Below are 57671 nucleotides of genomic sequence, written 5' to 3'. Positions count from 1 at the left end.
CGCGATACCAATGGCAACTGGTATTTCTCCCTTAACCGCAGCGGGGTGCCGCTAACCCAGCCTTACAATATATTTTCAGATTGTTTTGCTGCTATGGCATTTGCCCAGCTTTATAAGGCTACGCAAAATGAGCTGTATAAAACTGTTGCTATTGATACATTTAATAACATTCTTAAAAAGAAAGATGACCCGAAAGGGGTGTATAACAAAGCTTTTCCCGGTACGCGGCCATTGCAGGGTTTCTCGTTGCCAATGATACTGTGTAACCTGGTGTTAGAAATGGAGTTTTTGCTCGATGCTAAGATTGTTGACAAGACTATAAATGAAGGCATTGAAAAAGTAATGGATGTTTTTTATCAGCCCGACCTTGGGTTAATATTGGAGAGCGTTACCCCTAATGGCGATTTCTCCGATTCATTTGACGGCCGTTTGGTTAATCCCGGGCATTCTTTAGAGGCCATGTGGTTTATTATGGATCTGGCTAATCGTAAAAAAGACAGTCAGTTGATGAAAAAAGCGGTAGATATAGCAATTGATACATTGGTTTACGGCTGGGACGAAGAATTTGGCGGTATATTTTATTTTAAAGACGTCAAAGGCCATCCGCCACTTCAACTGGAGTGGGACCAGAAATTGTGGTGGGTACATATAGAAACATTGATAACGCTTATTAAAGGGTATTATCATACAAATGATGAGCGTTGTTTAGCATGGTTTAAGAAAGTGCACGATTATACCTTCGCTCATTTTCCGGATGCAGAAAATGGAGAATGGTTTGGCTATCTTAACCGCCAGGGCCAAGTATTAATGCAATTAAAGGGCGGCAAATGGAAAGGGTGCTTCCATATCCCACGGGGGTTATTGCAATGTAGCAATGTTTTACAGTCGCTGGCAGAAATGCAGGAAAACCCCAAATTAATCAACGCATAATGGCAAACATACCTTTTCAGGGCAAGGTTATTGACTCTTATCCGGGCAGCAAGCAAAATTATGTACCGGCGCTGGTATCGTTAGGGGTGCTGTACTTTATGATGGGGGCAATAACGTGTTTGAATGACACACTGGTTCCTTATTTTAAGGCCGGGTTTTCATTAAGTTACTCACAATCATCACTTGTGCAGTTCTATTTCTTTTTAACCTATGGTTTGGTATCTATCCCTGCGGGTAAAATAGTAGACCGTATTGGGTATAAAATGGGTATGGTTACCGGGTTTTCAATAGCGGCAATAGGTGCCATGTTATTTTATCCGGCATCTGTATTCCATCAGTATTCTTTGTTTCTGGGCGCATTGTTTATTATAGCTATTGGTATTGTGCTGTTACAAGTAGCTGCCAACCCTTATGTTACCATACTTGGACCCGCTAAAACAGCTTCATCCAGACTAACACTTATCCAGGGTGTAGGTTCATTGGGTACTACTGTAGCACCAATTTTTGGGGCTTATTTTATTCTTTCCCAATTGCAACATAAAAATATGGGCAGCGAAGCGGTGAAGTATCCGTATTTGGGTATTGCGGTGTTGCTTATTTTAATAGCAGTAATTGTATCGCGTTTAAATCTGCCCGTTATTGGCTCATCTGCTAATAGCCCCCAGCAAAAAGAGGGGGGAAGCGTTTTTTCGTTCCGGAACCTCAACTTTGGTATTTTAGGAATCTTTTTTTACGTGGGTGCCGAGGTTTCGGTAGGTACATTTCTTACCAACTATGTTGCCGAAACGCTTTCTGTAGAGGTTCATGATGCTAATAACTATGTAGCGTTTTACTGGGGTAGCATGCTTGTAGGTCGCCTTTTGGGCGCAATTGTTTTGAAGGCATTGAAGCCACAGTTGGTGCTTGTTATTTGTGGTATAGCTGCTGTTGGCTTAATTATAATATCAGTTAATACTACCGGGCTGTTGGCGGTTTGGGCCATGATAGCTGTCGGCCTGTTTAATTCAGTGATGTTTGCCATTATTTTTTCACTATCGGTAGATGGTTTGGGTTCGCATACGGCTAAAGGCTCGGGGTTGCTGTCAACAGCAATAGCAGGTGGTGCAATAGTCTCTTATGCTATGGGTATTATAAAAGATAATTTCGACTGGAAAATAACATTTATTATTCCCGTTATCTGCTATTTATACATCGTTTTTTACGGTGTAAATGGGTATAAATCAAAAGTCAGAGCCTCTTAATAGGTTGCCGGCGCGTAGTGTTCATGATGCCACATCGTTATCTTTTAGATGCCTGAATTTACCTCGGGTTGTAATTGTACTGTTTAAACTTTATCCGTTTTAATATGAAAAATGTATTCCTCAGCAAAAAAGTATCCGCAAGGCTGGTGTTAACTGCTCTTTTGTTTCATGGTGTAATTGCTTACGGCCAGCAGCTTACCGCTGAACAGAATACTGCAATATGGCATGCTAAACAGGGTGGGATAGTTAAATTGGAAAATTTCCTCACGCAAAAAATACCGTTTATAGACTATCAAAAAGTAGTGCTGCCCGGCCCGCAGTTTATTATTTCTGACGATCCTGAATATGTGCGTATCCCTGACGCTATTGCTTCGAAGGAGCGCGTGCAGCCAGGTACAGTAAGATTGTATGTATATAATGTTAACGGTGTGGTACAGCCGTTTAAGATGGACAGAAAGATTACCGCTATTTTAAAAAATACAGGTAAAAGCCCCATGCATATGCGGATGTTAAAATATTCATCTCAGGTGCCAAGCAATAATTATTTTAAAATTGGTAAGCAGGGCCTTGCTGATTATTTCGCATCAAAAGATGAGGGTGTGGTTAAGGTTATAATGCCTGGCGCGGCTATTTCTATTGATGAGAAACTGGAAAACTATATTGCTAAATATGACGAGTTGGTGCATGGAATATACGAGTTTGTTATCGATCAGCCGGGTGAGGTTTCAGTTGTGCAGGCAGATCCAAAGTTAAAAGGGGCTGCAGTTTTAAATAAAATAAAAAATGTAATACCCCGTAGCCATCAGAATGCCGGCCGTGGCTTATTTGGAGTAAGTAATTACCAAATAACAACCGATGGTGTTTATAATACCGATAGTGGCCCTGTTCAAATTATGCTGGCCGATGGTGTAAAAGACAAATGGGTGACGGGATATGAAGGTGTTTCGGGTGAGCCGGTTCAGTTGGCTGGTAATTACGGGGTGATGTATAATATTGAAGTTAAATGGAAAAGCACCAATGGTAAAGGCCTTGCCCTGGTTATCTGGAATTCCAGTTCGGGCAATAGCCAGTGGTGTAGTGGTATGGGTACCAGTATGGTGGTTAGTAATGGAAAGTATAAGGAGGGTATTATTCAGTTGCCTGTTGATAGCCTGATTACCACAGCTGCGCCAGAAGCTATTGTAGTACAGGTTTTTACCTCATCAAAAAATGGAGAGGAGCAAACCATTCATATTACTTATTCGCCTCCCGGTGCATCCTGTTTGCCTGTGCCTCTTGTTTTGGTTCCGGTTGATATTAAATAATAAAAAAGATGTATAAAATAACACTGCTTTTTGTTTTAGGTGTATGTTTCAGCCAAATTATATACGCCCAGAATACTACTAAAAATAAAGCTATTGACTCTGTATATCATAATTACTTGTATGATCAGCGTGTTGCCTATTTTAAAGAATTGCCTGTTACCAAAGGTGGTATTGTATTTTTAGGGAATAGTATTACACATTGGGGTGATTGGGCTGAACTTTTGCAATGCCCTGCAGTAAAAAACAGGGGTATTGCCGGCGATATTAGCTATGGGATATTGGCAAGGCTGGATGAGCTTATAAATGAAAAGCCTCGAAAAATATTTATCATGATAGGGGTGAATGACATTGGCCGTAAAATACCCCTTGCTAATACTATTAATAATTACACAAAAATAATTACAAAGCTAAAAACTGCTTTGCCACATACGATATTGTACATTCAGAGTGTATTGCCAATTAATGATACATTAATTAACAGGCAGTATTACACAGGTACTAATGCCGAAATTAAAGTAATGAACGCCCGGCTTAAAAATATGGCAGCTGCGTTTAATATTACCTATGTAGATATTCACTCCCTCCTTGCAGACGGAACTGGGCAGATGCCGGTTAAATTTACATATGATGGTATCCACCTCACAGCGGGTGCTTATATTATATGGACTAATTTTTTGAAGCGCAAAGGATATTGCTGTAATTGATGTATAAGCCAAATGCTTGCAAATCAGTAGTCATCGGGTGCTGCACAAGCCCAATTAACCACAATATTTCGTGAGTTATCCTCATTTTTACGGCATCTTTTAGTACTTAGTAAAAAAAATCAATAAGCCTCCGCGTGCATGCAGCGCTTAGGTAACAAACTGTTTGTTTCTTCTCACTTATCCTTAGGCTTTTATTTTTACATGGTAGCTGTTCCGGAGCTCATTTTCTGTGGCTTATGCTGGTTTAAACTTAGTAATAAAATTTATTAATTATCTCTTTGTTTTTAATAAATATATTATAAATTTGTGATAGAGAGATTGTTGAAGAGATAGATTTGGTTTGTTTTAACAGCAATAGGCTGATTTAGGAGATGTTATAAAGAGCGATTTATGTTAATTATTAAAAAAAATTATTAATTGGGTAGGTCGTTCACTAACATCTTTAAGCAGTGTTATTCTTGCCTCAATAATTGTCCTCCGATGCTTTTATTCAATACAGTAATGGTTTTGTAGATGCTAGTGCTTTGATATATAGGTTTCTGTTTCAGTAAAATGAATGGAAATGCGGCCTTTTTATATAGTTGTCCTTATAAGTAAACCTTTTAAATTAATGTGTATGAAGTTTTTTTTACGACAAAAATTATTCTATTGGAGCTTTTGCTGCCTTATGCTAATGTGCCCCGTTGGTGTAGCCTGGGCACAAAGCGTTAGTATTAGTGGTACTGTAAAAGATGAGCAGAACCAAACTTTGCCCGGTGTAACTGTATCTGTTAAAGGCGAAAAGCAAATTACAGTAACAAATGATAATGGCAAATTTAGCGTACAGGCAACAAAAGCCCCTGCTACTTTGGTTTTTACTTATATGGGGTTTGCCCCAAAAGAGGTCACAACATCGGCTGATAATAACCTTAATGTGATCATGAAGGTTTCATCAAGTAATTTAAACGAGGTGGTAATTGTTGGTTATGGTACCCAAAAACGAGCCTCTCTACTGGGTTCTGTTGCATCAGTACAGGCAGAGGAGTTAACCAAGGTACCGGTAACCAACTTGTCGCAGGCATTAGTTGGCAGGTTGCCGGGCTTAATAACCAACCAATCATCCGGGTTGCCCGGCTCAGACCAGGTTAACCTGTATGTAAGAGGGTTTAGCTCGTTAAATAAAAACTCGCCACTTATTTTGGTTGATGGTGTTGAAAGGTCATTTAATAATCTTGATCCCTCAGAAATTGAATCGGTAACTATATTAAAAGATGCAGCATCTGCAGCTGTTTACGGTGTAAGGGGCGCAACTGGTGTTATACTGGTAACTACTAAAAGAGGGAAAGACGGTAAGCCTACTTTTACGTATGCAACCTCCTATACGCTAAGCTCAAATACCCGTATGCCCGAGTATTTAAACGGAAAGGAATTTGTAAACTGGTATAATTATGCTGATGAAATAAATGGCCGCAGCAATACATTTTCTCAATCAGTTGTCGATAAAGTAAATAATGGCGATCCTGACGGGATTTACGGCAATACCAACTGGATGAAAGAAGTGCTGAAATCAACAGCGCCAACCATGCAGCATAACCTTACATTGAGAGGGGGAAACCAGTCTGTTAAATATTTTACTTCGTTAGGGTACCTTAATCAACAAGGAATAATAGAGGGGGTTGATTATAAAAGGTATAACCTTAGAACCAATTTGGATGCTACCGTAACCAAAGATTTCTCTATTTCGCTTGATGTGGCCGGCAATGTTGCCGGGGCAAACAGCCCGCAGGTATCTAATTTTACCGGTAACGGCAGTTCAGTATCAACCAATCTGATGAACCAGATCATTATTGCCCATCCTTACCTAAATGCAAAAACACCCGATGGCAGATACTTAACATCGTCGCTGTTATCGGGCGATAACCCACTCGCTGCACGCGACCTGTCTGGTTATAATAACAATGATAATACAGGCGTACAAAGTAGTTTGTCTTTAAAATACAAACCATCGTTTTTAGATGGTTTATCATTTAAAGTTGTAGGGAGTTATGATAAAAACTTTTATCATACAAAATCATTTTACACCCCCTATACATTATGGACAGCAGACCCCGCAAGCGGCAATTCATCTTTATATGAAACCGCCTCGCCCTACGGTACCATTGCAATGTTGAGCGAGAGCTATACGCAATCATCCCGCTGGACAATGCAGGAGTTTATAAACTATAGTAAAACCTTTAACAAAAAGCACGCTGTCGACGCTTTGATTGTAGCCGAGCAGTCTAGCTATAATACAACCGGTTTAGGTGCATCTGCACAGAATTTTGATCTTACAGACCTTGACCAGTTTGGCTTTGCTAAAGACAACCCCAATAAACCGTACGGAAGTAATACTACCGTTAATCGCCTTGGCTATGTAGGCAGGGTAAATTATACCTATGATAACCGTTATTTAGCTGAGTTTTCGGGCCGTGTTGATGCTTCAACTAACTTCCCTGCCAATAACAGGTATGGTTTTTTTCCGTCAGTGTCTGCCGGTTGGCGTATTTCTGAAGAAAATTTCTTCAAGCAATGGCATACAGCAGTGTCAAATTTAAAACTGACAGCATCTTTCGGGATACTGGGTAATGATGTTACAAGTGGGTCATATGAATACCTGAGATTTATGAATGTATCCGGCAGCCCGGTTGCAAACCTTGGCGGGGGTAACGTAAATGGTATGTTGCCAACATCTTATCCAAATACAAATTTAACCTGGGAAAAAGCAAAAACCTCAAACATTGGGTTAAACATAGAATTTTGGCACGGCCTGCTTAGCGCCGAGCTTAATGGTTTTTACAAGTTAACTACCAATATACTTACCAGCGTATCCAACACCTATCCACCATCTATTGGCGGATATTACCCAACAACGGTTAACTCGGGTAAAGTTGACAACCGCGGCCTTGAATTGGTAATAAACCATAAAAACAAGGTAAATGATTTTTCTTATGCCATTACAGGCAGTGTAAGTTGGGCCCACAACCGTATACTAAGTATGGATCAGTCGGCTGATATTCCCGAATATCAAAGCCTCATTGGCAGATCAATCGGGGCTAAAACTGGTTTGGTTGCATTAGGCTTGTTTCAAAGTGATGCCGAGGCTAAGTCGTCTCCTGTAGTTAGCACATCTGCAAAGGCCGGTGATATTAAATTTAAGGATATTAACGGCGATGGTAAAATATCGTATGAGCAGGATGTAACTGTTATTGGGCGAAGCAGCATCCCCGAATTGAATTACAGCTTTAATTTTAGCTCGAGCTACAAAAACTTCGACCTTTCATTCCTGGTACAGGGTGCAGCTATTTGCGACAACGCATTAATGGGGTATTATGACGGGATTGGTTGGGATGATACACAGTTTACCCGCACATTTTATAATGGCGGTAACACCCCTAAATATTTAGTAGAAAACTCATGGACCCCGGCCAACACATCAGGTAAATATCCAAGGCTTGATAATCAATGGCGGTCAAACAATAATTGGGCTTCATCTATGTGGATAGTTAACGGTGCTTATTTGCGGTTAAAAAACGTTCAGCTGGCATATAACCTACCCAAATTGCTAAAAACAAAACTTGGTCTTGGCGAAGCGCGGATATATGCAGCAGCAATGAATGTGTTTACTTCATCTGCGTTTAAATACCTTGATCCTGAAGCGCCAAGCGTAAGTAACGGTTATTATCCGCAACAAAAAACATACAGCCTGGGTGTTTCCATAACCTTCTAAATTATACGACAATGAAAAAAAATATTCTCTATATAACAAGTTTAATGGTAATACTATTGGTTACCTCTTGTAAAAACTTTTTGGAACCTAAGCCCACCGATAAATACTCAGAAAGTGTGGCTTTTTCCAGTGAAGCCAACGCAAAATTGTATGTAAACTCTTTTTATCCAATTCTTAATTATTATGGTTTGTTTGGTAGTGCTTACCTATCGGGCAACATGTATACCGATGGGTTAACAGACATTATGAAAACGGCCGGCAGCACAATAGGCTCAAACGGCGCTATTGCTAATTTGTATGCTACCTCGCCGGGGTTAATCACATCTGATCAGAATTCATTAGATATCTGGAGTAACGCTTACTATTATATCAGGCTTATTAATGAATTTATGACCGGTTTGGATAAAAGCAATCTGCCTGCCGGTGTAAAAGTAAACTTAGCGGCCGAAGCAAGGTTTTTTAGGGGGTATTTGTACTTCTTATTAATGAGGAACCATGGTAGTGTGGTTCTTATTACTGAATTAACAACAGAAGCCAGCCATCCCCTTAGTTCGGCAAACGATTGCTGGAACGTAGTTGAAGCAGACCTGGACTATGCTGCACTAAATTTGCCCGAAACGGCTGCTGATGCCGGGCGTATTACAAAGGGCTCGGCTTATGCCATGAAATCGAGGGCTATGCTTTATGCCCAGAGGTGGCAGTCTGCTTATGATGCTGCCGATAAGGTGTTGAAAATGAGTAAATACGGCCTTAATGACTCTTATTCGGGCGCTTTTGGCTCTTATTTTAGCGGGAATAAAGAGGCCATCCTTGAATTTAAATACAGCTATCCTAAATTAGCCCACTCATACGATGCTATTGTAAGCCCTGGTGGAGATGATGCCTTATATCAGTTTGGAGGTGATGTTGAACCTACCCAGGAGTTGGTTGAAATGTATGAAAAAGCCGGTGGCGGTACTGTTAACTGGGCCGCATGGCACGCCAGCGACGTAACTGCCACACCACCCTGGGAAACCCTTGAACCACGTTTTAAGGCTACAGTATTATATAACGGTGCAGAATGGAAAGGGCGAACCATTGAAACATTTGTTGATGGTAAAGACGGTTGGACGGCTTACCCGCCAGCCGGTGGAAGTAACAGAGGAGCTTCTGTTACCGGGTATTATTTAAAAAAGTATGTGGATGAAAATCATACAGACCTGGTTAATATTTCCAGTTCGCAACCTTTGGTTGAGATAAGGCTGGCAGAAGTATACCTGAATTTTGCTGAGGCGGCATTTAATTTGAGCAATGCGCCGGATGCTAATAAGGGTATTAATGCTGTACGTAACAGGGCCGGATTACCAGCGCTTAACTTAAGCGGGACTGCGCTGCTTGCTCAGATTAAGAAGGAAAGGACTATTGAACTGGCAGGCGAAGGGCAGCATTATTGGGATTTAAGGAGGTGGAAGGACGCCGAAAACACCCTTACAGGCAAATATGTCCATGGTATTAAGATAATAAATACGGATAGCGGATATCAGTATAACTACATCACTTGTGATGATGCTCCACGCCAATTTCCGGCAAAACTTTATGCATTCCCAATCCTGTCTTCCGAACTCGTAAATAACCCGGCCATTACACAAATTAAAGGATGGTAATAACAGACCTAAACGCATGAAAAAATTATTTAACTCAATACTTACAATAGCATGTATGTTCCTGATAGGGGCTTGTGCCAAAATTGATCCTCAGTTTGCCTTAAAAAGCGAATCAAAAACGTTAACATCCCTGCAGGTTAATTTTGCGGATGGTACGGGAGGGTTTCATCCAACTACATCAGAGCCGTATGGCAGTGAAATAACTGTTGAAATACCCTGGTATTACCCCGAAGGATCATACAAAGAAACATCTTTGGATAGCCTGTTTGTTACCGGGACAATTCCTAACAGTTCAATTATGATGCCTTCATTTGGCCTTACAAACCTGTCTTCGCCAAAATCATATACATTAAAGGCGCAAAACGGAGAAACGCAGGCTTATAAAATTACAGCGGTAAGAAAGAAAAGCAATAAGGCCGAGATTGTTTCATTTAAACTGAAAGAAGCAGATATAAATGGGGTAGTGGTAAATAACAAAGTGTTTATACCGTATACCGATGTCAACTTAAGCAATCAAACAGCCATAGTTGAACTATCATATTACGCTAAAATATCCCCCGATCCATCTGCTGCACATGATTACAGTAAACCTGTTAAATACACCGTAACGGCAGATGATGGAACCACCAAAGAATTTAGTGTAGAATTAGGCACGCCGGTAAAACTGGCGAAGGGCTTTAGTACTGTGAAAAAACTTTGGTCTAAATCATCTGGCGACCTCGGATTTGAAGATTACAGGCAGTTATCCATCGCTACAAGCGGCGATTACTTTGTGCTTCCAAATTCTAATGAATGGGTTGGTGGTTCAAGTATTAAATACTACAACCGCAAAACAGGCGCACCGGCTGGGAATTTAAATGTAACCGGCGTAAACGGCATATATGCAGTGGCTAATGATAGTAAAGGCAAAATAGTAGGTATCAATAACCTGTATGCGGGTAATAATGTGTGCCTGTATGTTTGGGATAACGTAAGTGCTGCACCTAAGCTTTTAGCCCGAACCACCGATTGGAGTAGTGTAGCCGGTGCATTTTATGGCCGTAAAGTGGCTGTTTATGGCGATTTAAGTGCCAATGCCATAATTATGGCAACTACTGATGGTAAAAACGTTGGCGGCGCAAATAATGTACTGAAATGGACAGTGCAAGGAGGTCAGATAATCTCCCAGGACCCTGAGGTAATTACTTATTCAAAAACGTATGATTATGTTGCTAAAGCAGTGCCAACGGGCGCTTTACCAACAAGTGATTTTTACTTTGTTTCAAACTCACCGGCATTTATGAATTATGTAAGTGGCATGTCAAAGTCTATACAGTATTCTTTTAATTCCAGTTTTATAAACAACCCGCGTGGTAATATTGGAGGCGCAGCTTATTTTGAATTTAACAATGCTAAATACTTTGCTGTTGACGATGCAAGCGCTTACAGTAGCGCCATGCATATATTTGATGTTACCGACCCAGCCAAAATATCAACATCAACCTCAAGTGGTGATTATGCGGCCTTCCATGTATTTGACGGCTCTGCTGATTATATAGCATCGCCTTCGCCTAACTGGAATGTAACCGGTGATATAGCTATTGGAAGCGTATCTGCCGATGGGTATACCATGACCGTATATTTCCTGGTTACAAATGGCGGAGTTGTGGCATATGAACTTAGTTGTATTGACCCGAATGGGTTTTAAAGTATAGAATGTAATGGGTAGGATGGGTTATTACAAATGCCATCCTATCCATTTTAAACCATACCTATTAAATAAAAGATGAGAGATCAAACCAAATTTAGTTATTTACTTATCCTGCTAATTTATTCTGTTTTTGTATTTTCTTGCAAGCGTAGCAGTGATGACCTGTTACCGCCTACCAAACCGGTTGCCCCTCTGCCTGAAACAACCCGGGGAGATACCGCAATTACTAATCTATTTGAAAAAACTCCTGTTATTGTATGGATTGAAGCAGCAGCTAATTTTTCGCGTTTGGCCACTGCAGAAAAGATGGCTAACATTTTTCAAAAGCTTGTTGATATTGGGGTAAAAGGCGTTGTTATTGATGTTAAGGGTATCCCTGGCTTGGTAAGTTATAACTCAGGCATAGCCACCCAGTTAAAATCATGGAACGGGGGCACACAGGCTGCCGATTTTGATTATTTAAAAAATGCTATAACCGAAGGTAAAAAGAAAGGGCTTAAGGTTTTTGTATCTATGAGCATTTTTGCCGAGGGTATGAATTATGGCGGGAACCGCATTGGCAAGGTGTTTACTGATAATTCGTTTTCTGATATACAAAGCCAGGTAATTACACAATCAGGCGATGTTAAAAAAATAACGGATGTGTACACATATGGGTTATTAAACCCTTTGCAGCCTTTAGCGCAGGAATATGAGTCGTCTCTTATCAGGGAGGTTATCTCTAACTACGATTTAGATGGGTTTGTATTAGATTACTGCCGTTATTATGACATAAGCGCCGATTTTTCAGATTTTACGTTAGAAAAATTCAGGCAATGGGCTAAACTCCCTGCTGTTTCAAAAACCGATATTGTTGCAGAATGGACTACCGTTAACGGTGTGTTAACACCAAAAGTTACCGGGCCGCAATATAAAAGCTGGCTTGAGTTCCGCGCTCAAACCATCCGCGATTTTGTAAGCAAAACCCGCGATATGGTAAAGTCGGTAAAACCACACCTGCCCCTATGCTCATATTCGGGCGCGTGGTATGATTCTTACTATGGTGTAGGCGTAAACTGGGCCAGCAATACTTATGATCCATCTGCCGATGGATATAGTTGGGCATCTCCCAATTATAAAAATACAGGTTATGCAGAATTGTTGGATATGTTTATGACAGGTAATTATACCCCAACATTAACCGGGGCAGGATGGTGGACTGTGCAGGGGGCAATAAATGGTACAAAGCAAGTGTTGAAAAATGCAAATATTTATTATGGCGGGGTAGACCTGGGAAACACCCAATGGAGCAATATTCAAAACATGAAAGATGCTATAAAAATGATAAAGCAGCAAACCAAAGGCGTAATGCTGTTTGATTTAGTGCACATTGATGACGCTTCAACAAATCAATTTCACAAGCAGCTTTATGATGACGTGAAGGAAGCTTTAGCAAATTAATACAATTCCTAATGCCCTTGGTAAATTTATAAGGGGGGGGTGATTGCCAAAAAAACGGTTGTTTTTTGGTAATTGTTTAAATAAGAAATCCTGCAAATTTAATCATTTACAGGATTTCCTATTTTTTGATAATGTTATTAGTGCAGGGTTATGGAATAAAATGGTTATCTTGTTGTTTGTAAATCAATTTTTTATGTATTTTGTTTTCCCATGGGTGCCGACTAGGTAACCTGAAAGATGTTTAATTATCGAGAATGCTTATTTATTATGTAAGCATCGTATTTCTCGGCAAATAATCCAACCGGAAACAATTATTCCGAAATTTTATAAAAAGTTATTTTTTTAGCAAACCGACGCCGATATGAAGTGAGATATGTTGGAACGATAATTTTGTTTCGCCTTTACCAGAGTATTTGCCCTTCATTGGCGAGCCGACCCGAAACACATTGAGATTAATATTATTATCCGGGCCATGATATACGTAAAATTCAGTCCAGTTTAGGGACCGAATTCATTGCTGCGATGATTGAGGCATTTAATGTATGGCCTGTTACAGCTGTATCACCTCTAAAGACAGCCTTTTAACCCATAGTGTACATCAGAAGTAAACAATATATTTACCCCCCTGTGCTTGCTTTTTTGTACGCAGGCGCTTTTAGCTACCAATAGCAATAACAGGATACGTATCAATTTTACTGATCTCATTTTAGCAATTGTTAATAAGTCGATAATGTAAGGGGCTTAACGCTACACGTCAGCCCCTTTAATTCTATAAATTAATGATGGTTACCAGTGCCGTTTACTTGGTAAGCCCCTATATCTCTACCTGGAGGCGTTAACTCTGTTGCCCCAAATTTAGGGTCAATAGGTACATCGCCTTTTGGTGTGAAGCCAGTATATCCTTTACCTATGCATGGCGAAGTCAATTTTAATGCAAAATTATAGGAGCCAACTGTAGCAATGTCTCGTAACCGTGCCCCTGAAGGCAACGGTACCGGGCCATTAATAAATTGCGGATCATTTGTTTTAAGTATAGCAGGGTTAGCGTTATAAACGTCGCCGGGTTTCCAGCCGGAGGGCAGAAAAGTAGATGGCGACGGAAAATCCGTAGCAGGTGCCTTTGATATGGCTGTGCTAACTGACAAAGAAGGATAGATTTGGTTGGCAACAGATATTGAATCGGCATAGGTGAAATTATACCCGTACTTTAAATTTGCCGTATCCGCTATCGGGTTCTGTACCACGCGTAAGCCAAACTTGCAGTTCACCATCAGGTTATTATAAGCCATACCGGCAGCATCCTGCTCAAAGTTGATAGAACCGCCGCGGCCGGCAGCTGCACGCCTGAAACCACAGTTTACAATAGTATTATTATACATACGAACGTTTGATCCGGGCACCCCGGTTAATGCACCCGAATTAGATAACTTAGGGCCGTTAGTAGCAATACCTATACAAACGTTATAAGCAAAATCACCTATGGTCCCGGCTTTAGCATTTAATGCTTCGCCGCCGGTATAACCGCATTTTTCAAAAGTGTTTCTCATGATGGCGATTTTTCCGCCGATGGTTCGGATAGGATCATCTACGCTACCATATAACCATGAGTCTTCAAGGACGAATATGCCGAATGGGTTCTGGAAATAAATAGGGTAAGGGCTTTTTGACAAAACGGCAATATCGCCGCTTGGTGTACCCCCACCAAATTCAATGTGCGCCCATTTTATGATTAGCATTTTGCAGTTAGGGCCGCCTATAATGCCGGTCCATTTACCAACAAACGCCGGGTCTGAAGCAGGATTGGCGCCAATTTGGTCTGTTTTTACAACATCTGGCGAGGTAAAATAAACGGGCTTGGCTTGTGTTCCTAATACTACCATACTGCCTTTTACACCAATGCCATAATTGCCCTTAAAATTAACGGTAACACCTTCCTGCACAGTCAAGGTATCGCCTTCATTCACAATCAGGTTGCCGCATACGTTATAAGTTTTGCCCGCAAGCATTGTTCCTTTTACAGCCAATGATGTGGCAGTACCCGTAGGGATTAAACACCCTTCATCGCTAATTGGTGACGCTATCAGCATAACAGCTTTAGAAAGGTCTTTGTAATCTGCTGTTTTCTTGCAAGCGTTTAGCAATGTTACAACTGTAATAAAAGTAAGGAGAAGATATAATTTGGTTTTCATGATGATTATAATTTATAGCGTATGCCAAATAAGAAATTGGTTTTAAACAAGTCCTTCTGTACGATGATCTTGCTGTTTGCATCCGTTTGTAATGATAGTGGCCTTGCCCCAGGTGCTGATAAATAATTGGTGTAGGATTGATGCAACTCTAAAATGTATGGGGTATTGGTAAGATTATTTACTTTACCGTAAAAGGAGAATTTTTTAGCAAAACGTTTCTCAACGGATACATCCAGCTGTTTGGTTGGCGCTTGCCAGTAATCCAGCCCGTAATAGGGGCTTACCAGGGCTATCCGTGCACCGGTGTAAACAAATGCAGTTTGCACATCCAGGCCAATTTTAGGGTTTTTATAAACCAGCGCGATGTTGCCAATGTGGTTACTCTGCCCCTGAAGCGGCCTGGTTTCTGCCTGTATACGAGAGGTTACCTGCCCCGCATCGGTACGATAGGAGAAAAGTTTATCTGAAGTGATCTTTGATTTGGTGTAAGTGTAGTTACCTACAACGCCAACCGGGCCAAAATATTTAGTTGCTACCGCCTCGAAGCCATAGTTGCGCGCATCGCCAAAGTTCTGCGGAATAAGTGTTTGCGAGGTAACACCTGTTTTTACGGCAGAGAACTCAATCGGGTCCTGGATCTTTTTATAAAATGCGCCTAATAAAACTTCATCAGCATCATGCGGAAATAATTCGTATCTGAAATCAATGTTATCAGCAGTAGTGTGATTTAGACCTTCCGGGTTACCAGATTCCTTGAAAACTTCACCCTGTTGGCCATCGGGAATCAGTTCTGCAAAACCCGGTCTTGCCAAGGCCCTGTAATAAGATAATCTTAAGTTTTGATTTTCTTTTAATTTGTATTTCAAAGCGCCGCTTGGCAAAAAGTCTGTATAGCGGATCTTGCCAGCTTTGTAAGCTACAGCATCCGGTAACTGGGTGTCATAATTTTGTTGGGTATGTTCTACACGTATTCCGCCTAATGCCTCCAATTTGTCGGTTATCTGTAGTTTACCTTGAATATAACCCGCCACCACATTTTCTTTAAAGGTGTAAGTATTACCATCTGGCACGTAAAGCGATGAGCCCGTACTCTTAAATACATATTGCGCACTGTTTATATCAGTAAAAGCCTGTGATGTACTTGTACCCAAAAGTGGCGTTAGGCTATATGAATTGTAGTAGGCGTCTCTGGTTTTATTCCTTTCAACCCCGCCAAATTTCAATTCAAACTTTTTGCCAAATATGTTAAAATTATCAGTTAAGTTTAAATAAGCCGCATAATCCTTATCGCTATTGCGCGTCCAGATACGGTTCATTCCTTGCAAAATATCGGTATTGGTAGATGTTTTGGTAACAGGGTACTCGTGACTAAAATCGGCCTGGTCAGGGATATGATTATTAGCGGTGGAGTAAGCCAGGGACCAGTCAAACTTTAACGCGTCATTCAACTGGTGCACGCCTTGCAAGGTAGAATTGTAAATAGACTGATACTGCCATCTGGACCGTGCCTGAGCATCAACCAGTGAGTTTAGGGCTATGGTGTCACTAATCAAACGGCTTTGATAATCATCTAGGCGAACGAAGATATTGATCAGCGAGATTTTATTCCTGTTGTTGAATTTGTAATCGAATTTGTTGTTGACGCCGATTCGCCTGCTTTGTTGTGAATAACTACGCGATTGTAGCTCAATAAATTGCGGGATATTATTTAAGCCCGGCTGTGCATTTGGCAAAAAGAAGGTAGAGTTATTACCTGTATAGGTATTTTGGAAACTGCCAGAAACTAAAAAACCTAACTTACCATCCTTACCAAAACGATCGCCAAATGTTATACCGAAATTAGTATTTATTGGTGCGCTTTTAGGCGTAAAATTCAAGTTCTTAACTGGGAAATCTGCGGGATTTGCGGCATAGCTGTTGCCATTAATTTCTGCAGGCGAACGTTTATTAATGGACGATCGGTCGAATTGTTGAAAATCCCGGCTGCCGCTAAATACGGCATTGTAGCCGGCTGCAAAATTTGCCTGGAATAGGGTTGTGGCGGGGGCATCTTTCATCACGAGGTTGAGGGTGCCACCAATAGCATCGCCTTCCATAGATGGTGTAAGGGTTTTGCTTACTTCCAATCGTTCCAGCAATTCTGCCGGGAACAGATCCAGTGGAATAAAACGGTTCTTATTATCAGGGCTTGGGATCTTGATGCCATTTACCAAAGTATTGATATAACGTTTTTCCATGCCTCGAATGATAGGATAACGCCCTTCGCCCGAGTTGCTTCTTTCGATTGTTACGCCCGAAACCCTTTGTATGACGTTGGCCACAGTAATATCCGGCGAGATCTCGATATTGTGGGCCGAAACAATATTTACCACCTGGTTTGCATTTCGCTCAAGCGTACGTGCGCGTTTGTCCGTAGATTCGCCATTTGCTATAATGTTCACGTCATTCATTTGCCGGGATTCCGGTTCCATGGCAACGTTTAACGAAGTTTGCTTCCCTGTCTCAACCATTACTTTCAATTCTTTTGTTTTGTAGGACATGAACCGGAATTGGAGGTTATAAACACCAGGGTTAAGATTCTTAAATGTAAAATAACCGTCGAGCTGTACAGGCTGGCTTCTGCCGGTTTCTTTTATCAATACACTGGCACCTATCAGTGTTTCTTTGGAGGTGGCATCCGTTACTTTACCTCTTATCGATTGAGAATATGAGGCCAATGAACAAAGAAGGCCAAAGAAAAGGAACAATAAAAACTTGTTGTACAAGTAAATGTATTTCATATCGGGGTTGTTTTTCTTGCAAATAAACCCCTGGAAATCTGTTTTAAAACTGAACTTTAACCCACTTACAAGACGTTAATAAAAGCATAACATCTTGTTAATAAAAAGGAACCCGGAGAGCGGTTTTGAAACCATGGGTTGACCTTTAAGTGTTATTTTAATTACATTTATTTAACACCCTAAATAACGAAGTTGCCGTCGGTACTGATCTTAGATGCCCTTTACATAAAAGAGCAGGGAAAAGAATTTTTCATAACAGTTAGCTTTAAAGTGGGTGGAATTAGTTACTTCCTAAGCTATAAGCTAAAGGACAATTTATTTGATTATTTTACTGAATCCAACTCACAACAATAAGAAGCTTTCGTGAATATAGTTTGCGAAAGCTTCTTTTGAATTTCAACTGATTGCAGAATTGCCTGGACCTAGAAATTTTAGGCTATTTAAAAGACAGACAATGAGGGTAAAAACTAAGTATCGGTCAATACTGTTAAAGGTATTCTCTAAAAAGTAGTATATAATACTCTTAAAAGTTGTAATTTGTTTGGTATGCAATTTATTATTACATATCTTTAATTTATAATCTAATACAGGCTTCCTTCTTTTTTTAGCTGATCATGAACATGAATTTAAAATTACGTTATGATGAACGAGCTAAATGTACTATCCCTCGAAAGCGAAGCCGGATTTAAAGCTTTATTCAAATATGCTACTATAGGTATCCTTGTAATAAACGGCGAGGGAATAATAGAACTGTCTAACCCTTGTGCTGAAAAATTGTTTGGGTATACAAAGCAGGAACTTGCCGGTCAGCCTGTAGAGATTTTAATACCTGCAAACTTTAGGAAAAATCATGTTCATCACCGGGAGGGTTATTTCCACGAACCCAAAGCCAGGCCCATGGGGTATGGACTCAATTTATTTGCACGCCGAAAGGTAGGGACGGAATTTCCTGTTGAGATCAGCTTAGGGCATTACCAGCTGGACAATAAGCAGCTGGCTGTTGCTTTTATCACAGATATTACCGAACGTAAACGTACCAGCGAAGAGCTGGAGGCAAAAGTTAAAGAGCGAACCCTTGAACTTACACAATCGTTGGAACGTGAAAAGGAATTGAATGAACTAAAGTCACGCTTTGTGGCGATGGCATCGCATGAATTCCGTACCCCATTGAGCGCTATACTGTCCAGCCTGTCCCTTTCGGAGTCCTATATCAGAACAGAACAGGAAGATAAAAGGAAAAGACATATCGAACGAATCAAATCATCAGTAAAAAATCTGACGGGCATTTTGGACGAGTTTCTTTCGCTGGAAAAAGTAGAACAGGGGAAGGTTGAACTTGAAAAAGAACATTTCGATTTGTTTGTATTCGCCAATGATTTGATGGAAGAAGTTGATGGTATGCTTAAGCAAGGGCAACAGATCTGCTTCTCTTATAATGGGCAGCGGGATATTTTACAGGATAAACATATATTAAGAAATATTTTCCTCAACGTATTGTCTAATTCCATCAAATATTCTCAAGAGCACCAAACAGTTCATTTTGACATAGATAATAGTGATCAATTTGTGGTCATTAAAGTGAGGGATGAAGGAATCGGTATCCCTGAAGAAGAGCAAAAGAATTTGTTTAATAAATTTTACAGGGCTAAAAATGCGATAAATATACAGGGCACCGGGCTCGGGCTTGCCATTGTCAAACAATATATAGAGTTATTAGGCGGAAAAATCAGCTTTTTCAGTAAAGCAAATGAGGGAACGACTTTTACGATTAATATTCCATTAAATCAGTATGTATGAAAACGATCTTACTCATAGAAGATAATAACGACATAAGGGAAAATACTTGTGAACTGCTTGAGCTGGAAGGCTATAAAGTCATCCTGGCATTAAATGGCAAAAGTGGGCTGGCATTAGCCCGGGAGTATTTACCCGACCTGGTGCTGTGTGATATTATGATGCCAGAAGCAAACGGCTACGAGGTACTTAACGAATTGCAGGCGAATGTTTCTACCCGGTTTATACCCTTCATTTTTTTGACAGCCAGTGCAGAAAAAAAGGAAGTAAATGTAGGGCTGGAAATGGGTGCCAGCGGCTATATTCGTAAGCCTTTTGACCCCAAGGAGCTTTTTGACGCGATAACAAAATGTTTTAATGATGCCACTTTGTAACTTATAGCCGTTTGGCCCCATCTGCCGTAGACTTCTTAAAACTCCCAATCAGCATCACCATAAGTCTTTACTGTAATCCGCGGTCAGTAAATTACTGATGTGCGCGTTATCAAAATCTGACGTGACCGCCGTCATTGTCCCCATCTATAGATCCATGCAACTTTGTACCTATCAATACGGTATCAATTGAAGTGAAATGGAGATTAAAAAATTATTGCGTTTACCGTTAAAAGTGGCTTTTTCCCTGGCGGGTTTACTGCTGGTTCTGCTATTTGCCCAGCCCCTGTATGCTGTGCCGCGTCTTCAGCAAACCGAGGAGAAAGATCTGGCAGGCGAGATCCGGGTACTGCTGGAAGGGCATAAATTATGGCTCAATTACCCGGTATCAACCAAGCGTTTTTATGAGCAGAAGAGTTATACTCCGCAATGGCTTACCGTTTCGCGCCAGGATAAGGCCTGGGCATCCATGCTATTGTTAGATTGCGTTTTGCAGTTTGGGCTGTCCTATAACGATTACCGTTATAACGAGCATTTGCCAAGCACACTTCATGATATTTTTGAAAAGCCAAACCACGTATCCCTGACCCAGCAGGCGCGTTTCGAGATCATGCTGACGGATGATATGATCACCTTTGTTAACCAGCTGCATTTCGGAGTTCTGAATCCATCGTTTACACCGGGTTTTATTGATAGCACAGATAATGAATTTCGTGCGGAAACTGTCATGGCAAATGTGATGGATCAGGGAAAATTGATGAAAGTATTGGCGGGTGTGCAACCTAAATCTAAAGAGTATGAACGCTTACAGGAGTATCTTAGCTCATCTATCAGGTATTCAGATAATTGTTATGAAATTCCAGAAGGCGAATTGCAGAATGTTGCCATGAACATGGAACGGCTGCGCTGGGCAGCAATTGAAGAAGATAATTACATACTTGTCAATATCCCGGCCTTTAGCCTGAAGTATTATTATGCTGATACAGTTAACGAATTTAAAGTGATTGTAGGGCGGCCTTCAACACCTACACCGCAGCTGCAAAGCCAGATAGAATATATTACAACGGGCCCCGATCGTAAGGTTGCGGCCAGTGTATTTATTAAACAAGTACTGCCCAATGCCCTTAAAGATCACCATTATCTTGAGAATAATCAGATCACTATTTATGACAAGAAGGGTGCATTTGTAAAAGCAGACCGCCGCGTACTTACGTCTATCATCAAAGATCCATCCGGGTATTACGCCAGGCAGGCTGCCGGTTGTGATAATGCTTCCGGGGCTATCTTATTTAGCTTTCCAAATATATATGAAGTATCGATGCATGATGCGCCAGATAAAACTGTATTTGAACAGGCCGATCGGGCTTTAAGTAAAGGCGGTATTAGCATAGCAAATGCTGATAGCCTGGCAGCATTATTATTAAAGAATAGCGGTACCGCTAGCCGGCTAAAAGAAATGCAGGAAGCAATTATATCGTATAAAAAGAAAACGTTTACACTTAATAAAGTAATGCCTGTTAAAGTAGTTTACCTAACCAGCGATGTTTTGAATGGAAAGCTTGTTAGTTACACAGATATATATGATCTGGACCGAAGCCTGCAGTCGATCATGTTTCCAGCAGCAAGGCCACTAAGCATGCGATAACTAACAATTATGGAAAAAATACTGGTTACAACTGACCTTTCTGCAAATTCAAAGCCGGGCATCAGGTTCGCTATGCAACTGGCTAAACAGCGAAATGCGGAGTTGATTATCCTGCATGTTTTTTATGTGCTAAAAGCCACATCCTGGAGTGATAAAACATACAAAACTTATTTTCAAAGGGCAGAAAAGAACATTCAACAAAACCTGTCCTCGTTTATGAAGACTATTGTGCGCGCACCCAACATACCCAAAGTTGCCTTTAGGGTACAGTTAACACATGGTTTAGATACCGTAGAAAGTATTTTGGCTTATGCAGAAAAGGAAGCCATCACTTATATCTGTATTAGCACGCGCGGTGCTGGTATGATCAAAAAACTTTTCGGGACCAATACCAGCGACCTGATCAGGCGTTCCGACCTACCGGTGATAGCTGTACCTAAAACCTGGCGGTTAAAACCTATAAAAAAAGTACTGTATGCAGCCGATTTTAAAGGGTACACCCGCGAGCTTAGGAAAGTGATTGCTTTTGCCGGCCCGATAAACGCCCGGGTAGATATGCTCCATCTCATCCGGAATGACGAACACATCCATGAAATTACATTGGGAAAAGAGTTTAATCATAAAGTGCATGTTGAATACAAAAAGATCAATATTGAAAATACGGTGGTAGAGGGCATTGACGAAGTGGTCAAAGATCAGAAGCCATCAGTAGTGGTTTTCTTTACCCATCAAAACCGATCATTGATAGATAGGATACTATTCCCGGGGAATGCTGAAGAATACTGCTTTTATGGTAAAGTTCCGTTACTAACATTTCAAAAAGCAGATTGAAAACTCACAATTCGGTTCTATTAAAAACTTTACACTAAATTAAAAGTGATGAAAAAGATAAGCGCAGTATTAGACGGATTAAAATTTTCGGAAGCAACGATGAAGTATGCCATCCGTATGGCGGCAGACACAAACGCGCTGCTTACAGGTGTTTTCCCGGAAAGTTATTTATACCACAGCTTTCATCTTTTTGATATGGTTGGCAACCAGGGCATCTCCAAGGTAAAACTAAAACACTTGTTGGAAAAAGATCAGGCAACCCGCCATAACGCCATTGCAATTTTTAAAGAACAGTGCAAAAGGATGGAAGTTGATTGTGTTATTCACAACGATAAAACATTTCCGCTTGAAGACCTGATCAAAGAAAGTATTTACAGCGATCTGTTAATGATTGGTGCCCATGAAACAATGAACAATATCAATGAGGCAGCCCCTACCACGTTTATTGATAACTTGCTTTCCCAAACGCAGTGCCCGGTGATGGTGGTGCCATCTAAATACCAGGATATACAAAAAGTGGTATTACTTTATGATGGCAGTCCTTCTTCCGTTTTTGCTGTCAAGATGTTTAATTATTTACTTCCGTTGCTTCGGGATCTTGAAACAGAGGTGATTTATGTTTCGGGTGAAGATAATCCTAAGGATTTACCCGAAAATAAACTGATACGCGAGTTTATACGCTGCCACTGCCCCCTGGCAAAATATATCATTCTATCGGGCGACCCTGATGAACAAATTGTTGCCTATCTCAAAAATGAAAAACTAAATCCCCTGGTGGTGCTTGGGGCTTACCAGCGTGGCGTTGTTTCCAGGTGGTTTAGGAGCAGTATGGCAGATAAACTTATCTCACAGCTGGCTGTGCCACTATTTATTACGCATTACAGATAGGCTGCATGGTAGCCGTTAAAGTTAACAAACAGCAATTTAAAAAAGCATATGAACGAGCAAACAAACCCTCTGGAGATATTTGAAAAGGAGGCCCCGGAAGTGGCCAGAGCATTTGATCAACTAATTGATGCTTTAAAACAAACTACCGGCCTGGATCCAAAAACAAAACAACTGGTTTATATCGGGATTAAGTCGGCCCTGGGTGATTCGAAAGCGATATCTTATCATGTTGTTATGGCCAAAACCCTTGGCGCTACCCGAGAAGAGATCAGAGACACTATACTAATCGCGCTAACTGTTTGCGGATTGAATGGGGTAGCTAACTGTCTGCCGGCGGCATTAGCTGCTTTTGATCAGGTTTAAAGGAATAATTTGCAAAAAGGAAACTTAAGGCCGTGAGGCGCCTTGCTGCGTTGAGCCTTTCGCTTGGTTTCCTGACCGGGGGCTATTCGCTCCTGAATATCTTTCAATTTCCACCCTTGATCTGTTATTTTATAAGTTCAAATTCAAAAAGAAAAAAGTGAGCAGGCGCATTTACATGGCTGTTCCGTGTCATTCCTACAGGCTAAGCGGTTCTTAAATTTGATTAACTTTTAAAATCAATAAAATGGAAACAGTAGCTAAGGTATCACCGATAAAAACGGTAAACCCATTTAATAATCAACTTATTAAATCTTTCGAAGTAATGACGGATGAGCAAATCAATGCGAAGCTTGCTCTTGCCGATAAAGCCTTTCAAAACTGGAAAAATATGCCAAAAGCGGAGCGTGCGCAGCTCTTGCGCAGAGTAGCCCACCTGATGCGTGTACGAAAATCACAATTGGAAGAACTGGCCACACTGGAGATGGGAAAGCTGGTAAAGGAAAGCCGCGCCGAAGTGGAACTTTGTGCCAATATTTTCGATTATTATGCTGACAACGGCGAAAAGTTTTTAGCGGACAAGCCGCTTGAGACGCCGGAAGGCTCAGCCTTTCTGTGTTATGAGCCGATTGGGGTTTTACTCAGCATCCAACCCTGGAATTTCCCGTTCTACCAAATCACCCGTTCGGCAGCACCCCATCTGATGGCAGGAAATACCATGCTGCTTAAACATGCCTCCAATGTACCACAATGTGCGCAGGTCATGGAAGAAATTTTCTTGGAAGCAGGGTTTCCTGAAGGTGTTTACCAGAACTTATTTATTCCGGGAAACAAAATTGATGTTTTATTGGCAGACAAAAGGATCAAAGCGGTAACGTTTACAGGGAGTGAACCCGCTGGTTCTTCCATTGCCGCGGCGGCCGGTAAATATATAAAAAAATCTACCCTTGAACTGGGCGGCAGCGATGCCTTTGTTGTGTTGGATGATGCTGATGCAGAACAGGCTGCCGAGGCCGCTGTACGTGGCCGGATGTGGAACGCCGGACAGGTTTGCGTATCGCCTAAAAGAGTGATTGTAGAGGAAGGCATAGCCGACCTGTTTATGGAAAAAGTGAAAACTAAATTTGCTGCATTAAAAGTAGGCGACCCAATGGATGAACAAACCGATCTGGCCCCTTTAAGCAGCGAAAAAGCGGTGGAAGATGTAATTAAACAGGTTCAAAAGGCGGTTGAAGAAGGAGCAACGGTGATTGCCGGCGGGCATCGTATCGATCGTCCCGGTGCTTTTATGGAACCCACTATCCTGACCGGCATCCAACCAGGAACGGCAGCCTATCAGGAAGAGATATTTGGCCCGGTGTTTATGTTTTACAAGGTAAAAGATGAGCAGGCTGCCATTAACCTGGCTAATGCCACCGACTATGGTCTGGGCGGCAGCGTATTCAGTTCAAATAACGAAAGGGCGGTTAAGGTGGCCCGTCAGATTGAAACCGGCATGGTGTACATTAACCATGTGACCGGTATTGCACCTGAACTGCCTTTTGGCGGCACTAAACATTCTGGATATGGCCGGGAACAGTCACCGGCAGCAATCTACGAGTTTGTTAACGCCAAACTAATCAGGGTGACGACAGCTGAAAGCGCTTATTAAACCACTTCTATAAACAGATCCGTTACACGCGGATCTGTTTATATCACTATTGCTATACTTTATTAAAATCGATCTGACGTCGTTTATTTTTTATGATGGCAATACTTATCGACTTTCATTTTACTTGCCTTTCTATCAGCTTTATTGTACAGAATCAGCCGTATTACTACCGGAGTGACTTAAACAGCCCCTGGCTTGTTATTTGTAAGAAAATTTTGCAGGCACAGAAATGGACATTGATAACCAGTAATAGTTCAATTACTCATTTTTGACGGGAAGATCAACAATGGTGTGCGTTGCCTGGCTAATGCGGCTTTTGTTTTGCTGCGCGAAAATAACCTGATCATAAACGAGAGTTGGTGATGCAAAAATGCTAAAATAGCAGGCCCATCTTCGGCGGTAAGCTCATTTAATCGGGCAACCAGGTCTTTGCCATTTACTTTCCGATAGTTGAGACCTTGGTAATTGAGCAGTTCAAGCTGCTCTTTAAAGGCCTGCTCTTTAGCCGTAATCTTATCCTCACCTGGCTTGCTCACGTGGGTAATGTGTAGTTGATAGTTCATTAATTTGCCGAGCTTCATTAGGTAACGAATAGCCTTCAGGTCCGACTCGTCGAAGTTCGTGGCAAAAATTATTTTACGAATCTGATAGAGATCTGTTTTAGTGGGGACAACCAATACCGGGCGGCTGGTATTTTTGATCACTGCACTGGTATCAGCGCCGGGCAACGGATCATCAGGATGTTTGGAACGGGCGCCCATAACAACCAGTTCAATATTTTGTGCTTTGATGATTTCCGCTACTTTCATTCCAAGGTCGCAGTTCGAGGATTGGAATTGCACAGTAGGTTTGTGCCCGGCAGGCTCCAGCAGTTTTACGGCTATGGATTCCAGCCCTTCAGTTAACGATTCTAGACCCTGTACGCTGTGCTGCTTGCGCAGGGAGAAATCATCAACATCCCATCCACCCCCGCTTTCGTAGGGCAGGGTGGCATAGTCGATATAGGTATTGAATAGTAGCAGGTCGGTTTTTAGTTTGGCGCTTAGCACTAATCCGGCCTTTGCCGCGCAGGCGGCATTTTCAGAAAAATCTGTCAATGTCAAAATTGTCTTCATATATCTAAGTACCGGTATTTTCGGATTTTGATTGATGATATCTGTCAGGTCATTGGCTGATGGTCGTCATTATTCGCCAGGACCCGGTTGGGTAGCTTTGTGGCTAAAGGATTATCTAATGGAAAATGATCAAAAACTGCGCATCCTGTACAAGTTGCTTGACCATAATGCCGGTAGGTACCTATCTGCAGAAATGCAGCCAAAAAAATACCCGCCTTGGGTAGGCTGGGCCGGCTTTGCAAGCGTCCAACGGTCGCTGCTTAGCTATTTGAATATCGTTCAGCAACACTTGCAAAAGCTGACGGCCTTTTTTGAGCGCGAAAGCCTATGTGCACCTGCGTTGATCAGTTCGGCCATGCGAGCGATTATCACCTGTACTGATGAGAAACCAGACGATTGTTAGATTGGCTATTGCCGCCTGGCAACCTTGGGTGCTGTTGCTGCTTTGCTGTGTGCAGCTGAATGCGGCTGCCCAAGTATCTGCTGAAGACAGCCTGGGTAAAAAACGCTTTGGCCGTGCCGCCCTGTTATGGTCTTCAGCCCAAATTATTCCCTGGAGCTATGATCAATATATTGTAAACGCAGACTGGGCGCACATTACTTTAAAAACATTGAAGTATAATATCCGCCCGGGCAGCTGGGCCTGGGACAATGATGGCTTTACCACCAATCAGTTTGCGCATCCATCACACGGAAGCGTATTTTTTAACGCTTATCGCTCCAATGGCTATAGCTTTTGGCAATCGGTACCTGCTGCATTTGCAGGCAGCTATATATGGGAAACAGCAGGCGAAACGCAGTCTCCTTCTGTAAATGATTTTATCAATACCAGCTTTGGGGGTGTCGTGATCGGAGAAACCTTTCACCGCTTTTCTAACAGGCTTATCGATAACCGCAGTATTGGGTTTAAACGGCAAGTCAGTGAGGTGCTTGCTTTAATAATCAATCCGGCAGGTGGTTTAAACAGGTTAATGGATGGCAAATGGGGTAAAGCACCGGCTAATGCTACACACGATTCCACAAAGATATCTGCAGAGTTTGATGTGGGGATACGCAGGTTCAAAGTAAATAACCAGGATGGAAACTTTGGTTGGTACAGCCATGTAAAACTGGTTTATGGTACGCCATTTGAGAATTACAAAACGGCTTTCGGTTATATTTACCTAAACGGGGAATTTGGCAAGGATGACAGTACGCTTGTTAACGTTGTAAGCATTTACGGATCGTTGGCCGGCTGGCGGGTTGCTTTAGCCGATAGTTCCCGTCATATCGGCCTGCTAACAGCCAACTTTGATTATATTGACAATGAAGCGTTTTCCTATAGCGCAGAAAGCGTTAAATTTAATCTTTTTTCGGAGTTTCGGCTCCCAGGCAAATTTAAAGTACATACTGTATTGGGTGCAGGGCCAGTTATCTTGGCTGCGGTACCCGATCCTTATTTTTATCAAGGCAGGCCCTACGATTATTGTACGGGTATAGGCTTCAACTTCAGTGGAGAAATTAGTTTTGGCCAGCGCTTGTTTTACAGTTTAAGTTACCGGGGCGGCTGGCTTAAAACACTCAGCGGTAATTCATCCGAATATTTTTTACAAGCGGTGACCAGTGAGTTCAGGTATAAATTTGCAGGCACCTTTTCGCTATGTGCGGAACCTGGTTATTTTACGTTAAAAGGGCATTACAAAAAGGAGGCGGATATTGATAAAACGTATCCTTATTTCCGTCTGTCTGTCCGGTACAGTATCCCTCTTTGACCGGAGTGAACGGCTTATTTTTTAGATGATATTGATCATGTACAGTCTTAACACGTAGATTTTATTTTGAATTATCTTAAAAAAGTTATGAAAGCAGTAAGGTTTGATAGATATTGCGGTACAAGCTGTGCTTTATACTGCCGAGACCAGACGCGCGGTGCCGGGAAAAGGGCAGGTATTGGTAGCTGTTAAAGCAGCGGAGGGCTGATACATGCTTTTATTGATACTTATGGGCAAGAGTATGAAAAACTTTCTCTTAAAATCGGGTATATCAGTAAACCCATCGATACTATTATTAATTTTATGGCAGCTGCTTTTCCGCTTCTTCTCATTTTGGTTGCCTATCCCGGCGGGGCTGCTGCTCTACCAAAATCTTCGCAGGTATTAGCCGGTAAACTTAGTCAACCAACGGAAATTCCATTTCAAAACAGGTTTCTATCCCGGGTTTACTATAAAAACGAAACATTCCGTTCATGAGTTGTACATAGCGTTTTACTATTGCCAATCCCAGCCCGGTTCCCGGGATATTGCCTGACTCATTAACCCGGTAGAAAGCAGTAAAAAGTTTTTCATGGTCCTTTTCGGCTATTCCGGCGCCGTTGTCTTTAACGCTGATACTTACGTATCCATCGCTAATACTAGTGATGAGGCAGATCCGTGCCTGGTCGCCGGCGTATTTAACAGCGTTGTGCAGTAAGTTGATGAGCGCGTTTCTGATCAGTCGCTGGTCTAGCTTAACCATAGTGGCGCTACCAATTGGTTCATACTTTAACTCCTGACCGCTTTTGGCCATAATTTGGGTATCGGCTAAAATATCCCGGCATAATGCTGGCAGATCAAACCACTCATATTGTGCGCTGACTCGTCCGGCATCCAGCTTTTCGAGCGATAAGAAATCTTCCAGTATGCCTTCCAAATTATGCACAGTTTGTTTGATCTTAAGGCTATGTTTGGTTATTTTCTCTTGCTCCAGTTGGCCGGCATATTTTTCTATCAATGAAGCGGAAAGTAATATGGAGCTTAGCGGGGTGCGAAATTCATGTGAAGCCAGGGTAACAAAACTGCTTTTCAGTTGGTTTAGTTCGTGCTCCTGCTGGTAAGCACGAAACCGGGTATTAAGCTCGTTAAGTACTATATAAACTAAAAAGCCCACAATACCCAGCACAACGGCAGTGCCGCTGGCCACAATGACTCTGACGTGGCCCCCGTTATGCGGTTGCTGACTGAGTGCGTTGTATGAGAGGATCCCCAGTAAGGCAACCAACAGCACAGAAACCGCGCCACCAGTGTAGAATAACAAGCGGAAACGATATAATACGCCGTAAACCTGACGTCCGGATACCTGATAAACCCCGTAGGGCATCTGTTTCTTTTTGGCGGTTTTAGCTGCTAATTCTCTATTCCTCATATGCTTTTTTATTGCACTAATTTCGCTTTTCGTATTAGGAACGTATATGATTGCCGACAAGCCGAAGCGGGATTTTGGTCATTTCTGTCGGAACTTTTCAATGTTTTTTAATTATGATTGTTGACCATAGTCATTTCTATAAGTGTCTGCGGTCATATTTTTCGGAGACTATGCTGCTTAGTTTTGCTTGCCTATCTACCAATACTACTGTATACTGAAAGTTAAGTCAGTTTAAGAGACCGATAGCTTACAAACCGCCACTACAAAATCAAAATATGCCCGGATATGAGTATTGAAATATTAATTATAGAAGATACGGCTGATATCCGCGAGGGTGTGGTGGAAATACTAGAATTGGCCGGCCACACCGTTTATGCAGCTGCAAACGGGAAGGAAGGCGTTGAACTGGCCAAGCGCCATTTGCCGGATATTATTCTCTGCGATATCATGATGCCAGAACTAGATGGTTATGGCGTGCTCTATCTCCTGCATAACTCGCCGGAAACGGCCGCTATTCCATTTATCTTTTTGACGGCTAAGGCCGATCGCGTGGATCTGCGCAAGGCGATGGAGATGGGTGCCGACGATTACCTGACTAAACCATTCGACGATGTTGAATTGCTGAACGCGGTTGAGAGCAGGATGAAAAAAAAGCAGCAGCAAAAAGAATTTTACAGCAAGACACTCGATCAGCTAGGTCACCTGGTCTCCCACAATAATGGCCTTGCGGAACTGCAAAATATCATCCGCGAACGCAAGGTGAGGCAGTTTAAAAAGAACCAGGTTATTTATTACGAAGGAGACAAGGGAAGCGGCTTTTATATAGTGCTTAGCGGGAGGATCAAGACAAGCAAGATGGCCGAAGATGGCCGTGAACTGATCACCGGCTTGCATGCTGCTGACCGTTACCTGGGCATCGCGGCTATGTTGGCTGATGAAGCATATACCGATACAGCAACCGCGGTGGAGGACAGCCAGATCTGTATAATTCCTAAAGAGCAAATTGAGGAATTGTTAACGGATTATCCTGATGTTTCCCGACAATTTATTAAACTGCTGGCAGCTCAAATTCGCGAGAATGAGGAACATTTATTACAACTGGCTTATTACTCAGTACGGAAAAAACTGGCCAACGGTCTTTTACGTCTGCATCGCCAGGAGGAAACCACGGATAAAGTTATCCGGATATCACGAGACGATCTAGCCGCGCTGGCTGGCATGGCTACCGAAACAGTTAGCCGTACCTTATCCGACTTTAAAACGGAGGGACTTATTGATAAAGATGGTAGCTTGATTACAGTGCTCGACCTGAAACGTTTGGAAAAGATGAAAAACTAAAGTATCCGGGTGATCCCCGTCAAAGTATGACATGACAGGAGTCATTCCCTTAAACAATCGCAAAGGTTAAACTTGTATAAAATTAATATACACCATGAAAGGGATAATTATCTATCAGGGCAGGTATGGTGCAACGGAACAATACGCCCGTTGGTTAGCTGAAGCGACACGGCTGCCTATGCTCAGCTTAGATCGCGCAACACCGGCAATACTGGCCGGTTATGACATCATCATCTTAGGTAGTTCTGTGTATGTGGGAAAACTGCTTGTCGCCAAATGGCTCGACCAAAATGCCGGTTTACTTGCCCGAAAGAAAGTTTTGCTCTTTATAGTTTGTGGAACAACTGCAGATGATGCCGGTCAGCAGCAAGAACTTATCCGTAACAATCTCGGCAGGGCGCTCAGCAGGTCTATAGAGACATTTTTTTTACCAGGCAGGTGCGTTATCGCAAACCTGTCATGGAAAGACCGTATAGTACTTAAGATAGGGGCATGGCTGCAAAAGGATCCACAAAAGAAAGTTGTGATGAACCAGGGGTTTGACTATATGGATCAGAAAAACCTTACCCGCTTGATTGCTGCGGTGAAGCATTCGGTAAAGGAGGCCGCATTATGTTAGGAGAACTGAACGATAAACAGGTAGAGCATTTACTTAACAAACAGATCACCGGTCGGGTTGCCTGTACGGATCATGACCTTCCCTATATTGTGCCAGTAAATTACGTTTACAATGGCAGGGAGGTAATTAGCCATAGTATACCCGGCAAAAAGATTGATATGATGCGGAAGAACCCCCGGGTTTGTTTCCAGGTAGATGAAATTAACAGTATATTCAACTGGCAAAGCGTGGTAGCCTGGGGCCGTTTTGAAGAGATTACCGATATGGCAGAAAAGGAGCAAGCCATGATGGCGCTTACCCATCGGCTTATGCCTTTTGCCGAGCAACCGCCAGATCATGCTTCGCATGGCCTGGCAACACAAGAAGCGGATATTGGCACCCGGTTGGACCTTATTGTTTATAAGATAGTACTGGTGAATAAAACCGGGCGCTTTGAGCACCGTTAGGGGCGCTGTTTGAGCCATTTATGTTCATGATATGGTTTCCGCCGCGATTGGTAAGACTGGTGCGTACATTCAATAGAAATTATCGAACCGGATAAAAGCCAAAAACAACTTGTAAACTGTCTAAAACCCGCCCATAACCAAAACTGCGGCGCCCTTAATTTGTCCCGACCTGAATTTGCTGATCGCTTCGTTAGCCTCATGCAGTTGGAAAAGTTCGGTCTGTGTTTGTATGGCTATATTTCTCAGCAACAAAAAGAAATCGATCCCGTCCTGACGGGTAAGGTTGGCTACTGACTTTAGCGACCGTTCACCCCATAACAGATCATAAGAAAATGCGGGTATTTCACTCATGTGAATACCGCCGCAAATTACCTGCCCTCCCTTGCCTACATCATTTAAAGCCTTGGGGATCAGTTCTCCGGCTGCCGCGAAAATAATGGCCGCATCCAGCACTTCCGGCGGGCTGTCTGAACTCCCGCCGGCCCAGCAGGCGCCCATCTTCCGAGCGAACTCCTGGCCGCTGGTATCCCCGTCCTTAGTAAAAGCAAATACTTTTTTACCCTGAGTTGTGGCGATCTGGATCAGAATATGTGCCGCTACCCCAAAACCATATAAACCGATATTTTGAGAAGCGGGGGCAATCATACAATAGGAACGGAAACCGATAAGGCCTGCACAAAGTAAAGGCGCTGATGCGGGTTGATGTTGATTTTCATTAAGTATAAAGCAAAAGCGGGCATCTGCCACTGTATATTCAGCATATCCGCCATCGATTGTATAACCGGTAAATAAAGGATTATCGCAAAGATTCTCCTTGCCTTCCACGCAGAATTTGCAGCAACCGCAGGTTTGGCCCAGCCAGGGTATGCCCACCAGCTGACCGGGGTTCAGGCCTTTTACCGCGCTGCCTGTTTTAACTATTGTACCCACTATCTCGTGACCAAGTATCAGCGGCAGTTTAGGCCGGGCCAGTTCACCATCCAGGATATGCAGGTCGGTACGGCAAATGCCGCAGGCCAGTATTTTGATTAGTACCTGCCGGTCATCAGGTTGTGGGATCGGTACCTGTTTGTAAACCAATCGCCCACCCGCCTTTTCCAGTATCATGGCTTGCATTTGATCAGGAAATTTCATGGGTTCTGTTTTACCACGATTTGCAAATTTAAACGGAAGGCGCTAAATGTCTTTTTCATGTTGTGTAATTTGGTTAGCAGATCGCAAAATCATGGCTGACCGGAAATTCATTCCCGGGCTTATGTTCTGTTAATCTTTAGCGGTCACCTAATAAGCTGTCCAGCCACCATCAGCTGTTAATACTGCGCCATTTATAAAACCCGATTTTTCGGAAGCAAGGAACAATGCAAGCTCTGCAATGGCTTCAGGGTTTGCAGGTGGCGGGGCATTTCCTGTTCCCGCGCTCATTCTTTCAAAACCAAAAGGACTGGGCTCCATGCCATAAACAATATTGGTATTAACGCCGCCAGGCGCTATAGCATTGCAGCGGATATTTTTTTCGGCGTACTGGTATCCGATATTTTTGGTTAAGCCAACGAGCGCATGTTTGGATGCGGTGTAAGCAGCACCCGCGCGACCGCCGAAAAGCCCACCGATAGATGCGATATTGATGATCGTCCCGAAACCTTTTTCAAGGAAAAGCGGTATAGCTTCACGGCAGGTAAAGAAAGGGCCGTTAAGATTAGTACCAATCACTTTTTCCCATAACTCATCACTCACTTCCGCAACGGGTGTAAAATTGTCCATTACCCCGGCATTATTGATCAGGATATCCAGGGTTTGGTAGGCGTTGAGTGCATATTGCATCACCAGGCGTACATCTGCATTGCTGGCAATATCTGCTGCAATGCAGCATGCCGTTCCTCCTTTTGCGGTAATCTCAGACGTAACCGCTTCGATGTTGGATTGATGGATATCGGTTAGTACAACTTTTGCACCCTGTTCGGCAAACAACTCGGCGATTGCTTTCCCGATTCCCGACCCGGCTCCTGTTACCAGTGCTACCTTTTGTGTTAATAGGTTCATAAACGGTTTACATTAATTATCTAACAAACATGCTTTATAATGGCGCTATAAAGAATGATGCCGGATACTAAAATTTATGATGAACAACACACAATAAACCTTGAATCATCCCTGAGGGATGACGGCCATCATTCCTTAAATATTTCTATACCCACACCTTTACGCATATGAAATTACAGCGGTTAAATAGGGGATTGGTCAGACGGGGGCTGGCTTTCGCCGGGTTGGTTATGCTGTTAGCCTTGCCTGGTGCTTACGGGCAGGCGGGCAAGCGGCTTACTATCACAGCGGCTTACCAACAGGCAAGACAAAATTATCCGCTTATACGGCAGCGTGATCTGATCGCGCGGTCTGGTTCTTACTCTGTTATCAACGCATCCAGAGGGTATTTGCCGGTGCTATCTATCAACGGGCAGGCTACTTACCAGTCAACCGTCACCAGTTTTCCTTTCAGCATTCCCATACCGGGTTTTACCCTTCTGAAATACAGTCGTGACCAATATAAAATAAACGTACAGGTTGACCAGGTGATCTATGACGGGGGCCTGATCAGTAATCAGCGCCAAACTGCCCGGGCGACCGAGGCTGAACAGCAACAAAGCCTGGAAGTAAGCCTGTATACCCTATATGACCGGGTGAACCAGTTATATTTTGGTGTGCTGTTGATTACGGAACAACTACGCCAGAATGACCTGTTAAAAATGGATATTCAAAATGGAATAGACAAGGCAAAGGCGCTGGTAGCGGGCGGGATCGCTTACAGGAGCAGCGTGGATGAATTAACTGCCCAGCTTTTGCAGGCAGAACAGGCACGCATCGATCTCAGCGCGGAGCGAAAAGCTTACCTCGGAATGTTGGGTTTGCTGATCGGTGTTCCGGTAGATGAAAATACTATTTTAGAAAAACCGGCTTCACCCATGCTTTCCGTTGAAATTAGCCGGCCTGAGATTCAGCTTTACGAGGATCAGAAAAAGATGGATGACCTACAGGTGGGGTTGCTAAAGGCACAACTGCGGCCAAGGCTGGGATTATTCGCGCAGGAAGGCTATGGCCGCCCCGGGCTAAACCCCCTAAGCAATGCCTTTGCGTGGTACTACATCGGTGGGGTGAAATTAAGCTGGAACCTTGGCGGCTGGTACACCTTTAAAAATCAAAAGGAGCTTTTAATGATTCATCAAAAGACGCTGGATATCCAGAAAGAAACTTTTCTTTTTAATACGGAAATTACCCGGAAGCAACAGCTGGCAGACATTGAAAAGTACAGGGAACTTTTTAAAAATGATCAGTCCATTATTGCACTGCGAGAGTCGGTCAAAAAAGCCGCTGCCGCGCAACTGGAGAACGGCATACTCAGCGCACATGATTACATCAGCCAGGTAAATGCTGAGGATCAGGCACGCCAAAATCTTATCCTGCACCAAATACAACTTTTACAAGAAGCATATAATTATCAAAATACTACCGGAAATCTTCAAAAACAAGCCAACCCATAATGAAAACGCCGCTATATCTATATGCCATCATCTTTTTAACCGCCGGTTTTGCCGGATGCCATTTAAAGGACCAGTTATCGGATGCATCCGGAACCTTTGAAGTAGATGAGGTTATCGTTTCTGCAGAAGTACCCGGAAAGATCCTTGCCCTAAATATTGATGAAGGAGATGTTTTGAAAAAAGATAGTGTTGTAGGTTTTATTGATGCTGTTCCGCTCGAACTACAGAAGGCGCAGGTGGAGGCTACGATGCGTTCATTACATAAAAAAACTATGGATGTAAGGCCCCAGGTACAATTACTTAAAGATCAGTTGGCCATATTGAATACACAATTGGCAAACGCATTAAAGGAAAAGCTTCGTACGGAAAAACTGATCAAAGCCGATGCAGCTACCACCAAGCAATTGGATGATTGGAATACTCAGATCGAAGTGATCCAAAGGCAGATAACCGTTAACCGGCAACAAATAAAAGTTCAACAATCCACAACAGGCACTCAAAATAGTACCGTATTAAGTGAATACCAACCGTTGCGCCGATCAGTTGCCCAAATTGACGACCAGTTAAAGCGTACGCATATTACTAACCCTGTAAATGGAACGGTGCTAACCAAGTATGCAATGTCGGGAGAGATAACCACCGCCGGGAAAGCTTTGTATAAAATTGCTGACCTTTCCATCGTTACCTTACGTGCCTACATCACCAGTGACCAGTTGGCGCAGATTAAATTAAACCAGCGGGTGCATGTAATGGTCGACAACGGTTCTGCCGCCTACAGAAATTATACCGGGTTGATCAGCTGGATATCGGATAAAGCGGAGTTTACGCCCAAAACGATCCAGACCAAAGACGAACGGGCCAACCTGGTTTATGCGGTCAAGATCCGTGTTAAAAATGATGGATACCTCAAGATCGGCATGTATGGCGAGGTGAAATTTGACGACAAATGAAAACGGTAACGGTAGAGCATATCGTTAAAACCTATCCGGCAGAGCATGGCACGGTTGAAGCTTTAAAAGGCATCTCTTTTGAGATAGACCAGGGCGAAGTGTTCGGGCTGATTGGCCCGGATGGCGCCGGCAAAACATCTCTTTTCCGGATACTCACCACTTTGCTGTTGGCCGATAGCGGCAGCGCTACGGTAGATGGTTTCGATGTGGTAAAGGATTATAAATCTATTCGTAACCGCATTGGCTATATGCCGGGGAAATTTTCCTTATACCAGGACCTGTCCGTACAGGAGAACCTGGAATTCTTCGCCACCATATTTAATACCAGTATCCGGCAAAACTACGGGCTTATTAAAGAAATAGATGAGCAGATAGAGCCGTTTAAAACACGTAAGGCCGGGCAATTATCCGGCGGGATGAAGCAAAAACTGGCGCTTTGCTGCGCCTTGATCCATAAGCCAACGGTACTGTTTCTGGATGAGCCTACAACCGGCGTGGACGCGGTATCCCGCAGAGAATTTTGGGAAATGCTTCACCGGCTAAAAGTACAGGGGATCACCATATTGGTATCAACACCTTATATGGACGAAGCCAGCCTTTGCGACCGGGTGGCGCTCATCCAAAAGGGGGAATTACTATCGGTCAATACACCTAAAGGCATTATTAGTGAGTTTAAAAAACCTTTATGGTCTGTAAGTGCAGATGATATGTTTGGTTTGATGAAGGCAATCAAAAAAGATCCTGGCGTTGAAAGCTGTTACCCATTTGGGCAGGTACACCATGTAGTATTCAAAACGGAAGAGAACAGTGAGGCGCGGCTGCAACAAATTGCGGTGCAAAACAACTACAATAAAGTAGCGATAAAAGTTATTGAACCCAATATAGAGGATTGTTTTATGGCATTAATGCAGGACTGATGGAAAAGGAGAACGTGATTGTAACCCATGAACTAACCAAGCGTTTCGGGGATTTTACGGCGGTGGACAATGTGAGTTTTGCCGTGCAAAAGGGCGAGATATTCGGGTTTATCGGCGCTAACGGCGCAGGCAAGACCACGGCTATGCGGATGCTATGCGGCTTATCCCTGCCAAGTTCCGGCACCGCTACGGTCGCCGGCTTTGATGTGTATAAACAAAACGAACAAATCAAAAAGCATATTGGCTATATGAGCCAGAAATTTTCCCTTTATGAAGACCTCACCATTCGCGAGAATATCCGCTTTTATGCGGGTATCTATGGCCTGCGGGACGAACGTATCAGGGAAAAGACTGACCTGCTGTTACAGCAGTTGCATATGAAAGGGGCGGAGGGAACGCTTGTGCGTGCCCTTCCCCTGGGCTGGAAACAAAAGCTGGCGTTCTCTATCGCCATTGTACATGACCCTGCCATTGTTTTTTTGGATGAACCGACCGGCGGTGTTGATCCGATTACCCGGAGGGAATTCTGGAGCCTGATCTACGAAGCTGCGGGCAGGGGAATCACCATTTTTGTTACTACGCATTATATGGACGAGGCTGAATATTGCAACAGGGTATCTATCATGGTAGATGGCAGGATAGATGCGTTGGACTCGCCGGCCAACCTGATGCAGCAATATGCTTCGGCATCGATGGACGGTGTGTTTTTACAATTGGCCAGGAAAGCAAAGCGATCCGGAGATTAATAATATTAGATATGAAACAGTTTTTGATTTTTGTGAAAAAGGAATGGCTCCACATCTGGCGCGACCGCAGGACACTGTTCATTCTGGTGTTTATGCCTATCATACAAATAATACTTTATGGTTTTGCGCTGACCAATGAAGTAAAGAATGCTAAAATTGCCGTGTTTGATCAATCGCGGGATGAAGCGACCCGGGCGATATCAACCAAAATAGCGGCCAGCTGGTATTTTAACCTAGTTGAAAATTTATATTCCTACCAGGATATCGAAGCCACTTTTCGTAAAGGCCAGATCAGGATGGCTATAGTGTTTCCGCAGGGCTTTCGCTACGATCTGTTACATAGCAACCATGCCCAGATACAACTTATTGCCGATGCTTCTGACCCCAATACGGCCAACACGCTTACTAACTACGCTTCAGCAATTATTAATGATTACCAGCAAACGCTCAGGCCAACCGAATCCTTACCCTATGCCATTAATACTCAGGTACGTATGTTGTATAATCCGGAACTGAAAGGTGCTTACAATTTTGTTCCGGGTGTTATGGCACTGGTGCTTATGCTGGTTTGCGCAATGATGACCTCGATCGCTATTGTCAAAGAAAAGGAGATGGGTACAATGGAAGTGATCCTGGTATCGCCTTTAAAACCATTCCGTATTATCATTGCCAAGACCATTCCATACCTGCTGGTTTCAATGGTGAATATTGCCAGTATTCTATTGCTCAGTGTTTATGCGCTTAAGGTGCCTATAGCAGGTAATCTGGGTTTACTGATCGCCGAGAGTGTTTTATTTACCATCACCTCGCTTTCCGTGGGGATATTGATATCCAATACCGCAAAAACGCAACAAACGGCCATGTTTACCTCCATGATGAGTTTGTTCCTCCCTACGTTGTTGTTCAGTGGTTTTATGTTCCCTATAGAAAATATGCCGGTTCCATTGCAGGTAATATCAAATGTGGTGCCGGCCAAATGGTATTTTATTATCGTGAAAGACGTCATGATCAAAGGTTTGGGATTTACCGCAGTATGGCGCGAAACATTGATCCTGGTAGCTATGACCGCTGCCTTGCTGGGCTTTAGTATTTACAAATTTAAGATAAGGCTGGCATGAGAATGTTGAAGATTTTATTATGGAAGGAATTGCTCCAGATATACCGCGACCCGGCCATTATCAGGATATTATTTATCATGCCGATGATCCAGTTATTGATTCTGCCGTTGGCCGCTGATTACGAGATCAAGAACATTAATCTTGGCGTGGTAGACCATGACCACAGTGAATATTCGCGTCAATTGGTAAATAAGATCGTTTCATCTGGCTATTTCAGGCTTAGGGATTATAGCGCCACCTTTCCGCAAGGGCTAAAGGCTATTGAATCGGGCCGGACGGACCTGATCCTGGAGATACCAACCCATTTTGAAAGGGATATTATCAAAGACAACCGGTCTTCGCTTTTTGTTGCCGTAGATGCTGTTAACGGGGTGAAGGCGGGGCTTGGCGGGGCTTACCTACAGGGTATTATACAGAATTATAACCATGATATTCGTACGCAGTGGATACAGGCTCAGCGCTTTGACCCACAGCCGACGATAGAAATCGCTTCTGCCGACTGGTATAACCCTCATATGAACTATCGTGTTTTTATGGTCCCTGGTATTTTAGTGATGCTGGTAACCATGATCGGTTCATCCTTTGCGGCTAATAATATTGTTAGGGAAAAAGAAATGGGTACTATTGAGCAGATCAATGTGAGCCCGATCAAAAAGATGCAGTTTATTTTGGGTAAGCTCATCCCGTTCTGGCTGCTGGCGCTACTGGTGTTAACGATAGGACTGCTGATAGCCCGGTTGGTTTATGGTATTGTGCCGCTGGGCAATTACAGTACCATTTATGTTTTTGCCACTATTTACCTGCTGGCCATACTGGGGTTGGGGTTACTCTTATCCACTTATGCGCAAACCCAGCAGCAATCTATGTTGGTTTCCTTTTTTGTTACTATGATATTTAACCTGCTTAGCGGTTTGTACACGCCAATTGAAAGTATGCCCGCCTGGGCGCAGTTGATCACAAGGTTTAACCCTGTTTCCTATTTTATTGAAGTAATGCGTATGGTTATGCTGAAGGGAAGCGGGCTTGCCGACATCAGATACCAGATTTTGGCGTTGATTGGTTTTGCCGTCTTTTTTAACGGGTGGGCAATCCTGAATTACCGGAAAAGATCCGGATGACCCTTATGGTTTTGCATTTGTTTGTTTTTGCTTGGCTTTTTCCTGGTTTTTAAAATAGCCCCTGAAAAGGAAATTATGTTTAAGCGCTTCCATATTCTGGTTAAATCCGTCTGTTCCTTTCTGAAGGTTATCCATGGTTGCTTTAAGGTTTTGGGCAAAAGTTGTATCGCGCAAAAGAACCTGGAGTGATCCGTTGCCCTGATTCAAATGCTCATCCAGAGTGCGCACCAGATTATTCAGTTGCACCGTTAAATGATCCGCGTTATCGCTTGCGTTCCTGATCTTTAGAACCGCGGTTTGGAGGTTGCCGGCCATAGCGGTATCAGAAAGCAGTACACCTGCGCTGCCTTTGCCTTTTTTAAGCCCGGCCACAAGGCCGTTAAGCCCCGTTGTTATTTCGGTGGCATTAGCGGTTGCTTTATTAATATGTTGTAATGAGGACTTCAGGCTGGTGCCTATATCTTTATCGTTCAACAACTCCATCAGGGTGCTGCCGTTAATTTTGAGTACTGTTCCTTTTATCGCATCAGATATTATGGCAATGTTGTTATTGGTTTTAGACAGGGTTTGCAGCATCTCATCTGTATTAACTATTTTTTGAGCGGCCAGCAGATCGCCTTCAGCTACTGCCGGGCTCGCTGCTCTCGAAGGAAGGATATTAACAATTTTATTCCCCATTAAACCTTCGGTACCAATAGCGGCTATAGCATTTTTATGGATGTAAGAGCGTACCTTGTTATCAATTAGTAAGGTCACCTCAATTGTGGTGTCATTGATCATCTCGATTGTTTTTACGGTACCGGCCTGTATCCCTGAAAACAAAACATTATTGCCTTCCGAAAGTCCGTTTAGGTTTGCAAAGCGGGCCTTTATCTTAAAATCGCTTCCAAATAGGTTATGATTTTTGCCTATCATATAGAAGGAAAGTATCAGTACAAACAATCCTGTAAGTACGAATACGCCAAGCCTTATATTATTTTCTCCTTGGTTTGCCATATTATTTATTCAAAAAACTGTTTAATATTTTTATCTGCTGATTGTTCAAATTCTTCGTATTTACCCTGTGCATAGCATTTTCCATCTAATAATAAGGCAACCCGGTCTGCGGTGTTTTTAACACAATTCATATCGTGTGTAATAATGATAGAGGAGGTATGATACTTCTTTTGGAGTTTTAATATCAGGTTGTCTATTTCTCTTGCAGTAACGGGGTCAAGCCCGGTTGTTGGTTCGTCATATAAAATCACATCCGGCTTTAATATCATAGTCCGGGCAAGGGCTACGCGTTTAAGCATGCCGCCTGATAGCTCTTCGGGCATCATATCTACCGTATGAGCCAGGCTTACATTTTCTAAAGCTTCTATCACCAGGGCATCCACTTCTTTTTGCGAAAAATCGATCCAATGCCTTCGTAGCGGAAACTCCAGGTTCTCGCGAACGGTCATCGAATCATATAAGGCGTTTCCCTGAAACAGGAAACCTATTTTTGCCCTGATCTTGTCCAGCTCATCATGGTCTAATTCAGGTGTGTTTTTGCCAAAAACCTCTATACGTCCGCTATCGGGCTTTAAAAGCCCAATAATACATTTTATCAATACCGACTTTCCTGATCCTGATTTACCCAAAACCACCACATTTTCTTCCTTTTGAACAGTCAGGCTAAAGTCCTTCAACACCACATTAGTCCCGAATTTTTTATAAAGGTGTTCGATGATAATGACCGGAGTTTTGTTTTTTTCATCGGCTGTTGTAAAATGCTTTTCTGTTTTCATCGGGGGGCTAATTTAAACCAAGCAGGTCTGTTAACTGAACAGCCAACAGGTCGATGATAAAGATCAATACCGACGATAGCACTACGGCTGAATTGGCAGAACTGCCGACCCCGCGTGTGCCCTTGCTGGAATTATAACCTTTATAACAGCCGATGACGCCTACGGCAAAACCAAAGAAAAATGTTTTAAAAAAGGCTGGTGAAACATCGCCGAAACTAAGGCTATGGAATACCTGGGTAAAAAACAATTTAAAGCTGGTTACTGATTTGATATTGACGCCGAGGTAAGCGCCAAACAATGAGATCGCGTCGCCCATAACGGTTAAAACAGGCAACATTAGCGTAGTAGCCAACACTCTTGTTGCAACCAGGTATTTAAACGGGTTGGTGCCGCTTACTTCCATGGCGTCAATCTGTTCGGTTACTTTCATAGAACCAAGTTCAGCACCAATACTACTGGCAATCTTCCCTGCGAATATCAATGCAGTAATAACTGGTCCAATCTCCCGTACAATGGCAATACCTACCATCACCGGCAACTGAGACTCTACTCCGTAGTCAACCAGCGAGGGCCGCAGCTGCATGGTTAGTACCAAGCCCATAATAAAGCCCGTGAGGGCGATCAGGGGTAGTGATTTGTAACCGATGATATAGCACTGGCTCAATAATTCACGAATCTCGAACCTGGGTTTGAGCCCGGTTGAGAAAAAGCGGCCTGTAAACCGGGCGATATTACCGGTTTCTCCAAAAAAAACCTTAATGTTTGTTGTTATGGCCATGCTAATATGGATAGGGTTTTTAACCTGTTATTTTATTGAATACTATTCGATCCTGTAAAGATAATTGGGTGGGTAGGGGGATTTAATGACGCCGCTCATCTAAATTGTTGATGAAGGTCAGGTAGAGTAGTATATAGTGATAATAAGGAATAGCACTAATCTTAATTATTAGCAATTCATTGTTTGCTCTGCTTTAAGTTATTGTTTTAAATTTTTTTGTGGTGCGCTTTAAGCTACGTAGCTTAAATGACATATAAACACGGAAAACGCCCGCTGCAACAAAAGCACACCCACTGATCAGGAATATATTTTCAATACCGATGACGGGGCAGAGTAATAGGAACAGAGCCATAAGCACTACAGCCAGCGCTGTAAATAACAAGCGCAGCCAGCTTCCAAACTTATACGACCGGATGTGAAAGGCATCTCCAATTGCCATTAACCCCTTATAAAGCGTCCATAACCCAATCACAACAGGTAAAAGGAGAATGGTGATTAGGGTATTGTTAAATAAAAAAGTACCTACTACAATATCGGCAATACCAGCTAAAAGCCACCATATCCAGCGCCTGGTATGGCGATTGAGCAAGCCGAAAAGGATATCCACCAGGCCTGTTCCGATCATTCCCCATGCAAATACCCAGCTCAATGCCAGGTAGGATTGAAAAGGATCATTAATTACCCAGATACCAACTGTAATAAGCAGCATACCTGCTGCCAGTAACAACCACCAGTAGCCAGTAGTGTGGCCTATTGTTTTAAAAACTATGGTTTCCATTGGCCCGGGTTTGTTTTGTGCTGAATATGCCATTTTTTAAACATTAATTTGCTATAGAGCAGGTAGTTTCCCCGGCTGTTTTTCCTGATGCTAAAGCAAGGTTGATTTGTTTAATCCCTGCAATTAGTGCGTCGGGATTGAAGGATATACTATCAATGCCGGTTTCTACCAATAATCGGGTAAAGCTCTCAGAGTCACTTGCCGCCTGGCCGCATAAACCAACCTTTTTATGGAGCCTGTTAGCTTTTTCTATCATCATTACGATTAGCTGCTTGCTGGCTGCATTTTGTTCGTCAAACAAGTCAGCAATCAGCGCGGAGTCGCGATCGATACCCAGTGTTAACTGGGTAAGGTCGTTTGAGCCAATCGAAAATCCATCAAATATCCCGGCAAATTCTTCAGCCAGTAATACGTTACTGGGTATTTCTGCCATGACAAAAATTTGAAGGCCATTTTCCCCGCGTTTAAGGCCATAAGTTTCCATCAGATCGACTACTTTTTTCCCTTCAGCTACCGTACGGCAAAATGGGATCATCAGCTTTACATTGGTTAGGCCCATTTCATTTCTTACTACTTTCATTGCTTCGCATTCCAGCCTGAACCCATCACGGTAACGATCATTATAATACCTGGAAGCGCCTCTGAAGCCGATCATTGGGTTCTCTTCCTCCGGTTCGAAATATTTTCCGCCTATCAGGTTGGCATATTCATTTGTCTTGAAATCGCTCATCCGAACAATCACTTCTTTCGGATAAAAGGCGGCGGCTATAGTAGCCACACCTTCAGCCAGTTTATCTATAAAATATTGTTCCTTTTTTAGGTAGGAGCGTGTGAGGTTTTCTATCCTGATCCGATCCATTTCATCTGTAACATCCCGGAATTTAACCAGGGCCATGGGGTGGATCCGAACATAGTTATTGATGATAAACTCCAGTCGCATTAAACCAACGCCGTTATTAGGAAAGAAAGAGAGTTGAAATGCTTTTTCAGGCTCGCCGATGATTAGCTGTGCTTTAACGGTTTCAGGTAAATGGATGTGGCTTACATCTGTAACCGTTTCTTTCCAGTTTAACTTTCCGCGATACACATAGCCGTTTTTACCCTCAGCACAACTGATGGTAATTTGTTCTCCTTCTTTGATTGATGAGGTGGCTTTTTCGGTACCTACAATGGCCACCACGCCCAGTTCGCGGGCAATGATCGCGGCATGGCTGGTTCTTCCACCTTTATTGGTTACAATACCCGCAACCTTTTTCAAAATCGGATCCCAGTCCGGGCTGGTCATATCGGTAACCAGTATATCGCCTTCATTCAGCCTGTCTGCCTGTTCCGGAGAACTTAACAGCCGGGCAATTCCTGTAGTGATCATGCTGCCAATCGCTTCGCCGGTTGTAATTACCTGACCTTTTTCGACGATTGCACATGTTTTTACAAATATCTTTTTTTCCTGGCTGTGCACTGTTTCGGGCCGGGCCTGTGTGATATATAGCTGGTGGTCGTTCCCGTCTTTGGCCCATTCAAAATCCATTGGTTTGCCATAATGCTCTTCAATGATCAATGCCCAATTGGCTAATTGTTCAATCTCTTTATCACTCAAAACAAATTTTTCCCGAAGTTCCCAGGGGGTGTCTTTATTTACAGTAGGGTGCATCTTGTCAGCTGCATCACCATAAATCATCGTTTTACTTTTGCTGCCCAGATTTTTTTGGACGATTGATCTTAATTTCTTTTTTAAGGAGGGTTTAAATACCAGGAATTCATCGGGTGTTACAGTGCCCTGAACAATATTTTCCCCCAATCCCCAAACACCGGCAATATGTACTATATCCCGAAAGCCGGATTCCGGTTCAAGGGTAAAGCCTACGCCCGAGCAGCCGATATCTGAACGCACCATTCGCTGGACGCCTACGGACAGGAAAACCTTATTGTGGTCAAACCCCATATCTTCGCGGTATTTGATTGCCCTATCGGTGTATAGCGAGGCAAAACATTGTTTGACCGCGAAAACAAGCGCCTCATGGCCTTTAATATTCAGATAAGACTCATGCTGCCCCGCAAAACTTGCGCCGGGCAAGTCTTCGGCTGTAGCGCTGCTCCGCACGGCAACCTCTTGTTCCGATCGGTCAAAAAGATAATCGTAGGCATCAATAATGGCCATTTGTAAGTCGACTGGCATTACACCATCCATAATCAGTTTTCTTGCTTTAGCGCCTGTCTTGGCCAGGTTTGAGAATTTTTCCCTATCCAGCCCGCCCATCAATTTTCTTAATGATACATCCAGCCCGTTGAGGCGGGTAAAATACCGAAAGCCGCTTACGGTGATAGAAAACCCGTCGGGTATGCCGATCCCTTTACCGGCAAGACAAGTAAACATTTCACCTAAAGAGGCGTTTTTACCGCCTACTTCAGCAATGTCGCTGATACCGGTTTCGCTGAATTTTTTTATGAAATTTTCCATTATTGATCGTTTATAGGTTATCCGCCTTGCGGGCCGGCAGCTCGGCGCTGTGTTAGTCTACCTTTATTTGTTTTTTAGAACTGGTGTTTTTGCCTGATTTTTTAAGCTCAAGCTCAAGCAGGCCGTTCTGATAATTGGCACTGATATGATCTTCTTCCACATTGTCAGGTAATTTAAAACTGCGGGTAAAAGAAGAGCATGAAAATTCCCGGCGGGTATAATTTTCTTTTTCTTCTTTCTCTTCCTTGCTGGTTTCGGCGCTTATAGTGAGCATACCATCTTCAGTGGTAATATTAAAATCGTTCTTTTTAAAGCCGGGAACAGCTACTTCCAGTTTGTAGTGGTTTTTTGTTTCACGGATATTTACCGCCGGCAGCAATTCGCCGTTCACAGAAAGTTTATCAAAAAAGCGGTCTTTGTTCCGAAAGTCTTCCATCATTGATCTTAAAGACGGAGTGTGATGAGATTTAACTAAAGTTGCCATAGCTTAATTTTATTGGTTAATGAATAATTCAAATCTCGGTACAATGACACAACAGGGTTATGATCCTCATCACTGGTGATAGTGATACTGGTCAGTTAGTCTGACACCACAAGAGGTTATCTTTAAAAATATCAAACAACAAACTTATGGAAGATCTCACTGATAACCTGGTGCCAACCCCAAAGCCCGAAGATTTTAACAAAACGGCTGTTTACTTGCAATCTCTCGGCGCGGCGGGCACCGTAACAGGTTCAAAACATTTGCTGATTACCCCCGGCCTAAATATCTTGGTTGATTGCGGCTTGTTCCAGGGTGTAAAAGCCTTGCGGGAAAAGAACTGGGAAAGGCCACCGGTTAACCCGGGCGAAATTGATGCAATGATACTGACGCATGCGCATCTGGATCATTGTGGTTATATTCCTTTACTGGTAAAAAATGGTTACCGTAAAAACATTTACATGAGCCAGCCAACCCGGGATTTGACCGAATTGATATTGCGTGACTGTGCCAAACTACAGGAAGAAGATGCCGAAAAAGCCAACAGGCATGGTTATACCAGGCACCATCCTGCCGAGGCGCTTTATACAGTAAAGGATGTGGAAACAGCACTACCTTATTTTAAAGTTTCCGAAATACGTACCCTGATAAGTTTAAACGAGCAAATTAGCTTCAGTTTACATCCGAGCGGTCATATAGCCGGAGCATGCTCGGTTAAGATTAACTGTTATGGGAAAAAGATTGTTTTTTCAGGGGATATTGGCCGCCAGCATTCTGAATTACTACCGGCGCCCGAGGCTTTGCAGGATGCTGATTTTGTTGTGATGGAATCAACTTACGGCGACCGGTTGCATGCGCAAACCAACACAGGCCAGGAACTGGCGCTGGTAATTAATGATACTGTTTTTAATAAGGGCAACATATTGATTCCCTGTTTTGCCGTTGGCCGGGCACAGGAGGTTATGCACCTGATCTATCATCTGAAACAACAGAAACAAATACCGGCACGCATCCCCGAATATTTGGATAGCCCGATGGCTGCATCAGCGGGCAAGGTATTACAGCATTATCCGGAATGGTTTACTATTGACGAGAAGGAATGTGCGCGGATGTTCAGCGGAGTAACCATTAACCATGATTATAAAAACACAGAGAAAATTATCCGCCGGGGTGGCAGCAAGATCATCATGGCAGCCAGTGGTATGCTCACCGGCGGCCGGGTGCTGGAGTACCTCAAACATTATTTAGGCGATACCCGTAATACGATTCTGCTTATCGGGTTTCAGGCAGAGGGTACCCGCGGCAGGGCTCTGCTCAACCAGGGGCACGAAATCAAGATACATGGTCAATACTACCCTGTGAAGGCTCAGATCAGAGAAATAGAGGGGTTATCTGCCCATGCGGATCAGACTGAACTGCTGGGTTGGGTGGGGCAGTTTGCAAAATCGCGGCCCCGGGTATTCCTGGTGCATGGCGAACCCTGCGCCCAAGAATCCTTACGAATAAAGATACAGGATGAATTGAAGTTAAAGGTGATTTTAATGAAGGAATTTCAAAGGGAGTTTTTGTTTACTATAGGCCAATAATGACCAGAATCACTAAAATAACTGATCCGAATGCCTATGATCCAATGTATGGGAGTGTATTTTTGGGTTAACCGATGGATGGAATTTATTCCTGTTTCGGTAAATGTTCGCAGCATGGGCTTTATGCCGGTGATGGCGACATTACGGAACCGGAAACACCGGTTCCGTTTTTTATGTTCAATTAATTACTAATTGCATAATTTATATTGGCGACAGGGCCATTCATAAACAATCTACTCTGAAACAAAATTGGGAGGGAAAATGAACAGGGCTTTTTGTTGATGGGCAAGCTCTTTTTTAGCATTGGATGTGCCAAAAAGCTGTGAAAAGAAACCCTGGTGATAATGTACCATAGCCAAAATATCTGCATCCGAAGTTTTGCAAAAGCCGTTTAGACGGGTCACTACATCCTTGCCTTTAATATCGTGATAACTGATTCCGTTAAAATTTAGGCCATTTACATATCGTTTAAATACAATTTCACTTAACAGGTCGGGTTCTTTTGATTTGTATACATCAATGTGTATGATATCAATTGTAAATCCAATTGTTCGCGCCAGATCTGCCAGGTAGGTAAGTGCATTAATGTCATTTTTTTCATAGTTTGTAGCGAAAACGACTTTTTTTACCTCTTTCAGATCGGTATGTGAAGGTATAATTAGCACCGGCAGGTTCGATTTATTGATAACTTTAAGTGTTTCCTGACCTTCTAACAAGTGGTCGAACGCACTGCCTGAACTAGCCCCCATTACAACAAATGCTATATTTTTTTCATTGATTATCTCTTTTACGTTTTCGCCTAAATGGCCTTCTCCTATCATACACTGAATGTTTACCGGGCTGTCCGCTTCAAGTTCTACATCATTGTTTTTTAATGTTTCAGTTAATAGTTTAAGTCGTTTTTCTTCCTCTGAAGCATACAGGGGAGGGGAATAAGGTAAACTTGCATAATAGGGATCAATAGGCATCATTTCATAAGCGTGGTAAAGCAGCAAACCAGTATGGAGTTTTTTACTGAGCTGTACCGCATTTTTGGCGGCATGTTCGGCGTTGTCCGAAAAATCTGTAAGAACCAAAATTTGTTTCATAATGATGTTTTTAACAGTGATGTATTAAGCCTGCTTTTTATTTGATCAAATGTTGGAAGAATGTATTGATTAATAAATGATCTGTGTCAGTATTTGAAATGACCGGAGACGAAAACAGCCACTTACGATTAAAAAAATTGCCTGGTGTAAACTTGTTTAACCGAGGTTCAAGTAGTAGTAACTTTGGAGCAGTAAAAACAGCATTTAACTTATGAGCATTTTTAGTTTTTAGCAATTAAAAGTAAAAAAGCCCTGTAATATTTGATTACTGGGCTTTGTATTTTCTGCGGAAGGCTGAGGTCATCAACCTGAAATGTAACTAAAAGATCATAGAATAAAGCTGGGTTTCTAAAATGCCAGTCAAGCTCGCTCCGGGTGTTACTTCACGGATCTTGGGATAAAAAACTTTACTTCCTCGTCCACAGATGCAGCCCATCCCAAGAACTTGGCAGCTTTCAGGTCAGACAGCAATTTGATGAGTATCAGAAAAGATCATGTCTTTTGTCATTAAACAGAGTTTCCTACAATCCTATATTTATCAAAAATATCCCGTTATGGAAAATAAGGAGAATATTACTGTATTACATAATCTGCTTGATTATGATTTTTGCCGTTATCTGAGCGCGGAAATGCAGCTCAAAAACAGTATTCCGGCCTGGATCGAACATACCTCCTCATTAGAGCTCCGGCTGATTATGTCCAAATACCTAAATGTGGTTCAGCAGCATTTAAATAAAATCAGAAAATTTTTTGATGACGAGAAGATGATCCCGGTAAGCTTGGCGAATGGCCTGATGGCAAAATATATCGAGGAAACGAATGAAAAATTAATAAATACTGCTCTGTCTGAAAGAGATGCATGCATGCTTGCGGGTTTACAACACATCAACCGGTGTAAAATGAGTAAATACGGCGTAGCTGCAACTTTCGCAAACGCGTTAGCACTGGAGGCCGCTGCCATATTATTCCTGGAGCTGGAAAACAACGAGAAGGGTATAGAGTGCCGTCTATTTCAGTTAGCAAGGCCTGACATTTCATCATTTGCAGTGCTATCTCATTTGTTCGCCTAAATAAAAGATCTAATGCTGGCTTTTAAAGCTCCTCCGCGGATACGTAAGGTGCAATCGACCGGCATGGGATACCATTTAATTACTACCATTTCTGGTTTCATTTCCTATTTAATTCTCAGATAAAAATGTATGCATCATATTAGCAACCATCATTATGATTGCTGTTATACGAAGTGCCGATGCTTATCATAGCAGCATTCCTTTCTTTCCCGTTCTTTATTTGCTTTAAATAAAGACTTTTTTAAAACTAAAAATCAGACGTTCAAATTCAGAAAGACATTGTGGATGAGCTCAAATGGCAATTCTTCCTAAATGCATCATTCATTACTTTTCATGGTGCATTAATTAACCTATTCCTCGTCTTGATATTCCTTTTAAAAAATACATTGCGCGCGTGGTGTAATGATTGAAGAAGTAAGAAGGTCTCTATAAATTTGCAGACATTTATTTACCTGTATCAATTTTTCGTATCATGTTGTTTTGCCAATCCGCTACATATATATTTCCTAAAGCATCAACCGCAACATCTGCTGGTCGGTTAAACGATGCTGATGCAGCAGGGCCATTTACAAATCCCTCAACGCCGTTGCCTGCAATTGTGGTCACCTCACCCTTTGCGTTTACCTTTCGTATTTTATTGCCACCATTGTCAGCCACGTACAAATTACCTGAAGCATCTAGGCACATGCCTAGTGGATAATAAAACGATGCTGACGTGCCATTGCCATCTTTTGAACCACGTGCAGTGGAGCCGGCGAGGGTTGTAACTACGCCGTCCGGAGTAATTTTGCGGATCAGATTGGTAATTTCCTCCGATACATATACATTTCCCGCTGCGTCTACTGCCACGCCATTTGGGCTGTCAAATGAAGCCGAAGTACCCTTGCCATTTACTGTTCCGTGAACTCCGCTCCCGGCAAATGTGCTTACTGCACCATCCGGAGTTATCTTGCGAATTTTGAAATTAAGGAAATCTGTTACATAAAGATTTCCTGATAGATCTAAAGCCACATCGGTTGGTTCCCAAAATGTGGCTTCAGTACCCTTGCCATCGGCCGCCCCTGCCGCTCCGCTGCCGGCCAATGTCGTTACTACACCTGTCGGGCTCACCTTTCGTATCCTGTTGTGATCTGCAACATATAGATAACCGAGAGCATTTACAGCTATACCTGATGGGTAATAGAATTCAGCCGAAGTACCCTGGCCATCAGCCAAACCCAGAAGACCACTGCCCGCAAGCGTTGTTACAACGGCCGATGGGGTTATCTTACGTATGGTGCAATTTAGCTGATCCGATACGTATAAGTTACCTGAAGCATCGAATGCCACACTTATTGGCTTTGTAAATAAAGCCGCCACGCCTGTACCATCAGCTGCGCCCTGTTGTAAACTACCAGCAAACGTGCTTACCGTTACAACCGTAGGAGATGGCTTATGCCAATCTTTGATGCAGGCTGTCCCCACCAACAGGAAGGCCGCCCCTAAAATCAAATGTTGCTTTTTCATAGTATTGATGTTTTAAATTGACACAAAGTAAATATCTTCAAAGAATGGTGCGTATAATGCCTGAGGTTATGTTATCTGATGGTTTGATACACGCGGGGTATTGACGAAAAGGGGGAGTTTTATAATTAACTATCAGGAAGGCCGATGGGGTTTTTCAATGGTTGAAGGTTCCATTTCCAGTAGAAATAGGATTTGTTTTAAGCTTGCAATCTATTGATGCTTATAGTGTAATCTATTTACACCGCACCTATCTTTACTTTAGTTACCTTTATCCAAATGAAAACCTGTTCTTATGACCGTTGATTATAATAGTGACTATTACTACTGATCGAAGTTTTTAGCGCGAACTAAACTGATAAGCATTCAGCTTACGTCCCGGTAAATTATTTGATGTGTTTGCAAAATAAGCGTCTTAACTTTACATCAGTTTTTTATGTGCATCATAAACGTTTTGGGGGTATAGCTTTGGAGGCAAGCGCGGTGAACCCGTTTTTTTGATAACTAATTTCGCTATTTTATTTTTTTGCTATCCTTTTTGATACGCTCAACATTGGGGAATCTCTATCCTTGATCTGGTTGATACATCCTGTTTTCAACGGGTTGATAATATTCATTGAGGTTTTGGGGTATCCGCGATTTGTAGCCTAATACCTGCCGCAAATTGTTATCCAGGCTATCGCCCCAATCGTAGCCCAAAAACCTCGGGTAATCAAGCTGAGGCTTAAAAAAAGGTCGTGTAAAGGCCATAGTTAATGTTCGCCTCGGTTTGTCGGTGAGGTTTTTCCCGGTAGCATGCCATAGGTTGGAATCAAAGGCAATTATACTACCCTTCTTTACCACTGCGCGATCTGCGTTTTTAAAAAAGAAGTCATCATCGGGCCGTGCCTCATTTTTATGCGATCCGGAAAGGAAATAGGTTGCCCCGTTTTCGAGCGTAAAATCGTCAAGAATCACCATAAGCTGTATCATTACCTTGTAATCGCCGGTATAGCTCCTGATATCGCGGTGGATGTTTTGTACATAACGACCAGAATCCTTGGTGTTAATTACCGCCCCTAACGAATTTAGGATGTAATTACCTTTTAAAAAATGCTTGATTTGTTCTGCACAATATTGGTGTTGCAGGAACGGTATTGTGAATAATTCCTTTTCAACAAGATGGTGCAGTGTGCCACTCATGTTGTCGCCTATACCGTTGGATAGCTGTATTTCACGTCTTACGGGATAGGCCTTGACCAGTGAATTTAAAATCTCTTCTAAAAAATCAGGTTTAACAGCGTCTTCATAAACTATCCAACCATAGCGGCCCATAATTTCATCAAAAACTTCCAGGTCCGCATCTGCGTATTTAAATTTATTTTCCATATTTTTTTATTTGAGTGAATTTATTTTCCGGTTTGCTCCGCGCTGGCAAACGATATCGTTGTTTGTGCTTTTGGTTGCCGATATATTGGGAAATAACAAGAAGTGCAATCAGCACTGGCTGCCTGTAATGCCAATTGGTCATATCGGCCCTTATCATTTATATAACACCATATCTCATCATTAACCTGCAGGCTTGAGAAGCGTTTTTTAAAATCAAATAAGGAGTCTTGTTTACCGTTAACGCCACCGCCGAGATGAAAAATTGCTTTACCTGCTCTTCGCCCTAGTTCACTTATCTCATCAGTAATCAGTTTGCTGGGCGATTCTTTAAGATAATCGGCAGATGTAGCTGAAAGGTGGTTCCTGATGATATGCTGTGACATGAGTACGATGGCACCACATATTAGTTTGGTGCCATCATAAAGTAACAAAAGCTTGTTATCATACCCCTCCATACTTAGTAAGCTTGCAAAATATTGCTCATTAAAGTAATAACGGGATGAAGCTTTTAACCTATTCATATTTTCGTGATACATATCAGCGAAAGCTTTTATACTTTCAGCACAGCTGCACTCGCGCAGTTCATAACCAAGGGTACGCAATTTTTTGATCTGTCGAAAAAGTCGTTTATCGTAACCATCACGTTGCTTGTCAATAGGTTGTCTTAAATCTATGTATAAAGTTGTTCCATTGTTTTTAAGGCCACCAAAGGCATTTAATAGTCGACGCTGTCCGCCAAAGGGATGGAGTCTTGAAAATATACAAACCGATTTCTCCCGCGCCATAAAGCCCTCAAAGGAATCAATGAAATCTGCGATGGCGTAATCAGGAATATTTGATATATCTACATCAGATATAGGGCCGCTATAACCATAAACGGACGTCATATCAAAAAAGGAGGAGTTCTCGACAGGTCTTTTTATTACCGGTAATGCAATAAAGTAGAAATCACGCTGGTGTACAAACAAAATAGGTTCACCTTCACAATTTAAATTGTGATACTGCCAGGAATGAAATGTTTCGTAAGTAAGTGATCTGCTCACGTAATTATCCCACCTTTCCCGGTCCCGAATGGTAAAATTTTCAAAGTTCATAAACTGATTTGTAATATGGGCATATTTATTACACTAAGTGCGATGATTACTAATCCGAATCGCATATAGTAATAGTTAGCGCTAAGGAAAATAGGTGTTGATAAAATCGTTTAAGAGGAATAACTAAGAAAGATAACTCAGTGTATTGAACACTTTTTTAAACCTTTTTCTGCTGAGTTCAAATAATGCATCTCTTTTCAGGTACAGCATTAACAAGCGATATTTGAGAAAGCCGCTATATTCAAATTTTCTTATAATCATGTTAAAATCACTGATTACCATTTCCTTCCGGGTATCATCTTCAATCATACTCCAAACCCCACCTGTATGCGTGCGGTAACAGCTCATTACTTCCGGCAAAACGTATATTTTCCCTCCGGAGTAATATGTTGCCGAAAGTTTTAAAAGTTTATCTACAGCAAAGATTTGCTGATACCAGGGCATATTGAAAAATATGTTCGTTTCGGGGATATTTCGGTAAACTACACTCGCTGTTTTAGTTTCTACCTGTTTCCCAATAAGCAGGTCTTGATATGTATGCACCAGCGGCTTAGGCGAAGTATCAACATGGAGGGTAAGAGAATCAGAATCAATTACCCGTGTATAATGACAACATATAACATAGGCTAAGTTTTGTTCCAAAAAATCAACTTGTTTTTGCAGCTTTTCCGGATCTGTCCAATAGTCGTCCCCATCGCAAAGGGCAATATATTTACCTTTGCAGATATTCAGAACATTACGCATGTTTTGATGAGCGCCAACATTTTTTGGATGAGATGTCAATTTAATAATATCGGGGTGCCTGGCCTTCATTTCATTAATTATCGTCGTAGCCCCATCGGTTGAACAGTCGTCGCCAATTACGATTTCAAACTTGAAATTAGTCTTTTGCATCAAAAAGCTGTCAATCGTTTGGGTAATAAACCGCCTATGGTTGTATGTGATACAACAAATACTTACCATTACATCTTCATTCACTTTCATTTTCAAATAATTTAGTTGTTTTTATGCGCTAGCGTACCGCAACATTAATCAAAAAGATTAAGCGAATTTTAATGGGGATAAAGCGAGAAAACAGCGCTCCGCCAAATCAGTTACATGAGATGATTAATCTAATCAAGGAAAAATAAATCAAACCTGGCCAGTCCGTGTTTTCAAAGGTATCCATTAATTGTTCCATTATATGATCGCAATGGCAGTTGTTCGCAACTTGTGTCCTAGCACAGTTTTTTTTACACTATTGTATATCCATTAACTATAGTACATAATGGATTTTAGCAGTTCCCTTTCAATTATAACAGATTTTTAAATCCTATTCGTGTGTAAAAGCCATTGTGTTTTTTGCTTAATTTATCGTCATTTCTATCCGGACAGCTCGCAAGTTTCATTCATTTAAGCGGGAAAGACGTATCATAACAGTTTTCTTGGTAAGTTTCACGGCTAAAACTGATAGACCTTTCATCAACCTGACATATCGGATGACAATATTTAGCCCTAACCGATAGTGGGTTTGTAATGATCATATAACTTTTATTCATGGCATAATGCATTTCCTAATCAAGCATTCCAACAGTCGCGCAGATCCTTAAAGTCGATCCGACTGTAGTGATTTTTCAGGTAGTTATATAGCTTTTCTTTTTGATCTTCCGGGAAGATCGCCTCTTCAGTAGCTTGCAAAACAACAACCTGCGCATCTTTCAGTTCCGAAAATAGATTGGCATCTGTTTGATCACAAATACAGTGGGGCGATCGGCTGGACGAATACGCTGCCGTTGGCAAATTTTACACCGGTGGTGTTTTCGGGCGACAGATTTTCAAGAAAGATCGCCGTCAGACCAGAATGGGTTAGACGGGCCGGGTAACAGCCAAATCGATAGTTTCGGGCCTGATGTGTTCCGCGTCCAGGGCAAATAAAATATTTTTCATGATTTGCTATTGTTAACGTGTGAATGCCTCAATTGCTGACGTTCCCACAACGGCCGGCATTCGTCCCGCCGTAGCATCTTCCAGGCAGCGAACGCGAAGACCAGCGGAAAGGGAAAGGCGGCACCATAACCCAGGGGGGCGATGGCCAACAGGAAAATGATCGCTCCCAGGCAGGCTGTCTTTAGCCAAACGCCGCGATAGCCCATGCTTAATGCGATTAGCCCCTGCGCGATGGCGATGGCGCTGACCGTTACAGTGATATGCCGGCTAAACCAGCCGCTGATAAAATCATTATACCCGGCCCATGCCCAGCGGCTGTAACTTAAATACCAGTCAGGATGGTCGTGACTCGTCGTATAATTGGTCCAGGCTGCCCAGGCGAATAAAAGAAGGAAGGCCAGCCGCGCCAGGCGTGGTCTCCGGAAGGCCGCCCACAGAATCAGCAACCCGACCAGGTTGGAGAAGCCGTAGGCGACCAGTAGCAGCGGAGATTGCAGATCGTTCATCGGTCACTGCTTACATAAATTTACCTTCTTCGTTCAGTTTTACTTTCATCCGCTTATCGCCGTTCTCCAGCAGCAGTTTGAAAGTTTTATCTGCAGCTTCCTTATGGTCATAATAATGCACCTGGTAGACGTCCTGGGAAATTTGCCAGTTCGGGAACCGCTGTGTGACCGCTTCCCTTACCGCTGCGGGCAATTTGGTATTCTTGAACTTTTCCGCCGTACGCAACAATTTACCATCTGCATCATAAACCGCCAGGATCTCTCCATCCGGAATATAGAAGGAAATGTAGTAGCCATCGTATTGGTCGTCATAATACTCCGACTTTTTTACGCTATAAACCGCTGCCTGCATCTCCAACATCCTGACTGGCTGTGCCATTTCCCGGTTGTCGGCAGCATTGATATACTTGAACCGCGAGGCGACGATTTTCACTTCAGGGAGATTGATTTGCGCTGATGACGGCGTTGCAAAGCCTGCAATAAGCAAAGCCGGCAGAAGCAATGATTTTAACTTTTTCATGATTTTAATATTTAAGGGTTAATACACCAATTCCGGTTCTTCGATGGTCAGTTTGTTTTCTACCTGGTAAACGCCCGGCGCTTCCCAAGCCACATCCTCGGCATCTTCGCTTTCAGCAAGCGACCTTACTTTACCGTTTAAAATGACTTTGTTACCAATGGTGCTGACATTCACTTTGAGGGCATCAACGGTTGCATTCCGCTTGAAAGCTGCCATGATCTTTTGTTCGAGTTCGAACGGGTTCACCTTTGGTTTGATCGTGATCAGGTTTGTTACGGAACGCACACCCGAAAGATTTTGAATAGCCGTTCTGGCATTCACCCGCTGGTATTCCCATTCCAGTTCGCCTTCAAGGGTGACAATGCCGTCCTCCACTTTGATCTTGATCTTTTCTTCCGGAACGGCTGAATGCCATTTAAGGGCATTGAAAACCGCCTCAGCGATTTCCGCGTCGGTCTTCCGGTAAACTGGCGATACA

50 protein-coding genes (1 of these 50 running past the window's edge) are annotated in these 57671 nt (G+C 42.7%); 29 read left to right on the top strand and 21 right to left on the bottom strand.

From position 1 onward, the window contains the following. The 8 genes from WC615_RS03015 to WC615_RS02980 all read left to right on the top strand — a co-directional run. On the top strand, nt 1-930 hold the 3' portion of the coding sequence (locus tag WC615_RS03015) for an AGE family epimerase/isomerase (protein WP_372976665.1). It extends 282 nt beyond the left edge of the window; the window shows 930 of its 1212 coding nt (coding positions 283-1212); its start codon lies off the left edge, out of view; it ends in the stop codon at nt 928-930. After that, nucleotides 930-2171, top strand: coding sequence for a sugar MFS transporter (locus WC615_RS03010; RefSeq protein ID WP_372976664.1), 1242 nt, complete (start codon nt 930-932; stop codon nt 2169-2171). Before WC615_RS03015 ends, WC615_RS03010 begins: the two co-directional genes overlap by 1 nt. 104 nt (nt 2172-2275) lie before the next feature. Next, nucleotides 2276-3475 (top strand): copper amine oxidase, encoded by a 1200-nt coding sequence (locus WC615_RS03005; RefSeq protein ID WP_372976663.1) that lies wholly within the window; start codon nt 2276-2278, stop codon nt 3473-3475. 8 nt (nt 3476-3483) lie between these two features. After that, complete coding sequence (locus tag WC615_RS03000; RefSeq protein ID WP_372976662.1) at nt 3484-4179, top strand: GDSL-type esterase/lipase family protein; 696 nt, start codon at nt 3484-3486, stop codon at nt 4177-4179. A 673-nt stretch (nt 4180-4852) separates the two neighbouring features. After that, nucleotides 4853-7924, top strand: coding sequence for a SusC/RagA family TonB-linked outer membrane protein (locus WC615_RS02995; protein ID WP_372976661.1), 3072 nt, complete (start codon nt 4853-4855; stop codon nt 7922-7924). A gap of 11 nt (nt 7925-7935) precedes the next feature. Next, a complete protein-coding gene (locus tag WC615_RS02990) occupies nt 7936-9567 on the top strand; it encodes a RagB/SusD family nutrient uptake outer membrane protein (protein ID WP_372976660.1) in 1632 nt (543 codons plus the stop codon). A gap of 16 nt (nt 9568-9583) precedes the next feature. After that, nucleotides 9584-11254 carry a DUF5018 domain-containing protein gene (locus tag WC615_RS02985; RefSeq protein WP_372976659.1) on the top strand — a complete coding sequence of 557 codons (1671 nt, stop codon included), beginning with the start codon at nt 9584-9586 and terminating at the stop codon, nt 11252-11254. A gap of 78 nt (nt 11255-11332) precedes the next feature. Continuing rightward, entirely contained in the window at nt 11333-12697 is a 1365-nt protein-coding gene (locus WC615_RS02980) for an alpha amylase family protein (RefSeq protein ID WP_372976658.1), read from the top strand. 567 nt (nt 12698-13264) lie between these two features. Here WC615_RS02980 and WC615_RS02975 read toward each other — a convergent pair. The 3 genes from WC615_RS02975 to WC615_RS02965 form a co-directional block, all read right to left on the bottom strand. Further along, on the bottom strand, nt 13265-13402 hold the full coding sequence (locus WC615_RS02975; RefSeq protein ID WP_372976657.1) for a hypothetical protein: 138 nt from the start codon (nt 13400-13402) through the stop codon (nt 13265-13267). 71 nt (nt 13403-13473) lie between these two features. Further along, complete coding sequence (locus tag WC615_RS02970; protein WP_372976656.1) at nt 13474-14886, bottom strand: hypothetical protein; 1413 nt, start codon at nt 14884-14886, stop codon at nt 13474-13476. A 5-nt stretch (nt 14887-14891) separates the two neighbouring features. Beyond that, nucleotides 14892-17666 (bottom strand): TonB-dependent receptor domain-containing protein, encoded by a 2775-nt coding sequence (locus WC615_RS02965; protein WP_372976655.1) that lies wholly within the window; start codon nt 17664-17666, stop codon nt 14892-14894. A 639-nt stretch (nt 17667-18305) separates the two neighbouring features. Here WC615_RS02965 and WC615_RS02960 point away from each other — a divergent pair. The 7 genes from WC615_RS02960 to WC615_RS02930 all read left to right on the top strand — a co-directional run bounded on the left by WC615_RS02960 (nt 18306) and on the right by WC615_RS02930 (nt 25206). Continuing rightward, nucleotides 18306-19463: an ATP-binding protein gene (locus WC615_RS02960; RefSeq protein WP_372976654.1), complete on the top strand. Its 1158-nt coding sequence runs from the start codon at nt 18306-18308 to the stop codon at nt 19461-19463. Continuing rightward, nucleotides 19460-19834 (top strand): response regulator transcription factor, encoded by a 375-nt coding sequence (locus WC615_RS02955; RefSeq protein ID WP_372976653.1) that lies wholly within the window; start codon nt 19460-19462, stop codon nt 19832-19834. The genes WC615_RS02960 and WC615_RS02955 overlap by 4 nt, the downstream gene beginning before the upstream one ends. A gap of 196 nt (nt 19835-20030) precedes the next feature. Continuing rightward, entirely contained in the window at nt 20031-21476 is a 1446-nt protein-coding gene (locus WC615_RS02950; protein ID WP_372976652.1) for a L,D-transpeptidase family protein, read from the top strand. A 9-nt stretch (nt 21477-21485) separates the two neighbouring features. Further along, entirely contained in the window at nt 21486-22307 is an 822-nt protein-coding gene (locus tag WC615_RS02945) for a universal stress protein (RefSeq protein WP_372976651.1), read from the top strand. Nucleotides 22308-22355: 48 nt separating this feature from the next. After that, nucleotides 22356-23195 (top strand): universal stress protein, encoded by an 840-nt coding sequence (locus tag WC615_RS02940; RefSeq protein ID WP_372976650.1) that lies wholly within the window; start codon nt 22356-22358, stop codon nt 23193-23195. Between the two features lie 48 nt (nt 23196-23243). Further along, nucleotides 23244-23558, top strand: a complete 315-nt coding sequence (locus WC615_RS02935) for a carboxymuconolactone decarboxylase family protein (RefSeq protein ID WP_372976649.1) — start codon at nt 23244-23246, stop codon at nt 23556-23558. Nucleotides 23559-23802: 244 nt separating this feature from the next. Continuing rightward, a complete protein-coding gene (locus tag WC615_RS02930; RefSeq protein WP_372976648.1) occupies nt 23803-25206 on the top strand; it encodes an NAD-dependent succinate-semialdehyde dehydrogenase in 1404 nt (467 codons plus the stop codon). Between the two features lie 254 nt (nt 25207-25460). Here WC615_RS02930 and WC615_RS02925 read toward each other — a convergent pair whose 3' ends face one another. Then, nucleotides 25461-26321, bottom strand: a complete 861-nt coding sequence (locus tag WC615_RS02925) for a universal stress protein (RefSeq protein WP_372976647.1) — start codon at nt 26319-26321, stop codon at nt 25461-25463. Between the two features lie 118 nt (nt 26322-26439). Between WC615_RS02925 and WC615_RS02920 the strand changes: the two genes are divergently transcribed. From WC615_RS02920 to WC615_RS02910, 3 genes are all read left to right on the top strand, one after another. Further along, nucleotides 26440-26724 carry a hypothetical protein gene (locus tag WC615_RS02920; RefSeq protein WP_372976646.1) on the top strand — a complete coding sequence of 95 codons (285 nt, stop codon included), beginning with the start codon at nt 26440-26442 and terminating at the stop codon, nt 26722-26724. Continuing rightward, a complete protein-coding gene (locus WC615_RS02915) occupies nt 26702-28072 on the top strand; it encodes a DUF3943 domain-containing protein (protein ID WP_372976645.1) in 1371 nt (456 codons plus the stop codon). The genes WC615_RS02920 and WC615_RS02915 overlap by 23 nt, the downstream gene beginning before the upstream one ends. Before the next feature lie 241 nt (nt 28073-28313). After that, nucleotides 28314-28460, top strand: coding sequence for a hypothetical protein (locus WC615_RS02910; RefSeq protein ID WP_372976644.1), 147 nt, complete (start codon nt 28314-28316; stop codon nt 28458-28460). A 9-nt stretch (nt 28461-28469) separates the two neighbouring features. Here the strand turns inward: WC615_RS02910 and WC615_RS02905 are convergent, their stop codons facing one another. Further along, nucleotides 28470-29480, bottom strand: a complete 1011-nt coding sequence (locus WC615_RS02905; protein ID WP_372976643.1) for a sensor histidine kinase — start codon at nt 29478-29480, stop codon at nt 28470-28472. A gap of 285 nt (nt 29481-29765) precedes the next feature. Here WC615_RS02905 and WC615_RS02900 point away from each other — a divergent pair, with 285 nt between their 5' ends. The 3 genes from WC615_RS02900 (at nt 29766) to WC615_RS02890 (ending at nt 31883) form a co-directional block, all read left to right on the top strand. Continuing rightward, nucleotides 29766-30818: a response regulator gene (locus WC615_RS02900; RefSeq protein ID WP_372976642.1), complete on the top strand. Its 1053-nt coding sequence runs from the start codon at nt 29766-29768 to the stop codon at nt 30816-30818. A 94-nt stretch (nt 30819-30912) separates the two neighbouring features. Continuing rightward, entirely contained in the window at nt 30913-31437 is a 525-nt protein-coding gene (locus tag WC615_RS02895; RefSeq protein ID WP_372976641.1) for a flavodoxin domain-containing protein, read from the top strand. Then, nucleotides 31431-31883: a pyridoxamine 5'-phosphate oxidase family protein gene (locus tag WC615_RS02890; protein WP_372976640.1), complete on the top strand. Its 453-nt coding sequence runs from the start codon at nt 31431-31433 to the stop codon at nt 31881-31883. The genes WC615_RS02895 and WC615_RS02890 overlap by 7 nt, the downstream gene beginning before the upstream one ends. Nucleotides 31884-32003: 120 nt before the next feature. Here WC615_RS02890 and WC615_RS02885 read toward each other — a convergent pair whose 3' ends face one another. Next, on the bottom strand, nt 32004-33017 hold the full coding sequence (locus WC615_RS02885) for a zinc-dependent alcohol dehydrogenase family protein (RefSeq protein WP_372976639.1): 1014 nt from the start codon (nt 33015-33017) through the stop codon (nt 32004-32006). A gap of 147 nt (nt 33018-33164) precedes the next feature. Beyond that, nucleotides 33165-33923 (bottom strand): SDR family oxidoreductase, encoded by a 759-nt coding sequence (locus WC615_RS02880; protein WP_372976638.1) that lies wholly within the window; start codon nt 33921-33923, stop codon nt 33165-33167. Nucleotides 33924-34090: 167 nt separating this feature from the next. Here WC615_RS02880 and WC615_RS02875 point away from each other — a divergent pair, with 167 nt between their 5' ends. From WC615_RS02875 to WC615_RS02850, 6 genes are read left to right on the top strand one after another with little or no spacing between them, the layout of a single operon-like run. Beyond that, entirely contained in the window at nt 34091-35416 is a 1326-nt protein-coding gene (locus WC615_RS02875) for a TolC family protein (protein WP_372976637.1), read from the top strand. Beyond that, nucleotides 35416-36366 (top strand): HlyD family secretion protein, encoded by a 951-nt coding sequence (locus WC615_RS02870; protein WP_372976636.1) that lies wholly within the window; start codon nt 35416-35418, stop codon nt 36364-36366. Before WC615_RS02875 ends, WC615_RS02870 begins: the two co-directional genes overlap by 1 nt. After that, nucleotides 36363-37283, top strand: a complete 921-nt coding sequence (locus tag WC615_RS02865) for an ABC transporter ATP-binding protein (RefSeq protein ID WP_372976635.1) — start codon at nt 36363-36365, stop codon at nt 37281-37283. Before WC615_RS02870 ends, WC615_RS02865 begins: the two co-directional genes overlap by 4 nt. Then, nucleotides 37283-38029 carry an ABC transporter ATP-binding protein gene (locus tag WC615_RS02860; RefSeq protein ID WP_372976634.1) on the top strand — a complete coding sequence of 249 codons (747 nt, stop codon included), beginning with the start codon at nt 37283-37285 and terminating at the stop codon, nt 38027-38029. The genes WC615_RS02865 and WC615_RS02860 overlap by 1 nt, the downstream gene beginning before the upstream one ends. A gap of 11 nt (nt 38030-38040) precedes the next feature. Further along, the gene (locus WC615_RS02855; protein ID WP_372976633.1) at nt 38041-39147 is read left to right on the top strand and encodes an ABC transporter permease; all 1107 of its coding nucleotides are present in this window, start codon (nt 38041-38043) and stop codon (nt 39145-39147) included. Between the two features lie 2 nt (nt 39148-39149). Continuing rightward, nucleotides 39150-40265: an ABC transporter permease gene (locus WC615_RS02850; RefSeq protein WP_372976632.1), complete on the top strand. Its 1116-nt coding sequence runs from the start codon at nt 39150-39152 to the stop codon at nt 40263-40265. 3 nt (nt 40266-40268) lie between these two features. Here the strand turns inward: WC615_RS02850 and WC615_RS02845 are convergent, their stop codons facing one another. From WC615_RS02845 to WC615_RS02820, 6 genes are all read right to left on the bottom strand, one after another. Continuing rightward, nucleotides 40269-41261: an MlaD family protein gene (locus tag WC615_RS02845; RefSeq protein WP_372976631.1), complete on the bottom strand. Its 993-nt coding sequence runs from the start codon at nt 41259-41261 to the stop codon at nt 40269-40271. A gap of 5 nt (nt 41262-41266) precedes the next feature. Further along, nucleotides 41267-42037: an ABC transporter ATP-binding protein gene (locus WC615_RS02840; protein ID WP_372976630.1), complete on the bottom strand. Its 771-nt coding sequence runs from the start codon at nt 42035-42037 to the stop codon at nt 41267-41269. Nucleotides 42038-42044: 7 nt separating this feature from the next. Further along, a complete protein-coding gene (locus WC615_RS02835) occupies nt 42045-42815 on the bottom strand; it encodes an MlaE family ABC transporter permease (protein ID WP_372976629.1) in 771 nt (256 codons plus the stop codon). A 193-nt stretch (nt 42816-43008) separates the two neighbouring features. Continuing rightward, the gene (locus WC615_RS02830; RefSeq protein ID WP_372976628.1) at nt 43009-43626 is read right to left on the bottom strand and encodes an HdeD family acid-resistance protein; all 618 of its coding nucleotides are present in this window, start codon (nt 43624-43626) and stop codon (nt 43009-43011) included. 10 nt (nt 43627-43636) lie between these two features. Then, the gene (gene ppsA / locus WC615_RS02825; RefSeq protein WP_372976627.1) at nt 43637-46051 is read right to left on the bottom strand and encodes a phosphoenolpyruvate synthase; all 2415 of its coding nucleotides are present in this window, start codon (nt 46049-46051) and stop codon (nt 43637-43639) included. Nucleotides 46052-46103: 52 nt separating this feature from the next. Continuing rightward, complete coding sequence (locus tag WC615_RS02820) at nt 46104-46535, bottom strand: Hsp20/alpha crystallin family protein (RefSeq protein WP_372976626.1); 432 nt, start codon at nt 46533-46535, stop codon at nt 46104-46106. Nucleotides 46536-46681: 146 nt separating this feature from the next. On the opposite strand from WC615_RS02820, the gene WC615_RS02815 reads away from it, so the two are divergent. After that, nucleotides 46682-48118: an MBL fold metallo-hydrolase RNA specificity domain-containing protein gene (locus tag WC615_RS02815; RefSeq protein ID WP_372976625.1), complete on the top strand. Its 1437-nt coding sequence runs from the start codon at nt 46682-46684 to the stop codon at nt 48116-48118. Nucleotides 48119-48351: 233 nt separating this feature from the next. On the opposite strand, the gene WC615_RS02810 is transcribed toward WC615_RS02815, so the two are convergent. Next, a complete protein-coding gene (locus WC615_RS02810; RefSeq protein WP_372976624.1) occupies nt 48352-49206 on the bottom strand; it encodes a universal stress protein in 855 nt (284 codons plus the stop codon). A 554-nt stretch (nt 49207-49760) separates the two neighbouring features. On the opposite strand from WC615_RS02810, the gene WC615_RS02805 reads away from it, so the two are divergent. After that, the gene (locus WC615_RS02805) at nt 49761-50276 is read left to right on the top strand and encodes a DUF892 family protein (protein WP_372976623.1); all 516 of its coding nucleotides are present in this window, start codon (nt 49761-49763) and stop codon (nt 50274-50276) included. A gap of 444 nt (nt 50277-50720) precedes the next feature. Here WC615_RS02805 and WC615_RS02800 read toward each other — a convergent pair whose 3' ends face one another. The 7 genes from WC615_RS02800 to WC615_RS02770 form a co-directional block, all read right to left on the bottom strand. Continuing rightward, nucleotides 50721-51782, bottom strand: coding sequence for an NHL repeat-containing protein (locus tag WC615_RS02800; protein ID WP_372976622.1), 1062 nt, complete (start codon nt 51780-51782; stop codon nt 50721-50723). Between the two features lie 561 nt (nt 51783-52343). Beyond that, nucleotides 52344-53147 carry a phytanoyl-CoA dioxygenase family protein gene (locus tag WC615_RS02795; RefSeq protein WP_372976621.1) on the bottom strand — a complete coding sequence of 268 codons (804 nt, stop codon included), beginning with the start codon at nt 53145-53147 and terminating at the stop codon, nt 52344-52346. Nucleotides 53148-53167: 20 nt separating this feature from the next. Further along, complete coding sequence (locus tag WC615_RS02790) at nt 53168-54241, bottom strand: GNAT family N-acetyltransferase (RefSeq protein WP_372976620.1); 1074 nt, start codon at nt 54239-54241, stop codon at nt 53168-53170. 123 nt (nt 54242-54364) lie between these two features. Further along, nucleotides 54365-55225 (bottom strand): glycosyltransferase family 2 protein, encoded by an 861-nt coding sequence (locus WC615_RS02785; RefSeq protein WP_372976619.1) that lies wholly within the window; start codon nt 55223-55225, stop codon nt 54365-54367. A 938-nt stretch (nt 55226-56163) separates the two neighbouring features. Next, a complete protein-coding gene (locus WC615_RS02780) occupies nt 56164-56673 on the bottom strand; it encodes a hypothetical protein (protein WP_372976618.1) in 510 nt (169 codons plus the stop codon). 10 nt (nt 56674-56683) lie between these two features. Continuing rightward, nucleotides 56684-57193, bottom strand: coding sequence for a hypothetical protein (locus WC615_RS02775; protein ID WP_372976617.1), 510 nt, complete (start codon nt 57191-57193; stop codon nt 56684-56686). 18 nt (nt 57194-57211) lie between these two features. Continuing rightward, a partial coding sequence (locus WC615_RS02770) for a BON domain-containing protein (RefSeq protein WP_372976616.1) occupies nt 57212-57671 on the bottom strand: 460 nt, incomplete at its 5' end.

Origin of the sequence: Mucilaginibacter sp. (genome assembly GCF_041663085.1) — a bacterium.
Taxonomy (GTDB): domain Bacteria; phylum Bacteroidota; class Bacteroidia; order Sphingobacteriales; family Sphingobacteriaceae; genus Mucilaginibacter.
This window is presented reverse-complemented; position numbering and strand designations above follow the sequence as displayed.

Coding starts and splice junctions, on each gene's coding strand:
- WC615_RS02880 (WP_372976638.1), bottom strand. CDS start 33,923: ATGAACCTATTAACACAAAAGGTAGCACTGGTAACAGGAGCCGGGTCG.
- WC615_RS02800 (WP_372976622.1), bottom strand. CDS start 51,782: ATGAAAAAGCAACATTTGATTTTAGGGGCGGCCTTCCTGTTGGTGGGG.
- WC615_RS02790 (WP_372976620.1), bottom strand. CDS start 54,241: ATGAACTTTGAAAATTTTACCATTCGGGACCGGGAAAGGTGGGATAAT.
- WC615_RS02815 (WP_372976625.1), top strand. CDS start 46,682: ATGGAAGATCTCACTGATAACCTGGTGCCAACCCCAAAGCCCGAAGAT.
- WC615_RS02920 (WP_372976646.1), top strand. CDS start 26,440: ATGGAAAATGATCAAAAACTGCGCATCCTGTACAAGTTGCTTGACCAT.
- WC615_RS02875 (WP_372976637.1), top strand. CDS start 34,091: ATGAAATTACAGCGGTTAAATAGGGGATTGGTCAGACGGGGGCTGGCT.
- WC615_RS02850 (WP_372976632.1), top strand. CDS start 39,150: ATGTTGAAGATTTTATTATGGAAGGAATTGCTCCAGATATACCGCGAC.
- WC615_RS02985 (WP_372976659.1), top strand. CDS start 9,584: ATGAAAAAATTATTTAACTCAATACTTACAATAGCATGTATGTTCCTG.
- WC615_RS02960 (WP_372976654.1), top strand. CDS start 18,306: ATGATGAACGAGCTAAATGTACTATCCCTCGAAAGCGAAGCCGGATTT.
- WC615_RS02785 (WP_372976619.1), bottom strand. CDS start 55,225: ATGAAAGTGAATGAAGATGTAATGGTAAGTATTTGTTGTATCACATAC.
- ppsA (WP_372976627.1), bottom strand. CDS start 46,051: ATGGAAAATTTCATAAAAAAATTCAGCGAAACCGGTATCAGCGACATT.
- WC615_RS02900 (WP_372976642.1), top strand. CDS start 29,766: ATGAGTATTGAAATATTAATTATAGAAGATACGGCTGATATCCGCGAG.
- WC615_RS02830 (WP_372976628.1), bottom strand. CDS start 43,626: ATGGCATATTCAGCACAAAACAAACCCGGGCCAATGGAAACCATAGTT.
- WC615_RS02995 (WP_372976661.1), top strand. CDS start 4,853: ATGTGCCCCGTTGGTGTAGCCTGGGCACAAAGCGTTAGTATTAGTGGT.
- WC615_RS02980 (WP_372976658.1), top strand. CDS start 11,333: ATGAGAGATCAAACCAAATTTAGTTATTTACTTATCCTGCTAATTTAT.
- WC615_RS02910 (WP_372976644.1), top strand. CDS start 28,314: ATGAAAAACTTTCTCTTAAAATCGGGTATATCAGTAAACCCATCGATA.
- WC615_RS02940 (WP_372976650.1), top strand. CDS start 22,356: ATGAAAAAGATAAGCGCAGTATTAGACGGATTAAAATTTTCGGAAGCA.
- WC615_RS02915 (WP_372976645.1), top strand. CDS start 26,702: ATGAGAAACCAGACGATTGTTAGATTGGCTATTGCCGCCTGGCAACCT.
- WC615_RS02970 (WP_372976656.1), bottom strand. CDS start 14,886: ATGAAAACCAAATTATATCTTCTCCTTACTTTTATTACAGTTGTAACA.
- WC615_RS02945 (WP_372976651.1), top strand. CDS start 21,486: ATGGAAAAAATACTGGTTACAACTGACCTTTCTGCAAATTCAAAGCCG.
- WC615_RS02885 (WP_372976639.1), bottom strand. CDS start 33,017: ATGAAATTTCCTGATCAAATGCAAGCCATGATACTGGAAAAGGCGGGT.
- WC615_RS02845 (WP_372976631.1), bottom strand. CDS start 41,261: ATGGCAAACCAAGGAGAAAATAATATAAGGCTTGGCGTATTCGTACTT.
- WC615_RS02950 (WP_372976652.1), top strand. CDS start 20,031: ATGGAGATTAAAAAATTATTGCGTTTACCGTTAAAAGTGGCTTTTTCC.
- WC615_RS02930 (WP_372976648.1), top strand. CDS start 23,803: ATGGAAACAGTAGCTAAGGTATCACCGATAAAAACGGTAAACCCATTT.
- WC615_RS02780 (WP_372976618.1), bottom strand. CDS start 56,673: ATGAACGATCTGCAATCTCCGCTGCTACTGGTCGCCTACGGCTTCTCC.
- WC615_RS02935 (WP_372976649.1), top strand. CDS start 23,244: ATGAACGAGCAAACAAACCCTCTGGAGATATTTGAAAAGGAGGCCCCG.
- WC615_RS02810 (WP_372976624.1), bottom strand. CDS start 49,206: ATGAAACAAATTTTGGTTCTTACAGATTTTTCGGACAACGCCGAACAT.
- WC615_RS02820 (WP_372976626.1), bottom strand. CDS start 46,535: ATGGCAACTTTAGTTAAATCTCATCACACTCCGTCTTTAAGATCAATG.
- WC615_RS02905 (WP_372976643.1), bottom strand. CDS start 29,480: ATGAGGAATAGAGAATTAGCAGCTAAAACCGCCAAAAAGAAACAGATG.
- WC615_RS02965 (WP_372976655.1), bottom strand. CDS start 17,666: ATGAAATACATTTACTTGTACAACAAGTTTTTATTGTTCCTTTTCTTT.
- WC615_RS02865 (WP_372976635.1), top strand. CDS start 36,363: ATGAAAACGGTAACGGTAGAGCATATCGTTAAAACCTATCCGGCAGAG.
- WC615_RS02990 (WP_372976660.1), top strand. CDS start 7,936: ATGAAAAAAAATATTCTCTATATAACAAGTTTAATGGTAATACTATTG.
- WC615_RS02855 (WP_372976633.1), top strand. CDS start 38,041: ATGAAACAGTTTTTGATTTTTGTGAAAAAGGAATGGCTCCACATCTGG.
- WC615_RS02775 (WP_372976617.1), bottom strand. CDS start 57,193: ATGAAAAAGTTAAAATCATTGCTTCTGCCGGCTTTGCTTATTGCAGGC.
- WC615_RS02955 (WP_372976653.1), top strand. CDS start 19,460: ATGAAAACGATCTTACTCATAGAAGATAATAACGACATAAGGGAAAAT.
- WC615_RS02835 (WP_372976629.1), bottom strand. CDS start 42,815: ATGGCCATAACAACAAACATTAAGGTTTTTTTTGGAGAAACCGGTAAT.
- WC615_RS03010 (WP_372976664.1), top strand. CDS start 930: ATGGCAAACATACCTTTTCAGGGCAAGGTTATTGACTCTTATCCGGGC.
- WC615_RS03000 (WP_372976662.1), top strand. CDS start 3,484: ATGTATAAAATAACACTGCTTTTTGTTTTAGGTGTATGTTTCAGCCAA.
- WC615_RS02795 (WP_372976621.1), bottom strand. CDS start 53,147: ATGGAAAATAAATTTAAATACGCAGATGCGGACCTGGAAGTTTTTGAT.
- WC615_RS03005 (WP_372976663.1), top strand. CDS start 2,276: ATGAAAAATGTATTCCTCAGCAAAAAAGTATCCGCAAGGCTGGTGTTA.
- WC615_RS02870 (WP_372976636.1), top strand. CDS start 35,416: ATGAAAACGCCGCTATATCTATATGCCATCATCTTTTTAACCGCCGGT.
- WC615_RS02895 (WP_372976641.1), top strand. CDS start 30,913: ATGAAAGGGATAATTATCTATCAGGGCAGGTATGGTGCAACGGAACAA.
- WC615_RS02925 (WP_372976647.1), bottom strand. CDS start 26,321: ATGAAGACAATTTTGACATTGACAGATTTTTCTGAAAATGCCGCCTGC.
- WC615_RS02890 (WP_372976640.1), top strand. CDS start 31,431: ATGTTAGGAGAACTGAACGATAAACAGGTAGAGCATTTACTTAACAAA.
- WC615_RS02805 (WP_372976623.1), top strand. CDS start 49,761: ATGGAAAATAAGGAGAATATTACTGTATTACATAATCTGCTTGATTAT.
- WC615_RS02840 (WP_372976630.1), bottom strand. CDS start 42,037: ATGAAAACAGAAAAGCATTTTACAACAGCCGATGAAAAAAACAAAACT.
- WC615_RS02860 (WP_372976634.1), top strand. CDS start 37,283: ATGGAAAAGGAGAACGTGATTGTAACCCATGAACTAACCAAGCGTTTC.
- WC615_RS02975 (WP_372976657.1), bottom strand. CDS start 13,402: ATGAGATCAGTAAAATTGATACGTATCCTGTTATTGCTATTGGTAGCT.